We start from the raw sequence: 57,671 nt of genomic DNA on the forward strand, positions 1-57,671 counted from the left end.
TTTTTACAAGATAAATTTAAGCTAAATACACATAGCAACCCAACTGTTATGGCATAGATATTAGTCATTTTATTTTTAAGATAGTAGCCCATGAGAATTTAATTTATAGGTTTAATGCTTATGGCGTATCCACCGGCAGGAACTGATGTTAACGATAGTTTTGATTTATTGGTTACCTTTTTGGTTGTAATGGTATAAGCTTGCGGATTGGTTTTGTAGTGCGCATCTTTAGCATCGGCATAAATAGTTGCTGTATATTTTTTTCCTTTTTCAAGGAAATCCAACTTGATGTTTGATGTTCTTTGATGGTTGCCATTAACATTGCCAACAAACCAATGGTCACTCCCTTTTTCCTTTCGGGCCACGGTAATGTAATGTCCGGGTTCTGCCTCTAAATATATGCTTTCGTCCCAATCAATGGCCACATCTTTTATAAACTGAAAAGCGTCCATAAACTGCTCGTAATGCTCAGGTAAATCGGCCGCCATTTGCAACGGGCTATACATGGTAACGTACAAGGCCAATTGGTTGGCAATGGTACTGTTTACATGCGAATTGTTATTAGGGTTAAGTTTGCTAATGTCCATTTCGAAAATCCCTGGCGTGTAATCCATGGGGCCACCAATTAATCGTGTAAATGGCAAAATGGTAACGTGGTTTGGTTTTGAGCCACCAAAGGCTTGAAATTCTGTGCCTCGTGCCGATTCGTTGCCAATTAAATTGGGGTATGTTCTACTAATTCCCGTTGGTCGAACCGCTTCGTGGGCGTTCACCATAATTTTATAATCCGCCGCTTTTTCAATGGCATATTGATAGTGGTTTACAACCCACTGGCTGTAATGGTGCTCGCCTCGTGGCAATATATTGCCCACATAACCACTTTTAACAGACTCATAACCGTTATCGTTCATAAATTGATAAGCCTTGTCCATGTGGCGCTCGTAATTGCGTACCGATCCGGAGGTTTCGTGATGCATCATCATTTTTACACCTTTGGATTTCGCATATTTATGAATTTCCTGAACATCAAAATCTGGATATGGCGTAACAAAATCGAACACGTAATCTTTAGATTTTCCGAACCAATCTTCCCAACCTTCGTTCCAGCCTTCAACTAAAACGGCATCAAATCCGTGTTCCGAAGCAAAATCGATATACCGCTTAACTTTGGTGTTGTTTGCAGCGTGTGTTTTGTTAGGTTTTACTTTGGTATAATCGGTAACGCCCAATTGAACCGAAGGCAAATCATCGGTATAGGCCCACGAGCTTTTTCCGGTGATCATTTCCCACCAAACACCAATGTATTTTACAGGATTAATCCACGAAGTGTCTTCAATTTCACAAGGGTCGTTTAAGTTTAACGTTAATTTTGAAGCCAAAATATCCCGAGCGTCATCGCTTACCATTATGGTTCTCCACGGTGATTTGCACGGCGCTTGCATATATCCTTTGTCGCCAACGGCATCAGGGGTTAAGTGCGATTGGAAAATCAAATTTTCTTCATCTAAATTTAAGTGCATACACGAGTAATCGATTAAAGCGGCTTCGTGTAGGTTGATGTACAAGCCTTCGGCAGTTTTCATCATTAAAGCGGTTTGCACGCCTGTTTTCGAAAACTGTTTTTGAGAGGCGTTATCGGTAACGGCTGCATCAAAATTGTCGCGTATTTCGGATAGTTTGGATTCGGTGTAATCGTACTCTTGGGTGTCGTAATCCCCGGGAATCCAAAATGCGGTATGGTCGCCCGTCATGGCAAACTGTGTTTTTTCTTCTTTTATGATGAAATACACCAGGTTTTCTTGTTGTGGAAATTCATAACGAAACCCTAATCCTTCATTAAATAGTCTAAAACGAATCAGCATCATTCTATCCGTTTCGTTTTGTTTTAAGTGGATGGCTAACTCGTTGTAATGGTTTCTAATTTGTTTTTCTTCGCCCCAAACCGGTGTCCACGTATCATCAAAAGTTGCTGTTTCGGTTTTAAGAATGGTGAAATCATTCAACAGTGATTTTTCATCGTTTTTAAGAGCCAAACCTAAAGCGCTTGGATTTATAACCGCCTTGTTTTTATAGCTTAGTTGATAGGTTGGCGTACCATCATTTTTAAGCGAAAACTGCATGGTCAATTCACTGTTCGGTGATTGTAAGGTTTGCGAATAGGCTATGTTGAAAACTGAAAATAAAACCGTAAAGCTTAATACAAATAATGATTTCATCTTTTTAAATTTTTATGTTATTGTGTTTATATATAATCTATACAGCTTGCAACTGTTTGGTTTTAAGCAATATAGGTTTGTTGTTTACAAGAATTTCGAGCTCGCTGCCGCTTAAAATTTCAAAATGGGTTTGTTTATGGCCAATATCTACTTTTAAAATATGATTTCTAAAATTGATTTTAAATGAATAGGCTTCCCATTGCTCTGGTATTTTTGGCGTAAACGACAGCTTATTATCTTTAACGCGCATCCCACCGAAGCCTTCAACAATACTCATCCACGTGCCTGCCATTGATGTAATGTGCAAGCCTTCGTGAACTTCGTGATTGTAATCGTCTAAATCCAATCGCGAGGTGCGCAAATAAAACTGATACGCTTGCTCCATCCGGTTTAATTTAGCGGCTTGAATACTGTGTACACAAGGCGATAGCGAACTTTCGTGAACGGTAAAAGGTTCGTAAAAATCGAAATGACGCTCTAATGATTCTGTAGTAAATTGATCATCAAAAAAGTAAAATCCTTGTAAAACATCGGCTTGTTTTATATACGGTGAACGCAGGATCCTGTCCCATGACCATTTTTGATTTATAGGGCGCTGCGATTTATCTAAATTTGAAACCGCAATGAGTTCTTTATCTAAAAAGCCATCTTGTTGTAAATACACTTGGTGCTTTTCGGAATACGGAAAATACATGTTGTCGGCAACGGTTTTCCATTGCTCTATTTCAAGTTTATTAAGCTTTAGCTTATCAATAATTCTAATATAATCAGCTGGATACTCAAGCATTATTTTTTCGATGTTTTCAATCGTATAACTAATGCACCATTGCGCTATATAGTTGGTGTACCAATTGTTGTTTACATTATTTTCATATTCATTTGGCCCTGTAACACCCAAAATAACGTACTTGTTTTTATCGGTTGAAAACGAAGCGCGCTGTTGCCAAAAACGTGCAATTCCTATAAGCACTTCCAAGCCTTTTTCGGGAATATAACTATAATCTCCAGTATATCTGTAGTAATTGAATATAGCAAATGCAATGGCACCGTTTCGATGGATTTCCTCAAATGTGATTTCCCATTCGTTATGGCATTCTTCACCATTCATGGTTACCATAGGGTACAAGGCTGCACCGTTTTTAAAGCCTAATTTTTCGGCGTTTTCAATAGCTTTTTCCAAATGATTATAACGGTACTCCAATAAATTTCTGGCTACTTTTTCATCTTTAGTCGCCATGTAAAAAGGAATACAATACGCCTCGGTATCCCAATAGGTACTGCCACCATATTTTTCGCCTGTAAACCCTTTAGGGCCAATGTTTAATTTGGAATCTTTACCCAAATAGGTTTGGTTGAGTTGAAAAATATTAAAACGAATACCTTGTTGCGCTTTTACATCGCCAGTAATATTGATGTCTGCGCGTTCCCAAATGTTCACCCAAGCTTCTTTTTGCTTTTTTAACAGCCCATCAAATCCCAAGGTTATAGCTTTGTCTAAAATTTGTTTAGACACTGAGACCAATTCGGTTTTATCGTAGTTTCTGTCTGTAACGTAACCTCCGAATTTTTGAATGGAGTAGGTTTCGCCTTTTTTTACGTGATGGTTATAATCAAAAGAAATATAATTATCTTCTGAATTGATATCAGGGTTTAGAAACAACCCTTTATTGTTTAGATAGACTTTGGATTCCATAAATGTGGAAACATAAAAACCCGTTTTCATGGTTTTCGTTTCAATAAAAGCCCGATTATTTTCGTGACTGACCTTTAAGATATCCCAAAATTTATCGTCCCAATTGGTGTCTTCGTTTGTAATACCGCCGTCCAAATAGGGTTGAAATTGAATTTGGGCATCGTTATTTATTGGTGTGATATGATATTCTATAGCGCCTAATTCTTCCAAATCTAAACTTAGAAAACGCTTGGTTTTAACCTCTATTTGAATGTTGTTCTGTAAAGTAGCCATAAAACTTCTTGACAACCAACCTTCTTGCATGTTAAGTTCCCTTTTGAAGTTGTCAACCTTTTTGCAGGTAAACAAATCCAATTGCTCGCCATTAACAGACACGTTTATACCAATCCAATTTGGTGCGTTAAGTACTTTGGCAAAATATTCGGGATAGCCATTTTTCCACCATCCTACTTTGGTTTTATCGGGGTAATACACACCGGCTATGTAACTGCCTTGAAACGTTGGTCCGGAGTAATGCTCTTCAAAATTGGCACGTTGCCCCATAGCACCATTACCAATGCTAAATATACTTTCGGAAGATTTAACACGATGTGTATCGAAACCTTCTTCAATGATGGACCAGCTATCTGGTTTTATATAATCTTGATTCATTTTATTTTAGATGATAGAGAATAGACATTAGGTCGGTTTGCTATTAAACCCACTAACTAATGACCCTATTTCTCCAATATTATTTATTTTCTATTTTCTCTACTTTTTGTTCTTTTTTCTCTTTTATAGTACTGAGCTCTTTGATGAAATCTGAACTAATTTCGGTTAAATCCTTAAAATTAAAATCGGCTTTATGAAGCGTTTGTTTATCACCAATCCCGATGGAAATCATATTGGCAGCATTTGCCGCTTCAACACCCGCGATGGCATCTTCAAAAACAATGCATTTTTCCGGTTTTAGTTTTAGCATTTTTGCTCCCAATAAAAACACTTCGGGGTCTGGTTTTGCTTTAAAAACACTGTTCCCGTCAACAATTCCAATAAACCTCTCAAATAAATTAACTTTCTTTAAAATTAATGTCGCATTCTTACTTGCAGAACCCAATACATATTGAATTCCCAAACCATCCAAAGTATCTAAAAGCGCTGTTACACCCGGAAGAATTTCTTCAGGCCCCATTTTGGTGATATAGCTTAAATAATCTTCATTTTTACTAATTAGAATCTCTTGCTTTTTTTCTTCTGAAAGCTTAATATTTCCTATGTCCAGAAGAATTTCTAGAGACCTTACGCGACTAACTCCTTTAAGCAATTCGTTATGTGTTTCGGTAAATTCGAAACCCAAATCATCCGCGAGGTGTTTCCATGCTAAAAAATGGTATTTTGCGGTGTCTACAATAACACCGTCCAAATCGAATATGATTCCTGTTTTGTTCATTTGTTAAGATTGAATTACATCGTCAACATCCTTGACCTTATAAACTAAAGATGCCGCGATTAAAAAGCTTACGCCACTCATCATTAGGGCATATACGGCATGATTGTCATAGGCATATTTTACAAGTGGGCCACCAATTAAAGCGTTGATTATTTGGGGGATAACAATAAAGAAATTAAAAATTCCCATGTAAACACCCATTTTCTTTGGGGAAATCGAGCCAGCTAAAATAGCGTAGGGCATAGCCAAAATACTTGCCCAAGCAATACCAACGGCAATCATGGAAACAATTAGCCAATTTTCATCTGGCATAATGTAAATGGATAGCAAGCCCAAACCACCCACAATTAACGATATGGAATGCGTTTTTTTACGTCCGATTTTCTTAGCGATATAAGGCAGTGCAAAAGCATAAAATGCAGATATTAGGTTATAAACCCCAAACAGAATCCCTACCCAATCTCCGGCATCTTGATAGGTTGAGCTGCTACTGTCGGTATGCGGCAACCCGTAAATGTGTTGCGCAATTGCCGGTGTAGCAAATACCCACATGCCGAAAAGCCCGAACCAAGAAAAGAATTGCACCCAACTTAATTGGCGCATGGTTGTTGGCATTTTTTTGAAATCCTCAAAAATATCCATCAAACTGGATTTCACCTCTTCACCATCATTACTTATAGTATCAGCGTGTTTTTGTTCATCTTCAAAATTTGCTAATTCTTCGGGCGAATATTCCTTAGTTGTTAGCACGGTTACTAAAATTGAAGCGATTAAAATGATAGCGCCAATAATAAAGGACAGGATTAAATTAAATGGCACAGCGCCCTCGACGGTTTCATTAGAAACTCCAAACCAATTTGTTAAAGCATAAGGCAACCACGAGCCAATAACGGCTCCAAAACCAATGAGTGCCGTTTGCACGCTAAAACCCAATGTACGTTGGTCTGTTCTTAAGTTATCGCCAACCAAAGCGCGAAATGGCTCCATGGCAATATTGAACGATGCATCCATAATCATGAGCATGCCTGCGCCAACCCAAAGTGCGGGTAAAAAGGCAATAAACATATCGGCCTGTGGCATTAATACCAAACCAATAGATGCTAAAATGGCACCCACCAAAAAGAATGGTTTACGTCTGCCAAATCTTCCCCAGGTTTTATCGCTATAATGCCCAACGATGGGTTGAACAATTAAGCCCATTAAAGGCGCAATTATCCAAAACCATGATAGTTCATGAACATCGGCTCCGAAAATTTGAAGTATTCTACTGGCGTTGGCATTTTGGAGTGCAAAACCCATTTGTATTCCCAAGAACCCGAAACTCATGTTCCAAATTTCCCAGAAACTTAATCTACGCTTTTCCATTAATAGTATATTTAAATTAATACTATTTCGATAAGCGATAACTTATCAAAACTTATTGTGAGAAGTGAAAATATAAGTTTTGAATCGGCATCAAAGATATAAAAGAATTTTATTATTCCTAATAATTTTTTTGTTTCAATAGGATGTTACGAAACTATTTAGTTGATTCTCTTTCAATAATATCGGTTTCGATTACCACTTTTATAAAGTCTGATTTTTTATCGCCATTTTTAAAATATTGGGGACTTTCTGTATCTGATGCTTCCAATCTGTCTATCAATAAATTTGCGGCCTGTTCGCCAATTTTCTGACCGTGCTGGCTTACCGTTGTTAAACTTGGTGTGGCATGTTTTGAGAGTACGCCATCGGTAAAACCAATAACCTGAACATCCTCGGGAATACTAAGCCCCAACTTTCTTGCCACCTTCATCGCGGTTACCGCGTAAAGTTCGTTAACGGCAAAAACACCATCAATGTTACCATTGGATTTAAAAAACTGTTCTATTTCTTGTTCCAAACCTTCAAATTGATCTTCTACATCCAAACTATCATCAATTTTCAATATCAAATTAGGCTCTGCAATTATTTTATTTTGCTCCAATGCTTCAATATAGCCTTGGGTTCTCAATCGCCCCACACTTACATAATCCATAGTGGTTATTAGCGCAATGTTTTTACAGCCGTTTTCAATAAGCTTTTTTACGGCTTTTACCGACCCGTTAAAATCGTCGACAATTACCTTGTCGCAATCCACTTCATTAACAACCCTATCAAACATAACAATGGGCATGCCTTGGTTTATGGTGGCATTAAAATGATGGTAATCCTGTTTGAGCAACGTTTCTTTTGAAATGGAGAGAATAAACCCATCTATACTACCATTGGCAAGCATCTCCATATTGATGATTTCTTTTGCAAACGACTCGTTGGACAACCCCACAATAACGTTATAACCCCTTCTGTTGGCCACGCGTTCTATGCCTCGAATAACGGTAGAGAAGAAGTGGTGCACGATTTCGGGTATTAAAATCCCAATGGTTTTTGTTTTTCTGTTTTTTAAGCTGAGCGCAATGTTGTTGGGTTTATAGTTGTAAAATTTGGCGAATGCCTGAATTTTTTGGGTGGTCTCTTCGCTAATTTCTTTACTGCCACTAAGTGCTTTTGAAACGGTTGAAATGGAAACATCCAGTTCGCGTGCTATTTGTTTCAGTGTAATCTTTCTTTTCATGAGAATCTGTTAAGGAGATTTTGGTGCTATGTAATTAAGTTCTTAAAGATATTACATTATTTTATAATCGTTCATTCTTGCAGATTTTTTAGTATATGATAAAAAACATAAAAAGTTGTTAACACGAAAACGTTTTCGCTGAGAATTTCGTAATCCAAAATTGTTTTCTTAGCAATAGTTTGCCTAATTTTATCCCTGAGAAGTGAAAATATAAATAAACTAAACTATTACACTAATTTTAATAAAATTGTATGAAGACAACTACTAAAAGCTTATTGTTTTTTCTGTTTTTTGTACCCATACTCATGTTTGGGCAAACGACACTAACAGGAACAGTAACCGAGCAATCAACCTCTATTCCGCTTCCAGGGGTGAACGTCGTTATTAAAAACACGACCACAGGAACGGCAACGGATTTTGATGGTAATTATCGAATTGAAGTTAACAACGGAGACATATTGGTATTCTCTTATGTGGGCTATCAAACCATTGAAATTACCTATTCTGGGCAAGCCTCATTAAATGTTCAATTAAATGAAGACGCCGCCCAATTAAACGAAATTGTTATCATTGGTTATGGTACAACCACTAAAAAAGATGCTACGGGATCTGTGGAAGCCATTACTTCTGAGGACTTTACTAAAGGAAACATTGTTACACCAGAAAACCTATTAAGTGGTCGTGTAGCTGGTGTAAGCGTTACAACCAGTGGAGCACCGGGTTCGGGTTCTCAAATCAAAATTCGTGGTGGTTCATCCATTAACGCATCAAACGATCCGCTTATCATTATTGATGGATTGCCTATTGATAATAATGGTGTTAACGGTTCCAGAGGTGTTTTGGCAAGTATTAACCCTAACGACATAGATTCGTTCTCTGTTTTAAAGGATGCTTCGGCTACGGCCATCTATGGATCGAGAGCATCAAACGGTGTTATTATTATTGTAACCAAAAAAGGTAAATCTACCTTTAGCGCTACTTACGATGCCCAATACAGTTTTGGTGAACTAACGGACAGAGTAGATGTTTTTTCTGGAAATGCTTACAGACAATTAGTGGCATCGCAACCTATAAACGGTACCACGCTTGATGAAAGTTTATTGGGTACGGCAAACACCAATTGGCAAGATGAAATTTTTAGAAATACTGTTTCAACTCAGCATAATTTATCTATGCAAGGATCGCTTTTTAAAGTGTTGCCGGCAAGATTTTCATTTGGGGTTACCAATCAAGAAGGTGCTGTGTTAACATCAGAATTTGAAAGAAGAAACTTAAGCTTAGCCTTAAACCCTAGTTTTTTTGATGACCATTTAAAAATCAACTTGAACGCAAATTTATCATTTGAAGATAACCGATTTGGTGATTCAGGGCAGATAGGCGCAGCCTTACGCTACGATCCTACACAACCCGTTTACGACCCATCGTCGCCGTTTGGAGGTTTTTACCAACATATGGTTAGCGGTAATTTGGCAAATGGAACAACAAACCCTGTTGCAGAATTACTACAAAGAAATAATACGGGAGACTCCAACAGAACATACGGGAACTTGAATTTTGATTACAAATTTCATTTCCTACCCGATTTAAGAGCGGTATTAAATATTGGTTTTGATGAAACAGAGGCTAAAATTATTGATTTTACCTCATTAAGTTCTCGTATACAGAATTTAGATAAAGTGAACTCGTCAAGAGGTTTTCAAAAAAGAACCAATAAATTACTTGATGGGTATTTAACCTATAATAAAACATTTGATAACATGCGCACGGAATTTACCGTGGGTTATTCGTATCAAGAATTTACCAATGAAGGAAGCAATACTGGGAATGTTAGGGATGCATTAAGTCTTCCAAGTACCTTTGCAGACCCCGATGTGGTTTTAATCGGCTTTTTTGGTAGAGCCAATTTAACATTTCTTGATAAGTATTTATTAACCTTAACCTACAGACGAGATGGCACTTCGCGCTTTAGTAAAGACAACCAATGGGGCGATTTTCCAGCGGCCGCATTAGCGTGGAATTTAAGTGATGAAGATTTCTTAAAAGAATCTAAAACCATTTCTAGTTTAAAATTAAGAGCGGGTTACGGAATTACCGGGCAACAAGCGTTTTTTGGTGCAAACGATATTTATTTAAACCGATACAGAGGTGGCGATTCTAATTCGCAATACCAGTTTGATAATATTGTGATCCAATCGTTGATAGCCTCAGAAATTAACCCAGATTTAAAATGGGAAGAAACGGCAACCATGGAGTTTGGTATAGATTACGGATTGTTTGATCAACGCGTTTCGGGCTCGTTGAACTTCTTCCAGAAAAATTCAACCGATTTATTGTTTACGGCCTCTGTGGCAGATGGTACTAACTTTTCAAACAGTATCATTCAAAACATTGGAGAGTTGCAAATTCAAGGTGTTGAGTTTTCTTTAAATGCCGATGTAGTTAAAAAAGACGATTTTACGGTAGACTTTAACTTTAACGCTACTTTTTTAGATAGAGAAATTAAAGAGTTGGCTTTAGGTCAAGATGTAAGAACCGGTGGTATTTCTGGTGGTACCGGAAACAACATTCAATTGTTGAGAGAAGGATTTTCGCCTAATTCATTCAGCGTTTTTAAACAGTTATATGACAATTCAGGCAATCCTATTGAAGGTGCTTTTGTAGATTTAAATGGTGATAACGTTATTAACGACGACGACCGTTATTTAAAGGAAAACCCAGGAGCGGATGTTATTTTAGGATTTCAATCTAACATCAATTACAAAAACCTGGATTTGTCTTTCAACTTAAGAGCCAACTTAGGAAACTACGTTTATAATAACGTAAACTCTTCAAGAGCGCAATACGAGTTATTACAGGACAATGCGGTTTTAGGTAATGTGCCAACATCGGTTTTGGAAACAGGATTCCAACGAACTTCTGATGTTATTATTTCGGACATTTATGTTGAAGACGCTTCATTCTTAAAAATGGATAACATAACTTTAGGCTATACGTTTAGCAACATCTCTAAACATTTAAAAAGTTTAAGACTGTGGGGCGGTGTTCAAAACGTATTTACTATAACCAATTATAGTGGATTAGACCCAGAAGTATTCAATGGAATAGATAATATTATTTATCCAAGATCGAGAACCATTTTAGCTGGAGCTAATTTTAAATTTTAATAAAAACAACTATGAAAACAAGATTTAAAATATACAAAACAATTGGGCTTATAGGTCTTTTTATCGTGGCACTTACATCGTGTACCGATGACTTGAATATAACACCTAATGACGATCAAACCACACTTAGCGAAGATCTTTTTAAAGACGAGGCCGCCTACAAACAAGTATTGGCAGGTGTTTACGCTAATTTGGCTTTAACAGGAACCGATGGTGCAGGAAACTCAAACCTTAAAAACATTGATGCGGGAACGAGTCAATTTGGGCGTGTACTTTTATATGTGCAAACCCTGTCGGCAGATCAAATGATTTGGTCTTACGAAAACGACCCGGGCACCAGGGAAATCCAAAGAAACCTATGGACGGCGCAAAACCCATTGTTATTGGGTATGTTTAGTAGAGCACACCTTTCAATCGCCTTGGCAAACAACTTTTTAAGAGAAACCACGCCTGAGAAATTAGACGCGAGAAGTGTGTCTACAGCTGTTAGAAACGAAATGCCAGCATACAGGGCCGAAGCAAGATTAATGCGAGCTATGGCTTATTATTACATGATGGATATTTTCGGAAAAGCAAATTTTGCAGACGAAACAACGCCTATTAACTCGCAACCAGATGTATATGAAAGAGCAGAATTGTTTTCTTTTATTGAAAGCGAATTATTAGCGATTGATGCAGATTTGGTTGATGCAAAACAAAACGAATACGGCAGAGCAGATAAAGCTGTTGCTTATATGATTTTGGCTAAAATGTATTTGAATGCACAAGTTTATATTAATGCAGATCGATATGCGGATTGTCTAAGCTATAGCGAAAAAATAATTGGAAGTGGCTATACGTTAGCGAACAATTACCTCCACAATTTTATGGCAGACAACAATACAAATTCTGCTGTAAACGAAATTATTTTCCCTATTATCTCAGACGGATTCACAACTCAAAACTATGGGCCTACCACGGTAATGATTAATGGTTCGGTTGGTAGTTTAGAAGTAAATGGTTCAGAAGTTGGCGTTAGTGCTGGCGGATGGGGCGGCGCGCTTAGAGTTAGAAAGCAATTTGTAGAACTGTTTGATGGTTCGTTTAACACCGATACCAGAAACACGATTATTTCTGAAGGCAGACCTGTTGATATTGACGATATATCCGATAAAGATTCAGGGTACATTATTCAAAAATATTCAAATGCCACGTCAACGGGCGGTTTTGGGGTCGATCAAACTTTTGTTGATACCGATTTCCCATTGTTCAGATTAGCCGATGTGTATTTAATGTATGCCGAAGCCCATTTAAGAGGCGGTGGCGGCGACTTAACCACGGCACTTGGTTATATAAATGCATTGAGAACCAGAGCAAATAACCCAAATACGGTTGCTGCAAACGATTTAACTTTAGATTTTATTCTGGACGAAAGAGCTAGAGAACTGCATTGGGAAGCCCATAGAAGGCAAGATTTAATTCGATACAATAAATTTACCGGTGGTAATTACAATTGGGCCTGGAAAGGCAACGGAAGCAATGGTATTTCGTTACCGGCACATTTTAAAGTGTATCCTATTCCAACAGCAAGTATGGCTGCAAATCCTAATCTTACTCAAAACGAAGGATATTAAAATTATAAACAAATTAAGACGATGAAAAAAAATAAAATACTTTCAGCAGTTAGCATTATTGGTTTAGTTTTTCTATTCCTAAGTTCTTGCGACGATACTACTGACACATTCCAAATATCGGCTCCAACGGCGCCCATATTGGCAGATTTGAATTTTACCAGCATAGAGCTGGATGCCGTAAACACCTCTAATCCTGCACTAACATTAAATTGGGTAGAATCAGATTACGGACAACAAACGGCTGTAAATTACGCCATTCAGTTTGCTAACGACGAAGGGTTTACAAACCCGGTAACCGCAGCATCGATAACAGGACAAAGCGCACTTACATTATCTATAAGCGAAATTAATGCCGCAGCGGGTAATGCCGGTTTAAATCCTTTTGAATGGGCCACTCTATACACAAGAGTTGTGGCATCATTAGGGTCGCAAAACAGCGAGCCCATAAACTCCAACACACTTCAATTTGAGGTGTACCCATATTTCAACTACGTGTTTAACGACTATTATTTAGTTGGTAACGGCACAGCGCCGGGGTGGAATAACAATGCTAACAACCCACCATTATTTAGAGACGAGTCCAATCCAAATCTTTTTTATTACACCGGATATTTTGCAAAACCAGGTGGATTTGATGAAGGCCGATTTAAAGTTTTGGAATCAAGAGGCTTATGGCAACCGCAATGGGGCGTTACAGAGAGTGAAGGAAGCGACACGCCAAAAACCGAAGGAGATATTGCCGGAAACCCCGGAACACAATCTAACGACCCCGGACGTTTTGGTGTACCCGAAACAGGGTTTTATACCTTTACCATAGATTTTTCAACAAAAAAATACACCACGCAGCCTTTTGATGCTTCGGGAATTACAAGTCCTGTAACCTTATCAATTCAAGGCTCTAGTGTAGCAACAACAGCTATGACACCTTTAGCTTTTGATGGGCATATTTGGTATGCATCAGGGTTACGATTAACACCTGGAGACGTTACGTTTATAACAGACGGAGGCGCAACATGGGGTAGCACAACTTCTTTTTCGGGGGTTGCTACAGATGGCGGCGGATCTATTCCTGTAATTGTTGAAGACGACTACGATGTTTGGTTTAACGATTTAACGGGTCGTTATATCCTTATTCCGTTGAATTTATAATCATAAAAAAAATAGATATGAATTTATATATTAAAAAAATAAGCTTTCTTTTACTGTCATTTGCCTTTTTGTTCACAGCTTGTGAAACCGAAGAAAGCCTTACGATAACAACCCCGGAAGCCAAATTTGTTTTAAACACACCGGGTATTAGTACCGTGTTTTTAAATTTCGCTTTACCGGACAATCCAGCATTTACCATTTCATGGAATGATGAGGTAACTGGTGGGGGTACTTATAATGTAGAAATGTCTACAGACGAAGCTTTTACGGCTCCGGTTACTCTGGGAACGACAGATTCCAGTAACTTTTCAATGACGGTTGCCGATTTTAACAATGCTATTGCTAGCGCAGGCGTAAGCACGTTTAAAGATGTTGCCATTTACATGAGGGTTTCGGCTGGAAGCCAGCTTTCCAACAACATTTTACTTTTGGTTACAACCTATCCGGTTAATGCGCCAGAGATAAATAATGTAAATAACGGAGATGCTTTTGTGTTATCGCTAGACAATAACGATGTAACGGCCATAACAGTAGAATGGGATGATCCTATTTTGGATTCTTCATTAAATCAAGATGTTAGTTATGTTTTAGAAGGCGCAACGGCAGGTACCGATTTTGCAATGCCCATTGAAGCTGGTAATGTTACTAATCATAATGCCATAGCACTTACAAACGCGCAATTAAACGCCTTGGCTATACAAAGTGGCATTGCCGTAGATGCTACTGGAAATGTAGATTTAAGAGTAAGAGCAACGATTACCGATAGTGCTTCTGGTTCTGTTTTAGAAAGAATTTCATCAACGGTTACCATTTCGGTAACTACCTATTTAACCGTTTTGGATTTATCGACAAACTGGGGTGTTGTTGGTGCCGTAACTGGTTGGGGAGGTTCACCAGATTTACCTTTCTGGACCACAGATGTTGATGGTGTTTTAGTGGCCTATGTTACGCTACCAACTGGTGAAATTAAGTTTAGAGAAAACATGGATTGGGCAAACAATTATGGTGATAATGATGCAGATGGAACGCTTGATGACGGTGGTGCAAACATTAGTATTACAACCGCAGGCTCGTACAAAATTACCATGGATTTAAACAACCTAACCTATACCATTGAAAGCTTTTCATTAGGTATTGTAGGTGGTGCCTATAACGAATGGGGTGCAACACCGGATTTTATGTTGGAATACGATCAATATTCTGATGTGTTTAGAGGTATTGTAACTCTAATTGACGGTGAAATGAAATTTAGAATGAACAACGATTGGGGCACCAATTGGGGTGATGATGGTGTAGATGGTACTTTGGAAGAAGGCGGAGCAAACATAGTTGTTACTGCTGGAATATATATTGCCACTGTAAACATGAATGATTTAACGTACACTTTAGAACCCATAGATTATGTTTGGGGATTAGTTGGTGGTGCCTATAATGAATGGGGCGCAACTCCAGATGCTCAATTTACAAGAGATTGGTCGCGACCATTCAATGATATTTGGATTCTTAACGATGTGACTTTAATTGATGGGGAATACAAATTTAGAGCCAATAACGATTGGGGCGTAAATTATGGAGACGATGGAGGAGATGGCGTTTTAGAAGCCGGAGGTGCTAACCTAGTTACAACCGCAGGAACATATTCTTTTGTGCTGGATTTCTCAGACCCTGCAAACCCAACGTATACTAAGAATTAGATTTATTTTATACTTAAAAAAAGGCTGATGTACATCAGCCTTTTTTTTCCTAAAACAAAATAGATAATGAAAAAACTACTATACTCATTTTTTTTATTCATTACGGTATTAACACAGGCTCAAGTGGTTACTACATCGCCTGTAATACCAACAGCTTCCGATATTATAACTATTACATTTGATGCAACGGGAACGGAATTGGACGGTTACACTGGAGATGTATATGCACATACGGGTTTGCTCACTTCTGCATCGGCAAATAATACCGATTGGAAACACGTTATCGGTTCTTGGGGAAATAATACCAATCAGCCACAATTAACACCTACAGGCACAAACACTTACCAATTGGTAATTACGCCTGATATCCCAACTTTTTATAACTCTGGTTCATCAACCGTAACCGATATTGCTATTGTTTTTAGAAACAGTACTGGAACTGCACAATCAAGACCCGATATTTTTATTCCCATTTATGCGGCTGGTTTAAATGTTAGCATTACCAATCCTTCAGATGAATCGGTTTATGATTTGAACGATAATATTACCATAAGCGCAGAATCTAGTATAAATGCAGATTTAGAATTAAAGGTAAATAACGTTTCCGAACAAACAGCAACAAACACCACTACAATTTCCAAATCTTATACATTTACTTCAACAGGAAATTATACCATTGAAGCCATTGCAACCGAAAACAGCGAAACTAAAACAGAGCAAATTTCGGTTTATGTAAAAACACCTACTCAAAACGAAACCTTACCAACTGGCTTAAAAAATGGTTTTAACGATAATGGCGATGGCACCGTAACATTTGTTTTACAAGCGCCACTAAAAAGCGATGTTTTTTTAATTGGTGGATTTAACAATTGGACGCTCAACCAGGCTTATCAAATGAAAAAAGACGGCGATACGTTTTGGTTAACCGTAAATGGTTTAGATCCCAATACCGAATATGCCTATCAATACCTCATAGATTATAGTATAAAGGTTGCCGATCCTTATTCAAAAAAGATACTTGACCCTGATAACGATCAGTATATATCAAACGCAACCTACCCGAACTTAATGGCATATCCAACGGGAGAAACCACGGGAATTGTTTCTACCTTTAAAATAAATGAAACCGATTATGTTTGGCAAAACACAACATTTACACGGCCCAACAAAGAAAACATTATTATATATGAAATGCTTTTGAGGGATTTCACAGAAAGCAGTTCGTATCAAGATGCCATAACACACTTAGACTATTTACAAAACCTAGGTGTAAATGCCATAGAACTAATGCCAATTAACGAATTTGAAGGCAACATAAGTTGGGGTTATAACCCATCTTTTTACATGGCATTAGATAAAGCTTATGGTACAGCAAACGATTTAAAAGCATTTGTTGATGCCTGCCACCAACGCGGTATGGCCGTAATTACAGATGTTGTTTTTAATCATTCTTACTCGCAATCGCCTTTATTGCAAATGTATTGGGATAGCGCAAATAATCGACCCGCCGCAAATAGCCCTTATTACAACCAAAACCATAATTTAGTGGATAATACGGCTGCGCATTGGGGTTACGATTTTAATCACGAATCCAATTATACCGTTAACTTTTTTAATGATGTATTGAGTTTTTGGATGGAAGAATATAAAATTGATGGTTTCCGTTTCGATTTCACTAAAGGATTTTCAAACACCATATATTCAGGTGCCAATAATTGGGCTAGTGCTTACGATGCTTCTAGAATTCAAAACCTAAAGGCCTTTGCAGATCATGTTTGGAATGATTCTCCAGGAAATGAAGCTTATGTTATTTTTGAACATTTATCCGATAACACAGAAGAAACAGAATTAGCAAATTACGGCATTTTACTATGGGGAAATCTAAACCATAGTTTCAATCAAAATACTATGGGGTATGCCACAGGTGCAGATATTTCGTGGGCATCGTACAGTAACAGAGGCTGGAACAATCCGCATATTGTGGGTTATATGGAGAGCCATGACGAAGAGCGTTTAATGGTTAAAAATTTGGCCTACGGAAATGTTAACGGTGGTTATAATGTTAAAGATTTAGGTACTGCTTTAGATAGGCAAGAAGCGGCTTCGGTTGTGTTTTATGGAATTCCAGGGCCTAAAATGCTATGGCAATTTGGCGAATTAGGATACGATAAAAGCATTAATTGTGATGGCGATATTGAAAACGGCGCTTGTAGATTAGATAAAAAACCTGTGGCTTGGACTCTAGGTTACGATTCGGATTCAGACCGATTGGACTTGTTCAATGTTACTGCAAAAATGATTCAGTTAAAAAAGCAGTTTCCTTCAACATTTAATACCAATAATTTTAATCTTGACGTTGGTGGATTGGTAAAACGTATCAATCTTTATGACAATGTTGGTAGTTTAGACGTGGTAATTATTGCTAATTTTGATGTCGTTACGCAATCTGTTAATCCTAATTTTCCGGCAACAGGAACTTGGTATGATTCATTTTCAACCACAAGCATAAATGTTGCCAATCCTACTGCGGCTATAAATTTACAACCCGGTGAATACCGTTTATATTCGCAAACCCCAAGCCTAAGCGTTGCAACAGCTGAAAAAACAAATGTTATTAAAGCCTACCCAAATCCAACTTCAGAGTTTTTTCAGATAAATACATTTGTTGAATCGGTTTCGATTTTCGACTTAACAGGAAAACAGGTAAAAACCTTTAAAGGGGATTTTAATAAAGAACACCCTTTTGATATATCTGATTTAGCACCAAATGTATATTTAGCTAAGATTAATAGCAATTTAAATGAACAGTTCACATTGAAAATCGTAAAATTGGATTAATCTAAAAAGCGGTTTTATCTGATGTTACCCAACATTAGATAAAAAATAAAAACCCTTCATATCATTGATTTGAAGGGTTTTTTAATACGTTTCAATACGCAATAAGTGGAGTCGGAGAGAATCGAACTCTCGTCCAAACAAGTAACCAAAGGGCTTTCTACACGTTTATTCTTTTCTTGTTTTTTCGATTAAAAGCTGGTTAAAGACAACCCACTTTTAACTTAGCTTCTTTAGCTTCAAAAGGGCATCAAAGCACTGCCCAATCTATATTGACATTTACGATGCCTCAAAATGGAACGCCGTCAATCAAGGCTTTCCGGAGACATAAAGCTTGTACACCTTGTGTACCTAGGCTAATCTTACTATAAATTCAGATTATGCAGCTAAAGCGTAGTTATTCTCGCCGTTTAAAATTTGGTCTAGCCTTTTACGTGTTTCAATGCCATTACACGACGTGCTTACCGTTCAATTAATCTCGCTGTCAAAACCAGTCGACCCCTTTATTAATTTGTCACTTCGAGTGATTTTTATTTAAAAATCGTATCGAGAAGTGGGCGTTACCCACTTTTGCTTTTAATGGCAAAAGTGCGTCAGGCTTTCGGCAGTCGCTTTTTTTGCGAAAAACAAAAAAGAGCTTCAACAAATGCCTCAATCCTTAACGCGGGCTGCAAAGGTATCAAAAAGTTTTAATAACTAAACAGATACCGTATATTATGTACAAAATTTATACCAAATTATTAGTTGTCAGTTAATAAAAATTTTATCAAATTAGCACAAACAAATTAAATAAATGTACATCAAGTTTGCCATCATCAAAGAACGTAAAAACCCACCAGACCGACGGGTGGTATTCTCTCCCGAAAAATTTGCAGAAACCAAAACAAAATTCCCCCAAGGAGAATTTAAGGTGGAAGCGTCCAATATACGTGTCTTTCCAGACCATCAATACAAAAACAAAGGTTTTAAGGTAACAAACGATGTGTCAGATTGCGATGTGTTAATTGGCGTAAAGGAAGTGCCCATTAAAAATTTAATACCCAATAAAAAATACTTTTTCTTTTCGCATACCATAAAAAAGCAACCCTATAATCGCAAATTGCTAAAAGCTATTCTAGAAAAAAACATAGAACTTTACGATCACGAAACCATTGTAAATAATGAGGGATTTCGGTTAATAGGCTTTGGGCGTTATGCGGGTTTAGTTGGTGCTTACAACGGGTTTAGAGCTTTGGGTTTAAGAGATAACCTGTTCAATCTCCCAAAGGTGGAAACCCTTGCGGACTTAGATGCCGTAAAAGCAGAATTAGATAAAATCGAGCTGCCAAATATTAAAATAGTACTCTCCGGAACCGGAAAAGTAGCCCAGGGCGCCAAAGAAATTCTGGACCATTTAAACATCAAGCAAGTTAGTGATGCTTTGTATTTAACCACAAAATTTACCGAACCGGTGTATTGTATGGTCGATGTTATGGAATACAACAATCGTAAAGACGGAAAAGTAGGCGACAAGGCCGAGTTTTATGCAGACCCAACAGATTACGAAAGCAATTTTATGCCCTACGCCAAAGTATCCGATTTTTTTATAGCAGGTCATTTTTACGGGAACAATGCCCCCTTTTTATTTACCAGGGAAGATGCCAAAAACCCCGAATTTAAAATCAATTTGGTTTCCGATATCTCTTGCGATATTGATGGCCCCATAGCTTCAACCATACGGGCATCGACAATTGCAGATCCGTTTTATGGCTACGACGCGCAAACCGAAAGCGAGGTGGCTTTTAATGCTGCAAACGCCATAACCGTTATGGCCGTAGATAATTTACCCTGCGAACTCCCAAAAGACGCCAGCGAAGGGTTTGGCGAAATGTTTTTGGAACACGTTATTCCTGCATTTTTTAATAACGATGCCGATGGAATTTTGGAACGCGCCAAAATTACCGAAAATGGAAAGCTCACCGAACGCTTTGCTTACTTACAGGATTATGTTGATGGCTTAGAGTAGATTTGTTTAAAAATCCAATAACTAACAGTTAAAAAACTGCCAAATAATAAAACAAATAACCACGCAAATTTATTGGCGTAGGGCTGTATTACTATATTTAAAATATCGGTTATTAAATATTTTGAATGGCTTAAAATTTCCCAAGAATTGTAACGTAAAAAACGCCCTAAATACACGCCGAAACTCGATAAAAACAGAATAAATATTACGCCGTAGTTTAATAATTTATATTTAAAAAAAGGTTTTAAAATAACTTTCATATCTAAAATGGATAAATAAAACAATAGCAATCCGTTAGCGGCAAAGGCACTCACCATTAGTATATCTAACCAAATAATAGGAGCGGAGCTGAGTTGTAAATGAATTAAATCGGTAACTATATAAGGGGCATTGGGTAAAAAAAGCAGCCAAACGCAAAACCAAACCAAGAGTGCAAATTTATTAAGCTTGGGGAGGCTTACCAAATATGTGGTTATGGCAAATGGAACGGCTGCTAAAAACAAGTTCCAGACCAAAAACAAGTAGAAAAAGGAATGTGTCAACTTCATTCTAAGCATAAGTAATACAATGCAAAAAGCCATTGAAATACTTAACAGAGCGAAGGTTTTAAATCGGTTTATAAAGAGGTGTTTTATGTTATCCATGGGTTTGTAATTTATATTCAACAATTAATACGCTGATGATGCCCAACGTATAAGCCACTAAATCTGAAACATGAAATGTGCTGCCCAAAACAAGTTTTGCCAATTGGTTATTTTGGAGATTGAGCAGTTTTAAAAGATTTGCTAATTGTAATAATTCAATAGTAAAAGCAAATACCAAAATCAATATGGCAAGCTTAAAGGAGTTGATTTTTATTAAGCTTTTAAAAAAACAATAGATTAAAATGACCACTAAATAATCGCCAAAGGTATGCCGGATAAAACCGCTTTTTAAAAAGATGGCAATCAGTATTTCTGTAATAAACAGAAGGATGGTTATGGTTAAATAGGTTTTGTTGAGTTTTATAAACATGCGATTACCAATTAGGATTGACTGAGCTTAAAGTTATTGATATTACGATATAGAAATAGACGACTGCAATTGGAATATTTAATAGCATAATGCCACTAGTTTTAATTAATTCTGATCGATGCTGACTATCGATAGCTATTGCAATGATGTTAACAACCAAAAGAAGCATATTTATAACAAGTGCTATTATTACAAAGTAAAAACCAAAGCTTCCGATGCTATTGGAATTATCAAAATATAGATAAAGTGATAATGTTGTGGTGCCGATTATAAAGCTTAAAAAAGCGACAATTTTCCCTAAGTATATTAAATCTTTCATTTTTTTATGGTATGACTTTTCAAATATGTTTTTGACTGCGGATTAATCACTAAACCCAGCAAAGAGATGCGTTAGCGATTGAAACGACATCCTTTTTAAACTTGAGGGAAATGCATTATTGATAGTGCTAAAATTTGGCAGATTGCCGTGTCCTTCGTCCTCGCAATGACGTTTAAAAAGATATAGTGTAAAGCGCGACCCCGATGTTTTCGGGGTAACGCCCAAATAATTAGTGTTTAATGAAATCATCCGTTGTTCCAATCTATTTTTCGTGATACAAACATGACGATGGCGAGTATTAAAAACAGGCCGATACTGCCTACCAAAAGCGCGTAGTTTTCCAATTGGATGATGACGTAAATAAAGGTATAAAGTGCCGTTAGCGATAGCCCGATGAATAGCGGAAACTTAAATGTTTTTAATATGGATTTTGAGTACAGGGTGATGAGCGCGATTACCGAAATGCCTGCGATGACGTAGGCTTTTAAAAAGTTGCTGTGTTCGGATATGGAGACGAGCAGCGTGTAAAACATGGTGAGTGCAAGCCCAATCATTAAATACTGAAACGGGTGGATGTTTATTTGGCTTAGGGTTTGTATTAAAAAGAAGATTAAAAAGGTGAGTGCGATAACCAGAAATCCGTATTTGGCGGAGCGTTCGCTTTTTTGGTATTCGTCGACCATAACCATGAATTTTGTGCCAAATGCAAACTCATTTAGCTTTGGTATGTTGTTTAAATGCAGTTGCGAAAAGGCTCGGTTTATGTGCAGCACTTTCCAATGGGCCTTAAAGCCATCTTTGGTTATTTCCTTGGTTTCGTCGTTGGGCAGATAATTGCCCATAAAACTGGGGTCTGCCCAATTTGATGTCATGTCCATGGTGGTGGTTTTACCAATAGGAATTATTTCTATTTGCTCGCTTCCGTTAAAAGTCATATCGAATTCGAAATTTTTTGGGGCTTCAAATGGCAAATCTTCTTTTTTAATGAATGCGGATTCCAATTCGTTTAAATAGGAATTGTTGGTGTTGTTGAAATTGGTTTCGAAAGCGTATTTTGAGTGATTTAAACTGATGAGCATTTCGTTTTTAATGCCTTTTAAATTTGAGGTTTTAATGATGATGGTGGCTTTGTTCCAAACGATGTCCTCGTCTTTAATGTCCTTTAATGCGAGTTGGGGTTTTATGTAGTTTCCGGAAAAATTCATTTTAGAGGTATAAACCGCCGACTCGAAATTGCCGCGTTTTAGGGTTTTTGAATCTACCGAAACCTTGGTGTTTAAGCTTTCGGGAAAAATGTAAGCATACTTTATGTGGGTTTGCGTTTCGGTGGAGTAGGTGTTTGATTCTTTATTATAAATGGTGGTTTCTTTATAGGTTTTGTACGGCAATTTTAAAATAGGGCCATAAACCAACACATGGTTTCCCCATTTATCGTTTATTTCGTTAACCACATCAGCTTGCCTATAAGCGCGTTCGTGAATTAAACTGTTTATGTAAGACAGTGGAATGAGTAAAATAATGACTAAAAACCCTACCATAAGCATACGTGCCGTAATGGAGGTTTTTAACCAGTTGCCGAATTTGTTTTGCTGTTTGTTTTCCTGTGGTGTGTTTGAGTGTTCCATAATGCGTGTTTAATTTGTTTTTATTGCTTTAGAAATGGTGTTTATCATATTTAAAAGTACTTTGTTTTTCAAAGTATAAGATTAAAAAAATATATTCGTTCTCAATTGGTGTGATTGAGGGCTCTAATTTGGGTTTTGTATTCCAGTGGTAAAATGATGGCTTTTAAAAATGTATCTAGATTGATGGTTCGGCTTATTTTGTATAGCGGTATCAGCGGTTTTAATATTGAAAAGGATTTGAGGTGCAACAATTCCCGAACCGGTTTTGGTGTGATTAGTATTTGTGATTCCAATAGCAACCTATACCTCAGTAAACCTAAATGTTTTCGGTATTGTTTAAGTAAATCTTTGGTAAATGAACCATGGTATAAATTTTGATTGAGATGCAATAAGCGCATGGCTTTAAAACCCTCATAGGTTTTTGGTAAATCTTTTATTTCCATCTGTTGGCCGACTTCTAAAAAAACATGAAATACGTCTTCTTTTTCGTGTGTTTTTAGCGGTCGTTCTAAAATTTCAAACGATCTTATAGAGTAGTCTATCAACATAAAAAGTACATCTTTATAAGCCCAATTTGGTATGGGTTTTCCGCGTTTTTTTTCTACCGAACGGTGTATGGCATTAATATGCTTGATGGTTTTAAATGCCGTTTCCTTTTCTGAAAACACAATGCCTCGTGCGTAAGCCACCGTTGAAAACAATCGTCCTAAAGGATCTTTTGGAAGCTTGCCGGTAAAATACAACCAATCCACAGCTTTGTTAAGCGCAAATTCTGCCGAAGCTCCAGCAAAAATTAGGAGAATAGTATCGCTCTTTCCCCATATTTCCCTAACTATTGAATTTTTGTCTACGAAATAATTCATCTTTTTTCGACTTTATAAGCCATTATTGTTTGTTAATCAATTTTTCAAGGGCGTCAATATGCTTTTTAAATTCCGCTCTTCCCAGTTTGGTGGTTGAATAACGCGTGTTTGGTTTTCTGCCAATAAATTGTTTTTCTACTTTTATATATTCCGCTTTTTTCAAGGCTTTGGTGTGGCTTGCCAAATTGCCATCGGTGGCGCCCAAAAGTTCTTTTAGCATATTAAAATCGGCATACTCGTTAACCATTAAAACAGACATGATGCCCAGTCTAATTCGGTGGTCGAATGCTTTATTTATGTTGGTTATAATGCTCATTTTTTAATATTCAGTCAACAGTACTCAGTTTGCAGTCTTTCTTTTGCGACTTAGCGTCTTTGCGAGAACATTACGTCCTGTCATATTTAAAATGCATCCAAGTGCCATAAACAATATGCATAATACCAAAACCCAATATCCAAAGCCAAAATCCGTATCCGGGAAACCAAGCGCAAATTAAGCCTATAATAATTTGAATATAACCTAAATACCGGATATCGCCTATGCTGTATTTTGAGGCGTTTACCAATGCCAATCCGTAAAACATGAGCATTAACGCAGCAGTTTGACCGTATTTTTGCTGATTTAAAATGATTAAAATATACAAACCACCAACTACCAAAGGAATTAAAAAGTTAATTACCAATCGTTTTGATGTGGCGTTCCAAATTTTCGCTCCCTGTTGTTTTGCTTTTTTGGTGGTTAAAAAGATGCCCGTTAAAATACTTAATGCGGCAACCAAAAATAAATCGAGCATAACCAGTCTGAAAATTTTACCATCTAAAATTAACGTACCATCGCCGTATGCCATAACGAGCCAATAGGCTATGGCAGCGCCAATAAGCGCATAAATGCCCGCAAGGATACCCGATAATCCGCTAAGTGATATAAAACGAGAGGATTTGTTCATTAAATCCTTTATTTCGCTAATGTCTTTTAAATAATCTTTTGATTCCATATAAAAGTACTTTGAATTGCAAAGTAAATAAATTATTTCAAATAGAACAATAAAAGTTTTTTTAATTTTTGTTTTACGACCTTATAATTGTTTTCAAGATGGTTTATTTTTTCGTTGAAATTCATTATCTTATAGTGTTATTAATTTAAAATAAAGTGTCATGAATCCAATATTAATATTTACGATATTTATTATCGTATTCATACTTTCGGGGATACGGATAATTTATGAATACAAACGAGCTTTAAAATTTAGGTTTGGTAAATATATTGAAACACTACAACCTGGGTTTAGATGGATTATTCCGTTAATAGAAACTATACAAGTTGTTGATATTAGGGTTATTACCATTAATGTGGTTTCTCAAGAGGTTATGACCGAAGACAATGTGCCTTGTAGTATTGACGGCGTTGTTTTTTTTAAGGTTATCGATCCGGAAATGGCGGTGTTGGAAGTGGAAGAATATACCTTTGCCATTACACAGTTGTCGCAAGCGGCCTTACGGGATGTTTGCGGTAAGGTTGAATTGGATACCATTCTGTCTAAACGTGAAGAAATGGGGAACAATATTAAAAAGATAGTAGAAGTTGAAACCAAAGATTGGGGTATAGATATTATAGATGTGAAAATAAAGGATATCCAACTACCTGAAAACATGAAGCGTATGATGGCTAATCAGGCAGAAGCAGAGCGTTCTAGACGGGCGCGTATTATTTTGGCCTTGGCAGAAGAGCAGGCTGCAGGTAAATTGTTAGAAGCAGGAAAATTAATTGATCAATCGCCATCAGCCATAAAGTTGAGGTTGTATCAAACCTTGTCTAATATAGCAGCAGAGAAGAATTCTACCATTTTATTCCCTTTTCCTGAAGAAGTATTGCCAAAAAAATCGAAGTAAAAAAAGACAAATTACATGCTTTTTTTAAGAGAACGAAATTGAAAAATTATCGAAAAAGAAAACAATTATGTTGTCTTTTTCTTTTTTGATAGGATTTACAAAACGGATTTCAATAAGTATTTACGCTAAAAACATACCGCTTTATTTAGTGTTTATGCTTAAATTATTAAATTAGCATTGTGAATCCTGCCGAAGTCTATATATTAAACCAACCCGAACCCTTTCGTTCAATTTTGATGCATATTCAGGTGATTATAGAGCACACCATTCCTAATGCAGTATTAAAATACAAATGGCGGATTCCTTGTTATTACTTAGGGGAAACACCGGTTTGCTACTTAAATGCCAGTCATAAAAAGCAATTTGTAGACGTGGGTTTTTGGCATTCGGCGTACCTCTCAAAATTTGATGAACACCTAGTTAGCGAGAATCGTAAAGTGGTGAAATCGCTGCGTTACCACACTTTAGAAGATATAGATAATGATATATTTATAGCTATTCTAAAGGAAGCTGAAAAACAAAAAGGGAAATCGTTTTATAATAAATAGTTTATAGGCTATTTATTGTTTTTCTGATAGCCACTAAATTGGTTAACAGACCTTCCAAATTATCCAAATGCAACATATTGGCGCCATCACTTTTAGCATTTGCGGGATCAAAATGTGTTTCTATAAACAAACCATCAACGTGGTTAACAATACCCGCACGAGCAATGGTTTCAATCATATCCGGTCTGCCACCTGTAACGCCAGCACTTTGGTTGGGCTGTTGTAACGAATGCGTAACATCTAAAACGGTTGGTGCGTATTGGCGCATGGTTGGAATACCTCGAAAATCCACAATCATGTCTTGGTAGCCAAACATGGTGCCTCTATCGGTTATCCACGCTTTATCGCTACCAGCATCCTTTACTTTTTGTACGGCGTGTTTCATGGCTTCCGGACTCATAAATTGCCCTTTTTTTAAATTGACCACCTTACCGGTTTTGGCTGCGGCAACTACCAAATCGGTTTGGCGTACCAAAAAAGCAGGAATTTGCAGCACATCAACATACTGCGCCGCTAATGCAGCATCGCTGGTTTCATGAATATCGGTAACCGAGGGCACATCAAATTTTTCTGAAACCTTAGCTAAAATCTCTAAAGCTTTTTCGTTTCCAATACCTGTAAAACTATCAATTCTACTTCTATTGGCTTTTTTAAAGCTGCCTTTAAAAACGTATGGAATGTCCAGTTTGTTGGTTATGTTAACTACTTTTTCGGCAATTCTTAAAGCCATGTCTTCGCCTTCAATGGCGCAAGGGCCACATAAAAGAAAGAAGTTATTGGATTGTGTGTGTTTTATTTTTGGGATATCTTGAAGCTTCATAAAAAATGGTTTCAGCAAATTTAAGGCTACAAAGATACTAATTCAGAATTCTAAATTCAGGTTTTTTGAATTTTCAATGAATAAACACAATAATATATTCATTATTTATAAGTAACTTTGCACGCCCAAAAAAAAGGAGCATATATTATGGCTAACATTAAAAACATTGCAATCATTGCGCACGTCGATCATGGTAAAACCACTTTGGTCGATAAAATCATGTATCACTGCCAGTTATTTCGTGAGAACGAAAACACGGGTGATTTAATTTTGGATAACAATGATTTAGAACGTGAAAGGGGAATTACCATCACCTCAAAAAACGTATCTGTAATTTATAAAGACACCAAAATTAATATTATCGATACGCCTGGTCACGCCGATTTTGGAGGTGAAGTGGAGCGTGTTTTAAATATGGCCGATGGTGTTTTGCTTTTAGTTGATGCCTTTGAAGGCCCTATGCCACAAACCCGTTTTGTATTGCAAAAAGCCATAGATTTAGGTTTGAAGCCATGTGTGGTAATTAATAAAGTAGATAAAGAAAACTGTACACCAGATGAGGTACACGAAAAAGTTTTTGACTTAATGTTTGAGCTTGGTGCCGAAGAATGGCAATTGGATTTTCCAACCGTTTACGGTTCGGCAAAAAATAATTGGATGAGCGATGATTGGCAAAATGAAACCAAAAACATTGAGCCTTTGTTGGATATGGTTATCGAACATATTCCAGCTCCTAAATTACCAGAGGGCAATACGCAAATGTTGATTACATCCTTAGATTTTTCGTCGTTTACAGGACGAATCGCTATTGGGCGTTTAACGAGAGGCGAATTAAAAGTAGGACAAAATATTTCGTTGGTAAAGCGCGATGGTTCTATTGTGAAAAATAAAATTAAAGAACTGCATACTTTTGAAGGTTTAGGGCGTTTAAAAGTAGACGAGGTTCAAACGGGTGATATTTGTGCCATTGTTGGTCTTGAAGGTTTTGAAATTGGCGATACCGTTGCCGATTTTGAAGCACCGGAAGGTTTAAAAACCATTGCTATTGATGAGCCTACGATGAGTATGTTATTTACCATTAACGACTCGCCGTTCTTCGGGAAAGACGGAAAGTATGTAACATCTCGTCATATAAAAGACAGATTGACTAAAGAATTGGAAAAGAATTTAGCACTTCGAGTTGAAGAAACCGATAGTGCCGATAAATTTATGGTTTTTGGTCGTGGCGTTTTGCACTTATCGGTTTTAATTGAAACGATGCGTCGCGAAGGTTACGAATTGCAAATTGGGCAACCCCAAGTAATCATAAAAGAAATTGATGGTGTAAAATGTGAGCCAGTTGAAGAAATGACGATTGATTTACCCGAAGAAGTTTCAGGTAAAGCCATTGAAATGGTTACCCTGCGTAAAGGCGAAATGCTAAGTATGGAAGCCAAAGGAGACCGTATGGTTTGCGAGTTTATCGTGCCGTCAAGAGGTATAATTGGTTTGCGTAATCAGTTGTTAACCGCTACGGCTGGAGAAGCTATTATGGCTCACCGATTTAAAGAATACCAACCGTTAAAAGGCGGTATTCCAGAGCGTCAAAACGGAAGTTTGGTATCTATGGAGAAAGGACAGGCCATTCCGTATTCTATTGATAAATTACAGGATAGAGGTAAGTTTTTTGTTGATCCGGGTGAAGATATTTACGAAGGACAGGTCATTGGTGAAAACTCTCGTGGTGATGATATGACGGTTAACGTAACCAAAACCAAAAAATTGAGCAACGTGCGTTCTTCAGGGGCTGACGATAAAGCTAAAATTGTACCGGCAATTAAGTTTTCTTTAGAAGAAGCTTTGGAGTATATTCAAAAAGATGAATATGTTGAGGTAACACCGAAGCACTTACGTTTACGTAAAATATTTTTAACGGAAGTTGAGCGTAAAAGAAATAAATCCATCTAATGTCATGCATTAGCAAAAAAAATAAAGAGGAATTCTAATAAGGGTTTCTCTTTTTTTATGGCTTAAAAAAAAAGGTTTTTGGGAACTACGGAAACGGCGTATATAGGCAACCGTTTTGCTATTACCCGTTTTCAATAAATGTATTCCACTTGGTTATATGGCATGGGCAGCGTTTCTTCCTGGTAATTTCACAGGTTTTTATCTATACTAATATTAAACTAAATACGTTAAATGATTTTGTATATTTGGTTCATTCAGAAAACACACATGGCATAGTGGTGTTTTTAAATAAAAAATGGCATTAAATTATAAACCTTTTTAAGAAAAAGTAAATTCATATTAATTGAAGAAATTAATAGATTACATAAACAATAACGTTTTAATAAAAATTACTTCGCTAAAAACAGCTGCCATTTTAACTAGAATGATTGCTGGTATATTAACATCAAAAGCCATTGCTGTTTTTATTGGGGCTGAAGGTCTTGCGTTAATAGGTAATTTACGAAACTTTGTTGGTTCTGCCCAATCTGTAGCTATACTAGGGCTATATAAAGGCTCTGTAAAGTATATAGCGGAATATAAAGATAACATAGTTAGGTTAAGCAAAACCATTTCTACGGTTTATTATTTTGGTTTTGTATCTTCAATTTCGGTGTCGCTTTTATGTTATTTTAATGCAGAAAATATCAATAATTTAATCTTCCCAAATTACAGCAACTATGCTTATGTAATTAAAATATTTGCTTTTGTACTGCCCTTTTATGCTTTGAATATGTTTTCGTTTTCCATAATGAATGGCTTTTCAAAGTATAAAATACTCATTATAATAAACATTATAGGTCAGATTTTAGGTGTGTCCATCACCTTGCTATTGATTTATCAAAACAATATAGATGGGGCCTTAATTTCGGTTGTCATTGCAGAATCCTTAATATTTTTAATCACTTTGGTAGGCATTATAAATAGGCGTAGTTTAACACCGCTTATTCAGGTGAAGCAAGTTAGTTTTGCCTATTTTAAACGGTTGAGCTCGTACTCGATCATGGCGTTGTTTTCGGCTGTTTTGTTACCCCTTGTTGCTTTGGCAATTCGATCGTACATAATTGAAAACATAGGTTATAAAGATGCTGGTTTTTGGGAGGCTATGACGCGCATATCCAAATACTACTTAATGTTGGTTAGCTCGTTAATGGCACTTTATATTTTACCCAGATTTACTGAAATCGATACGGTTAAGGGATTTAGAAAAGAAGTTTTTGGATTTTATAAAACCGTAATACCCGTATTGGTGCTTGCTTTATTTTTGATATATTTATTAAAGCCATTTATTGTAACGCTTGTTTTTACTGAAGAATTTAAACCCGTTGAAGACTTGTTTTTATGGCAATTATTGGGCGACTTCTTAAAGGTTTTATCTTTGGTGATAGCCTATCAGTTTTTAGCAAAAAAAATGCTTTGGCACTATGTGGTAACCGAAACATTTTTAGTGGTTATTTTGTATATAACAAGTGTGTACTTTATTAATATGTTTGGCGTAGTAGGAGCAGTGATAGGGCATTTTGTGAGTTACTTAATGTACTACGGCATCATTTTATTAATATTCGGAAGCTCGCTTTTTGGGGTGGAAGTTGAAAAGGATTAAAAACAAGGCTATAATTGTTTCTTGTCAAAACACTAATAATGGAAGATTACAAAGTAGTTAAATATTCATCATCAAATTATAAGGAATGGAATGATTTTTTGGATACATCTAGAAATGCAACATTTTTATTTCATCGTGATTTTATGGAATATCATTCTGATAGGTTTAGGGATTTTTCGTTGCTGGTATATCGTAAAAACAAATTGATTACGATATTGCCCGCTAACTTAGATGGCGAGTTGCTTTATTCTCATCAAGGTTTGAGTTATGGCGGATTTTTATTGCCAAATAAAGTTGCTTTTAAAACTGTTTTTGAAGCTCTCAAATGTGTTTTGGTTTTTTTAGAACGTAACGACATAAAAAAAATTATTCTTAAACAAATACCCAAGATATATTGCAATAAACCTTCAGATGATTTAGATTATCTCATGTTTATTTTGAAAGCCAAATTATTTAGACGTGACCTTTCAATGACCATAAAATTAGATAAAAAAAATCAGTATTCTACACTCAGGAAACGAAAAATAAAAAAAGCCCAAAATTTAAAGTTTGTAGACGACACTGACTTGCCCTCGTTTTGGAATTTAATATTAATACCGAATTTAAAAAAAAAATTTAACGTAAAGCCCGTCCATTCCCTTGAAGAAATAACAAGGTTGAAACAAACTTTCCCCTATAATATTAAACAGTTTAATGTTTTTGATGATGACGGTTTATTGGCAGGGTGCACTGTTTTTGAAACTGAAAAAGTAGCGCATTTGCAGTATGTTTCAACCAAAAAAAATATTAAAGACGGTGCATTAGACTTTTTGATTCATCAACTTTTGACAACAGTTTATAAAAACAAGACGTATTTCGACTTTGGGATTTCAAATGAAAACCAAGGAAAGAATATCAATTTGGGGTTGCTCAATTGGAAACAAAGTTTTGGAGCATCACCCATAGTTCATGATTTTTATGAGATAAAAGTCAACAGCCATCCTTTGCTAAACAATGTGATGCTATGATAAGGTTTTTAGATTTAAAATTAGTAAATCAGCGTTACAACGACGTTTTTAAAAAATCATTCGATAATTTTTTAAACAACGGACACTATATTTTAGGAGAGCAAGTTATCGGCTTTGAAAAAGAATTTGCAGCTTATTGTGGCACTAAGCATTGTATTGGGGTGAGCAATGGATTGGATGCTTTGGAACTTATCTTTGAAGCTTATAAAACCTTGGGTGTTTTAAAGGCAAATGATGAGGTTATTGTACCGGCCAACACCTACATTGCCAGTGTTTTATCTATTAGTAATTCAGGTTTAAGGCCAGTTTTGGTTGAGCCAAACATAAACACGTTTAATATTGATCCTTCTCTAATTGAAAAGGCAATAACCTCAAAAACTAAGGCTATCTTGGGGGTTCATTTATACGGACGACTTTATGATGTTGAGCAGTTGGAAAAAATAGCAATAAATAATAATCTGGTTTTAATCGAAGATGCAGCACAAGCGCATGGAGCTGCTACTATAGATGGTAGAAAAGCAGGAAATGTTTCAAATGCTGCGGCTTTTAGTTTTTACCCCACTAAAAATTTAGGTGCTTTGGCTGATGCTGGAGCGGTTACCACAAATGATAAAGCGCTTGCTGATGTTATTTTTAAAATGAGACATTACGGAAGAGCATCCTCTTATGAAAACGATATAAAAGGGCGCAATTGTCGATTAGACGAAATTCAAGCTGCATTTTTAAGGATTAAATTAAAACACCTTAAAACAGACAACATTAGAAGACAGGGCATTGCAAGAACATACTTTGAGCTAACAAAAAACGAAAAAATTATACTTCCTCACTGCAAAATCCTTAGTCAACATGTTTTCCACCTGTTTGTTATTCGGAGTAATAAAAGAGATTTACTTAGAGAATATCTTTATAAAAATGGTGTGGAATCCATAGTTCATTACCCAATACCAATACATCATCAAAAAGCGTATCAAGAATTTGGCAGTTTAAAACTGCCAATTACAGAACAAATCCATAATGAAGTCTTAAGTGTACCTTTAAATACAGGATTGAATAGTGAACAGGTTCTTAAAATAGTAAAGCTAATTAACAGTTTTTAATTCTTGGTGGACAGCGAAAAAAACGCATATAAGCAAATTTTAAAAGCAACGTCATTATTTGGTGGGGTTCAGTTTTTAAATATCATTATTTCTGTTATTAAAACAAAGGTTGTAGCCCTAATATTAGGCCCTTCTGGTATTGGTATTTTAACGCTTTTAAATACATCTTTAAATGTTTTGGGCAGCGCTACAGGTTTTGGGCTAGACTCAAGTGGGATTAAAAGCATTTCAGAATCTTTGGGCATAAAAAACGATGAAGCCTTAAAAAAAAAGATTCTAATCTTTAAAAAATTGATTTTATTTACGGGTGTTTTTGGTGCATTGATTACTCTTGTTTTTTCACCATATTTAAGTCAAATAGCTTTTGGTAGTAAAGATTTTACAGTGTCCTTTATTTGGTTGTCCCTAGCCGTTTTATTTAGGCAGATAACACAGGGGTATTTAACAATATTAGAGAGTTTAAGTAGATTAAGGTTATTTGCAAAAAGCAATTTGTTTGCCAATTTTGCGGCTCTAATCGTTACATTACCCATGTATCTTTATTGGGGTTTTGATGCCATTGCCCCAGCCATTGTAGCTTCAACATTTATCAGTTTTGTTTTTTCATATTTTTATGTTAATCCTATATATAAAAGTAAAGAGAAAATAGCTTTTAAGCCCACTTTTGTTGAAGGCAAAGAGATGATATATTTAGGCATGGCATTAGGGTTGAGTGGATTGACAAGAACCCTGTCTGAATATTTGGTCCAAACGGGAATTAGTTTTCAAGGAGGGATTGATGAAGTAGGGTTTTATGGCGCAGGATTGCTAATTCTTAATTCTTATGTTGGCATCATTTTTTTGGTTATGAGCAAAAATTATTTTCCTAAACTTTCCTTGGTATGTAATGAAAATGATAAAATAAAGAAATTAACATTTCAACAGGCATTTATTTCTATTGTTTTAATAACCGTGATTATTATCTTTTTTATAATTTTTGCACCGTTACTAGTGAAACTGCTCTTTTCTGAAAAATTCAGTTCCATAGTACTCATGATATCAATAGGTGTTCTAGGGATGCTTTTTAAGGCAATATCATGGAGCCTTGGCTATATTATTATTGCTAAAGGAGACTCAAGAGTTTTTATAAAAACAAGCCTAGGGTTTAGCTCACTTTACCTTATTATGCTTTTGTCTGGGTATTACTTATTTCAATTAAATGGTGTTGGTATAGCTTTTTCACTCTATTATCTTTTTCATTTTATTGGAATAAAAATTATAGTGGAAAATAAATACGGCATATCTTTAAATAGCGAAATTTATAATATACTTTTTAAATGTTTGGTTATTTGTCTTGTGGTTTTTTCATTGTCTTTTTTAGAAAAATCCTTATTAAAGTATGTAACTATGGCTGTGGCTGGTGTTTTGTCACTCATTTATTTATTTTATATTTTTAACAAAAAGGTTCCTATTAGGGAATTTCTTATGTCATTTAACAAGAAAAGCAAATAAATGGATAAGCCACTTCGGAAGTTATATTATTGGTTAAAATTTCAATTATCTGTTAATTGGATCAAGACGTTGTATTTTAATTTTAAGAAATTCCCTTTTAAAGTAGCCATTAAATTACCCGTGTATTTTTATGGTAGTGTTAAGCTTACCTGTTTAAAAGGCAAAATTATTATTGATGCACCTATAAGAAGAGCAATGTTGGGTTTTGGCCAACAATTTGAGTTGGGAACGCGACAAAAAAGTGTCGCTGAATTAAATCTATCAGGTCAACTTGTTGTTAAAGGGCATGTTCATATTGGAAAAGATAATTTATTGTACATTGGTTTAGGTGCGTACTGCGAGTTTGGACACATGACCTGTTTGGGGTCTGATGTAAAACTTTTTTGCACCAATAAAATTGTATTGGGTCAATGGGCAAGAATTGGCTACCAAAGCCAGCTATTAGATACTAATTTTCATAGTATGTTTGATACGGTAACCAAAAAGAGGCTTCCGTTGAGTGCGCCAATTTATATAGGCAATTACAATTCAATAGCAAACAGAAACAGTATTATGCCAGGAACCAAAACACCAGACTATTGTGTGGTGGCTTCTAATAGCTTGTTAAATAAGGATTATGCCTATTTAGGCCACAACATTCTCCTGGGTGGTGTGCCCGCTAAAGTAATTAAAAGGAACTTTAGTAGGGATTGGGAAGGAGAGCGTAAGGGAATAGAGGATTTTTTAATACGTAAAAAATAGATTAAGTGAATTTAGAACAGGTCAAAATCATCGAGATTCCAAAAATTAAAGACAATAGAGGCAACCTTTCTGTTATAGAGAAGGATTTGTTGCCGTTTTTATTTAAACGAGTTTATTATTTGTACGATGTGCCCAGTGGAGCCTATAGGGGTGGTCATGCCCACAAAGAGCAAGAAGAATTTTTAATTGCTTTAAGTGGTAGTTTTAATGTAGTGTTGCAAGATAGGACTGGAAAAAAAAGAACATTTACCCTTAATAAACCCAATCAAGGTTTACTGGTTAGCAATATGATTTGGCGCGAATTGGAAGGTTTTTCATCTGGGGCGGTTTGTTTGGTGGTGGCTTCTGATGTTTATGATGAAAGTGATTATATAAGGGATTTCGAAAAATTCATGGAAATGGAATAATAATATCTATAGCATTGATACTAATTTCCTAAAAAACGGGCTTTGGCTAGCTAAGAAGTGAATATAATCTCTTATGTTTTTAGATTCTATCTTTTTAAATGTTTCTTTTCCAAGCTGTTTTTCTTCAAAATACCCACTTAAAAACAATAGTTCTTTAAAGTAATCTTTATTGAATGTTTTAATTAAGTTATTGTCATATTGATATTTTTCAGAAAAATAGTCAAATAATCGTTTCATTTGATTTTTTAAAAAATAATGACTTTCAAAAGTTCTTTTGTGCGAATAAGAATTATCGTGTACTCTGTAAATATGTAATGATTCTTTAATCATATCAAAATTAGTATTCATAATTAAATCTACTAAAATAGGATAGTCTTCAATAGTAATTCCCATATCTATATAAGAATCAAAATCTACGTACTTATATAAGTGATTTCTATTATAACAAATGCCAATTGGAGCAACCTGCCCTAACAATACTTTTTCTTTATAAACTTCTTTAGAGGCTACAATATGTTTTTTGTTATTGTATTTCCTTATCGATTTATTTTCCACAGTTAATTTATCAAAGCCGCTATCAACAAACCCCAAACTAGAATCGGTATTTAAAACATTAATCATTTTTTGCAGCGTGTATTCATGTTTTAATATATCATCGCCGGCTATGTCAAAAATATAGTGTCCTTGACATCTATCAAGTGTCGTTTTAAAATTCCTTAAAATACCCAATTGGGTCTCGTTCTTTTTTACCTTAAAGAGCTGCGGATGATTTTTTTTATACTGGTTTATAATGTTTAATGTATTGTCTGTAGAGCAGTCGTCTCCAACTATAATTTCATAATTAAACTCAACTTTTTGTTTTAAAATCGATAGGATGGTTTCTTCTATATGTTCCTCGTTGTTGTAAGTAATGAGATGTACTGAAGCCGTTATCATATTTTTTGATTAGTGGAAATAGATTAAAAACATAAATTTGGGTAAAGTAAACGCAATAAACAAATTAATCATTTATTTTTGAATAAATTATTTAGGTTGAAACCAAAAAAAATAGCACTTGTCGGATTTCATTTAAGCGGGGGCGGTACTGCACGTGTTATGGCCAACTTATCGGAATCCTTTCACGATAAAGGCATTGAACTGCATATAATTATAATTCACGACGAATTAGGTTATGACTATTCAGGAACTTTATATAACCTCGGAAAACTAAAAAGTGAACCCAATACTGTTTTTAATAAAATAAAACGTTTAATTCATTTAAGGAGTTATGTAAAGCAAAATGATTTTGATTTTGTAATCGACTTTAGGTTTAGGAAAAGAATAATTCAAGAATATTTAATTTCCCGACTGGTTTATAATCAAAAAAAAACCATATACACGATTCACAGTTCGCAACTGGCAATATATTTGCCAAAATCAAAATACTGGGCTAATGTAATTTACGGCAAAGCCTATAAAATAATAGCTATTACAGAATCTATGAAAAATTTGGTAGAAACCATTTACCCCTTTTTGGATAATGTTGGCATGGTTTATAATCCAATTATACTAAATAAAATTAAAGAAAAAAGTATAGAGGCTCTTGAAATCAATTTTGAATATATTATTGGGGTTGGACAGTTTGACACAGATCAAAAACAATTTGATAAACTTATTGAGGCTTACTCAAAGTCAATACTGCCCCAAACACGAATAAAATTAGTGATTTTGGGGAGAGGTAAAAAGAAATCGGAATTGGAGGCAATCGCCAAAAAACTAAATGTTGACGAAAATGTACAATTTTTAGGATTTAAGGAAAACCCATATAAATACATGGCAAATGCAAGATTTTTTGTGCTCTCTAGCTGGCATGAAGGGCATCCAATGGTTTTAATAGAAGCTTTGGCATGTGGCACTCCGGTTGTATCTTTCGATTGCCCAACAGGACCTAAAGAAGTTGTTAACCATAGTGACAATGGATTGCTAATTGAAAACCAAAATATTGATGCCCTTATTAATGGCATGAACATTATGCTGACCAATGAAAGTTTATATTCACACTGTAAGAGCAATGCCTTAAAAAGTGTAGAAAAATTTTCAGTTAAGCAAATAGGTAAGCAATGGTTGAAACTAATGAAAATTAATTAAGGAATTGCTAAGACTTCTATATATAACAACCAATTTAAATTCTTCTGGTGGAGTAGCCAAAGTGTTATCTGTAAAGCTTAATTATTTAATTAAAGAATATTTTTATGACATACATATTATAAACACCCATGGAGATTCGAATAATTTATTCTATGTTTTTGATGATACAATTTCTATTCATTCATTAAGTCTAAAAGATTCTAAAACAAAAAGACGACTTTATTATTTCAAAGAACTAAACAAAAAAGTAAAGGAAATAAATCCAGATATTATTATTAACTGTGACAACGGTTTAAAAGGTGTGTTATTTCCATTTTTTTACAAAGGAAAAGTACCATTGATTTTTGAAAATCATGGCAGTAAAAATGTAAGAGAAAATACAATACTTGGCAATTTGAAATTACGACTTAAAGATTTGTTTTTTTTATGGAGTGTCAATAGGTACAATAAAATAGTTGTATTTCAACATTTGAAAGATTCTTGGAAATCCGATAATATAAAAGTAATTCATAATCCTTTAGGATTTGACATTCCAATAAAAAGTGCTTCTTTAAATAAAAAAGTGGTTATCGCTGTTGGTAGAATATCTTATGAGAAGGGGTATGATTTGTTGATTGAAATTTGGAGTTTAGTTGTAAAAAAACATCCACAATGGCAACTGCATATCTACGGAGAAGGAGATTACAAACCCTTACAAAAGCAAATTCAAAAGCTTAGTATTACAGGTAATATATTATTTTTTAAACCTACATTAGATATAATTGAGGTCTATTTGAATGCATCAATACTATTAAATACATCAAGACATGAATCTTTTGGGTTGGCGTTAATTGAAGCTATGGCTTGTGGCTTACCCGTATTAGCATTTGAAAACACATCAGGGCCAAGGATTTACATCAAAAATAAAAAGAATGGTTACTTAATTGAAAAAGATAATTTAATTGAATATGCAAATCAAATTATATCACTAATAGATGATAAAAATAAAATGAAAAGAGTTGGTCAAGCGGCTAGAGAAAGCATGAAGATATATCAAATTGAAAATATTATGAAGCTTTGGCACGAATTATTTCAATCCGTTTAATTCATTCTTTTTCTAAATCAAAATGGCACATATAGGCTATTTTATAAAGCTGAAGCAATTTAATTGAAGGACTTTTACCAAGTAAGTTTTTTGTCATTGTATTTTCGAAAAGCTTAAAAAACAAAGAAAGAGCATAATTAAACATTGTTTTTTTAGACAAAACAAAAATTTTAAGTAAATCATTTTCGTGTAATTTAATCTTTTTGGTATGATTTAACCTTAAAAGCGTCTCTACCGCTAGTCTTGTTTTTTTTAAATAAGTTTTACTACTTTCTAAACCTAAGTGAAAAACTTCATTGTTAATGTGTAAAACAGGAATGTTGTTAATTTTCAATTGAGGACCAAAAAAGATATCCATTCCATAAGAATGTCCAATACTATTTAAACCAAAACGTTTGTAAACTTCTTTTTTTATAAGCATATTAGCGGCAGATGTAATTTTATAAGGTGTTTTATTTCTTTTTTTTGCATCAATAGCCTCACAATGAACGCCATATTTCCATCTTAGTAGAATTTTAGAATCAGGTGCTTCATTCTCATACTTGATACCACCAAAAATCACTTCATAATTTCTCTCAATGGCATCTATATAATTTGAAATAAAAAGAGGGTCTTTTAATTTCATATCGGCATCGAGCAATAAAATCCAATCAAATTTTGCTTTATCGCAAAGCAATTGTCTATTAACGGCTATTCCTCCGTTAGTTTTGGATACCAGATAACGCGTATGCTTTAAAACATTTATTTTAGAGTTTTGTTTTATGGTATCAGCATTTGATACATCATCTAATGCTATGATCTCAAATTCAATATTAGATTTAGTCGCTTGCTCATGAATGTCATTTACAAGATGGACAATATCATAATTATATGTTGGAATTAGTATTGAAAGCATAATTAACCCTTCCGCTGCACCACCTCATAAACGGCATTCTCATCGCACTTAAGCGTTTTGCTTGGGTATTTAAGTAGCAAAGCATAATCGTGGGTGGCCATTAAAATGGTGTTGCCGTTTTTATTGATGTCTTGTAAAACCTCCATCACTTCAACGCTGGTTTGTGGATCCAAGTTACCCGTAGGCTCGTCGGCCAATATTAACTCCGGGTCGTTAAGTAAAGCCCTTGCAATGGCAATGCGCTGTTGCTCGCCACCGGAAAGTTCGTGCGGGAATTTAAACCCTTTGGTTTTCATGTCCACTTTATTTAAAACGACTTCAACCCGAGTTTCCATTTCCTTTTTGTCTTTCCAGCCCGTCGCTTTTAAAACAAACAGTAAATTCTCGTTTACGGTTCTATCTGTTAATAATTTAAAATCCTGAAAAACCACGCCCAATTTCCGTCGTAAAAACGGAATCTCTTTTTCTTTTAGGGTCTTTAAATTATAATCTACAATATGTCCTTCGCCTTCGGTTAAAGGCAAATCGCCATAAAGTGTTTTCATAAAACTACTTTTTCCCGTGCCGGTTTTTCCTATTAAATACACAAAATCACCTTTGTTAATTTCAACATTAACGTTAGCAAGCACCAAACTATCGCCTTGGTAAATAGAAGCATCTTTTAATTGCAAAATAGGTTTCGACATAAAAATAGGTGTAAATTTAAAGTGTTGTAAATGTATTATTAATAAGTTAAAAGTGAAAAGCTAAACGCAAAAACTTTAATATAGTTGCATTTAAAACTGCGTGCTTCGACCTTCAGTCTTCTGTCTTTTTCAATATTTAATAACTCGGTTTATAATTATGGCACGATTATTACGTTATAAGTTTCATATTCAATTATCTTTGATTTTAAATTAAAAAACGAATCGTTAATGACTAAAAATAATATTGTTTTCCTTTTGGTAGCCATAAGTTTTAGTTTCCAAATCATGGCACAACAGTCTGCAACTTACACCAGTAATATGGCAGACTATCAAAAAGCACTTTCACTGTTTAACAATCAACAATATCTTGCTGCACAGTCACTGTTTAGAAGCGTTAAAAAGGACGCAAAAGAAGACCTTTTGCAATCCGAATGTGCTTATTACATAGCCAATTGCGCCGTTAGGTTAAATCAGCAAAATGCCGATCAGCTTATAGAGGATTTTGTAAAAGACTATCCCACTAGTACCAAGCGCAATACAGCGTTTGTTGATGTTGCCGATTATTATTTTACAAACGGAAAATATCCGCACGCCAGAAAATGGTACGATAAAGTAAACGAAGGCGCCCTTGCCAGAAAGGAAAAAGAAAAATTCAATTTTAACAACGGCTATTCGGCATTTTCGGTGAAACAATATAAGGTTGCAAAAAAGTATTTAACCCGGGTTGAAAATTCTCAAGAATACGGTTCGCAGGCCAAGTATTATTTAGGTTTTATGGCTTATGAAGGGGATGATTACGATGAGGCTAATGAGTATTTCGATCAAGTAAGCGACCAAGAACGTTACCAAGAAAAGCTGTCGTATTATCAAGCCGACCTTCATTTTAAACTCGGAAAATTTGAAAAGGCTATCGAGCTGGCAAAAGACAGATTGGACACCAGCGACGAAGCCGAAGTATCTGAGCTCTCTAAAATTATTGGCGAAAGTTATTTTAATTTAGAAAAGTATGCCGAGGCGATTCCGTATTTAACCGCTTATAAGGGTAAAAAAGGAAAACGGGAACGAACGGCAAAATGGAATAACACCGATTTTTACCAATTGGGATATGCGTATTACAAACAAAAGGATTACGAAAATGCCATTTCAGAATTCAATAAAATAGTTGGCGGAACTAATGCCATTGCCCAAAATGCCTATTATCATTTGGGTGAAAGCTATATTCATTTAGATAAAAAGCAGGAAGCTTTAAATGCGTTTAGAAATGCCTCGCAAATGAATTTCGATTTAAAAATTCAAGAAGATGCGTGGTTAAATTATGCAAAAATCAGTTACGAAATTGGTAATCCGTATCAATCGGCGCCACAAGTTTTAGCCGGTTATTTAGATAAATACCCAGACACACCTTATAAAGAGGAGATTGAAACCCTTTTGATCGATTCGTACATTACGTCTAAAAACTACAAAGAAGCCCTAAAGCTTTTGGAGGGTAAAAAGAGTTTTGAAGATAAAGTAGCGTATCAAAAAGTAGCGTTTTATAGAGGTGTTGAATTATACAACGAAACAAAATACTTGGAAGCCGAATCGCTTTTCGATGCATCTTTAAGCGAGCCACGAGACCCAAAATACACGGCTAGGGCAACATTTTGGAAAGCCGAAGCCGATTATAATTTAACAAATTACGACGATGCTTTGATAGGCTATAAGCAGTTTCAACAGCAGTCATCGTCTGATTCAACGCCTGAAATTGAGAATATAGATTATAATTTGGCCTATACTTATTTCAAACAAAAAAACTATCCGCAAGCTATAAAGCATTTCAATCAGTTCATCTCCAATAAAAAAGACGATAAAGTAAGACTGAACGATGCGTATTTACGTTTAGGCGACGGGCATTTTGTGTCTAGCGATTATGGCAATGCTATTAAGGCATACGAAAAAGCAATTGAGATGAATGAAATCGATTCCGATTACCCATTTTTTCAAAAAGCGATTAGTGTGGGCTATACCGGGCAATCTTCAAAAAAAATAGCAGCTTTAGAACAGTTTATTGAAACCTATCCGAAGTCTAAATTACGTGATGATGCCATGTACGAATTGGGGAATTCCTATGTAAAGGCAAACGAAAAAAATAAGGCAATGAACATATACAACCGCCTGAGTAGCGAGTACAGAATGAGTTCTTTCGTGCCAAAAGCGTTGTTGCGTCAAGGCTTGGTGTATTATAACGACAGCGAAAACGAAGAAGCACTAAGCAAGTTTAAAAATGTTGCCAGTAATTACCCTGGAACACCTGAAGCGGTTCAGTCGGTGTCCACAGCGCGTTTAATTTATATCGATTTAGGTCGGGTTGACGATTATGCACGTTGGGTAAAAACCTTGGATTATGTTGAGGTTACCGATGCCGATTTGGACAATGCCACTTACGAAGCGGCCGAAAAACAATATTTGGATAATAATACCGATAAGGCCATCAAACAATTTAATGGCTATTTAAATGAGTTCCCCAACGGAATTTATGCGTTACAAGCACACTTTTATGTGGCCCAACTGTATTACAAAAAAGATTTATTGGCCAATGCGGCACCACATTATAAATACATTGTTGAAGCATCGCAAAGCGAATATACCGAGGAAGCCTTATCGCGTTTATCGCAGTATTATTTAGAAAGCAAAAGTTGGGACCAAGCCATTCCGTTATTGTTGCGATTGGAAACCGAAGCCAACTTCCCGCAAAACGTGGTATTTGCACAATCTAATTTAATGAAGGCCCATTATCAATTGGATAATTACAATGAAGCCGTGTCTTACGCCGAAAAAGTGCTGACCAATGCAAAAATCGACAATAAGATTAAAAGTGATGCACATATTATAATTGCACGTTCGGCCATTAAAACGGGCGACGAAGATAAAGCCAAATCCGCTTTTGCAAAAGTAGAAAAAGTGGCAACAGGTGAAACTGCGGCAGAGGCGTTGTATTACAATGCGTATTTTAAAAATAAAGAAGGCAAACATGCGGCATCAAACGAATCGGTTCAAAAATTGGCCAAGGATTTTTCAGGCTATAAATATTACAGTGCCAAAGGATTGGTGTTGATGGCGAAAAATTATTACGCCTTAAAAGATGCGTTTCAAGCCACTTATATTTTAGAAAGCGTTATTGAAAACTTTGCGGAATTTGATGATGTTGTTGAAGAGGCCCAAGAAGAATTGCGCCAAATAAAAGCAGAAGAGGCCAAAACAAATTCATCCATTGAAACTGATGAAAACTGATTATGTTAGAAGTTAGAAGTGTCATGCAGAGCGCGGTCGAAGTGAAGCACATTAAAGCAAATCATAAAACGTCAATCGTAAATCAAAAATTAAAATATATGCGAAAGCACACAACATACATTATATTAGTAATTGCATCGTTAAGTATAACCTCTGTTTTCTCACAAAACAGAAAGAACGATACCATCACTACAGGAGTAATTGATGTAGTTAAACCATACACACCCTCAATTTCCGATGCCTTTAAAGTCAAAGAAATTCCGTCGTTAGACGACGAAGAAACCGCAACAAAAAAGGAAATTAAATACAATATTTTTTCGTTTCCGGTGGCCTCAACATTTACGCCGGCAAAAGGAAAAGCTGCGGTTGTTGAAAAGGCAAAACCAGTAAAATTATACGATAATTACGCCACTTTGGGCGTTGGCACCTATACCACTATTTTAGGCGAAGTCTATTTAAACCACGCCATTAGCAGAACCGAGAGTGTGGGCGGTTACGTGAGCCATCATTCATCTCAGGGTGGTATTGATGGTTTGGCTTTCGATGGTAATTTTTCAACCACTAAAATCAATGCGAATTACTCCAGCCGATTACGTGATTTAGCTTGGCATGTTGAAGGTGGTTTTCAGCAACAAATGTACAACTGGTACGGTGTGCCACAATCTCAACTGGCCGATGCACAAGCTAATAATATTGATGTAGACCACTCGTTTTATAGCGCGCATTTTGGTGGCGATATCACATTCGAAGACACCTATATTAATTCCGGAAGCTTCTTTTTCAGACGCTTTGGAGATAACCAAGGATCTGGTGAAAACCGATTTATCGCCAAGACGAAAATCGATATACCCATTAACGGCGAAGAAATTTCAACCGATTTTAAATTCGATTATATAAATGGCACTTTTGATAGAAATTACAGTTCGAATACTGAATTAAAACACGGCAATTTTATAATAGGGGCTTCCCCGACATATCAATTAAAAGAAGACGATTTAACGCTTAATTTGGGCATTTCGGTGTCCTTTTTAAGAGATTCGGAATCCAAGGAAAACAACTTTTATTTATACCCAAACATTACCGCAACTTACCGATTGGTTAACGATGTGTTGATTGCTTATGGCGGTATTCAAGGCGAGTTAATTCAAAATTCATACCACGGATTTGCCATCGAAAACCCGTTTGTGTCACCAACTTTAGTGGTAATGCCCACAGATCAGCAATACAACGCATACATTGGTTTAAAAGGGAAATTGTCCAGCAATATGAGTTATAACGTTAGCGGACGTTATTTGGCCGACAGAAATAAAGCGCTCTTTAGAAATAATGAAATAACGCTGACAAATCAGAATTATGCTTACGGAAATTCCTTTGGAATGGTGTATGATAACGTGGATACCTTTGGTGTTGCCGGAGAGATTAATGTGGATGTTAACCGAAATTTTAAACTCGGAATAAAAGCTGAATATTTTAAATACACTACAAATAACGAAGCTGAAGCTTGGAATTTACCAGATATTAAAGGCACACTGTTTTTAGACTATCAAATAGACGAAAACTGGTTTGCCGGCGCCAATTTATTTTATACCGGCGAGCGTAAGGATCAATTTTATTTAAATGATGACGTAACGGTAACAACGCCGTTTACCATGGTTATTGAAAGTTATTTTGATGCCAATGCACATTTGGGTTATCATATTAATGATAAAATTTCGGTATTCGCAAAAGCCAATAATATTAATAATAAAGCCTATCAACGTTGGCAAAATTTCCCGGTGCAAAGCATTCAGTTTTTGGCTGGTGCTACATTTAAGTTTGATTTTTAATTTCATTACGAGGAGTGTAACGACGTGGTAATCTTTTAAATTGAAATTTATACTTTATGAAAAACCTACTTTTCATACTTTTCTTATCCTTCAACCTTTGCATTTCACAAAGTGAAGTTCAAATATTAAATCTTTCCGAAGCTGCACTGGAATTAACGCATCAAAAAGTAACCTACGATCCTAGTTACTTTTCAATCGATTATCCAAATGGTGACGTTCCAAACGACAAAGGGGTTTGTACAGACGTAGTCATTAGAGCGTACAGAACATTGGGTGTCGATTTACAAAAGGAAGTCCACGAAGACATGAAGGCTAACTTCAATGCGTACCCAAAAATATGGGGCTTAAAAACAACCGATAAAAATATTGACCACCGACGCGTGCCCAATTTAATGACTTATTTTAAGCGCCAAGGTGCTGAAAAACCCATCACCAATAACCCCAGTGATTATAAACCCGGAGATGTGGTGTGTTGGGATTTAAAAGATGCTGCATCGCACATTGGTATTGTGGTCAATAAAAAATCGAACGATGGAAAACGCCATTTAATCGTTCATAATATTGGCAGTGGACAAGTTTTGGAAGATTGCCTTTTTAGTTTTAAAATCATAGGCCACTATCGGTTTGTAAAATAGAATAAAGAATAATAGCACAGAAAAGCGTTCGGTTATGAACGCTTTTTTTATTTTTATAAAAAATACAAACCATGCAAAAACTAATCGTTATTTTATTCGCTTTAATTACAGCTAGTTGTTCAACAAAACGTCAGGTAGATTTAATCGTAACCAACGCTAAGGTGTACACCGTAAACAAGGCTTTTGAAACAGCAACAGCTTTTGCCGTTAAAGATGGAAAATTTGTTGATGTTGGAAATTCCGAAGCCATAGCTTCAAAATACGCAGCCACAAAAACAATAGATGCCGAAGGAAAAACCATTGTTCCAGGATTTATCGATGCGCATTGCCATTTTTTAGGTTTAGGATTTAATCAGCAAGCAGTCGATTTGGTGGGCACAACCAGTTTTGATGAGGTTGTACAGCGTGTCGTCGATTTTCAAAAAAAGCATAACTTAAAATTTATTAAGGGCCGCGGATGGGACCAAAACGATTGGGACGAAAAAGTCTTTCCGAATAAAAAACAATTGGATGCCTTATTTCCAGATACCCCAATTTCTTTAACCCGAATTGATGGGCATGCGATACTCTGTAATCAAGCCGCATTAAATTTAGGAAAGGTTACTAAAAACAGTAAAATTGATGGTGGCGAAGTGGTTGTTGAAAACGGCGAATTAACAGGAGTCTTAGTTGATAATGCCGAAAGTTTGGTGCTTAATTATTGGCCAAAACCATCACGCGAAGACATGGCAAATGCCCTATTGGAAGCCCAAGAAATATGTTTTGACTATGGATTAACCACCGTTGACGATGCGGGGTTGGGTATTGAAGCTATTGAGGTAATTGACAGCTTGCAACAAGCGGGCGATTTAAAAATGCGTGTTTACGCCATGGTTTCGGCCTCAAAGAAAAACTTGGATTATTATTTAAACAAGGGAATCATAAAAACCGAAAAACTTAATGTACGTTCGTTTAAGTTTTATTCCGATGGCGCTTTGGGCTCCAGAGGCGCGTTGTTGCGAAAACCGTATAGCGACAAACCCGGGCATTTGGGTTTAGCGGTTACCGATTTGGAAACCTTTAAGGCTTCGGCGAAAGCTATTGCAAATTCAGAATATCAAATGAACACCCATGCCATTGGCGATTCTGCAAATCATGCGGTATTAAACGTTTATAAAGACGTTTTACAAGGGAAAAAAGACAGGCGATGGCGCATAGAACATGCTCAGGTTATTTCGCACGAGGATTTTAATTTGTTTGATGATATTATTCCGTCGGTGCAGCCAACCCACGCTACAAGCGATATGTATTGGGCCCAAGATAGGTTGGGGAATGAACGCATAAAAGGTGCGTATGCTTATAAAGATTTACTAAATAAATACGGAAAAATTGCATTGGGAACCGATTTTCCCGTGGAGCATGTGAGTCCGTTTTACACCTTTTACGCAGCGGTTGCACGACAAGATTTAAAAGGCTATCCGGAAAATGGCTATCAAATTGAAAATGGATTGGGTAGAGAAGAAACTTTAAAAGGCATGACGATTTGGGCAGCTTATTCCAATTTTGAAGAAGATGAAAAGGGCAGTATTGAAGCCGGAAAATTTGCCGATTTTATAATACTGGATAAAAATATAATGGAAGTTGAAGCTTCTGAAATCCCAAATATTAAAGTGATTAGTACGTTTATTGATGGGGAGAAAATGTGATTTATGTTTAGGAACTTGTTTTCGGAATATTATTTGTGGTGTTTTACTAATTTACTTCTCATTCCAAAAATGAAAAGATTAATCATATTCTTAATACTTACTCGGTTTTTCGGGAATTCTCATGCCCAAAAAACAGAAGTTGAAAAATATTATGTAAGAGCTGATACATCTTTTATTGATAAGCTAGCTAATGCTTATAACATTTCAACCGATACATTACTTATAACTTTAGGAGTAAATGATAAAAAAAGAGAATATCTAGGGTTTGGCTATGAATTTAAAGAGAGTGGGAAGGGAGCAGGCAGCATGTCTTTTGATTATCAAATTTTATATTATAAAAACAAAGTCGTTGCTTACACTATTTCGACTTCAATACCCAAAAAGTCAAAGAGATTAAAAAAGATTTATAGAAAGAAGTTGTCTAAAATATTTAGAGTTGATGATGATTTTAAGGTTAGTCCAATTAAATTTAACCATAAGAATGCAGAAAGTCCATTGCCCGGAATTGAAGTTGATAAATCTCCAGAATTTAATGCCGTTATGAGCCCTTTTAGTGGTATTTTTTTTGGTGATTATTGTGGTAATAGTATGAGTTTATTAAACAATAGAAAGTTATTTGACGAATTAATTAATTCAGAAAACTGCAATTACTTTTTGTATAGTAAAAACCCGGCTTCACGAATGATGGCTATTGAATATTTTTATAATAATAAGTTAAAGTTTGACTCCACTGAAGTAATACAAATAGAAAATAGAGTCCAGGAAATAATTAAGTATTCTCCGTACATAAGACATTGTCAAGGGTGTATAGTTTATCCGGAAAACACTAACAAAATAATATCGAAATTAAAAAAGCATAATCAATTTTAACCCAACCGCGCCAAATAATCAAAATGCTCACCTTCAAAAATCAATTCACATTGAAGCCCAACAGAAGTGCAAGCAGTTAACAAGGTGTTATAATCTAAATACAGCCATTTCATGGGGTATTCGTTTTCACCTTTATAGCTCAAAAAATAATCGAGTTCCCCATAATAATTTGCATTTATATTTTGCCAAAAACCACCATCTTCGTCTTCGTACATATATTTAATATCCGACGAATCGATTAAAATTTGTCCCTTAGGTTTTAAAAGACGTTTTAAATGCGTTAAGTATTTTGAAACCTGTGCCAATTCTTGAAAAATCCCGGTACCATTCATCAATAATAAAATGGTATCAAATGTCCCGGTTTCATCTATAATATTTTTGACTTCGGCATGCAAAACACCGCGTTGTTTCGCCACGTCGATAGCACCTTTTGAAACATCTATGGCTTTCACTTTTAAACCTTTTTCTTGTAAATACAAACTATGGTTTCCGGCGCCACAACCCACATCCAAAACCGAACCTTTTGCAAGTTTTAAAGCCTTTTGTTCCAACTTTGGCATGTCTTTAAAACCGCGAAACAAATAGGGTAGAGGCAATACATCGTCATCAGAAATACTGGTTGAAGTCATAATGTCTTCGGAGTAGTTTCCGTTTTGGTAATCCAATAAAGCGTTTCCGAAAAGGTCTTTTAAATTCAATGTTTAAAGTTTAAAATTCTGTGTTGCATAGTTTTCGTAATTTAGCTCCAATTATAACCATCGAATATTGAATATTGAATCCAAAATAGAAAGCCTTCCAAAGCGCGCCAAAGATAAGCATAACGAAAACAAAAAATTCTTTGCAAAGCTAAAAAAGAAACCACCAAAAAATTTGGATTATGTGATGCAGGAATTGCACGATGCCGAGTTTGAAAAAACCGATTGCCTAACCTGCGCCAACTGCTGTAAAACAACGGGCCCATTGTTTACCGATAAAGATATTGGTAGAATCTCGAAACATTTTAAACAAAAACCACAGCAATTTATTGAGCAGTATTTGCGCGTTGATGAGGACAACGACTATGTGTTGCAAACGGTGCCCTGCGCATTTTTGGGCGCCGATAACTATTGCTCGATTTATGAGGTGCGCCCAAAAGCATGCCGAGAGTTTCCGCATACCGATAGAAAAAAGTTTCAGCAGATTTCCAATCTCACGTTAAAAAATGTGGCGATGTGTCCGGCGGCTTTTAATATTGTTGAGGAAATGAAAAAAAGAGTTAAGATTTAACTTCCAACTTTTTACTATATTTAATATCTAAATTTACTCTATTGGAAACCCTATTACAATATTTTGAAACCATTCCGCCACTACATCGTGGACTTATAATTGTTGGAGGTTTAACATTTTTCTGGCTTTTAGAAGGTGCTCTACCCTTATTCAATTTCAACTATAAAAAATGGAAACACGCCGTTCCCAATATCTTTTTTACCATAACTACCATACTCGTTAATTTGCCTTTGGCATTCCTTTTATTAATGGCATCCGATTGGGTTTTCGCCAATAATTTTGGCATTTTAAACTGGTTGCCTGACATGGCTCTGGGGCTCTATATTTTTATAGGTATATTGTTAATGGATTTTTTCGGAGCCTATTTGCCACATCTAATCGAGCATAAAGTTCCGCCGTTGTGGATGGTGCATTTGGTACATCATTCCGACCATAAAGTCGATGCCACAACAGCCAACAGGCACCATCCCATTGAGAGTGTTATTCGTTACCTATTCACCTTAATAGGTGTTATTATAATTGGTGCGCCCATTGGTATTGTTATGCTGTATCAGTCTTTGTCCATTGTTGCCACACAGTTTAGCCACTCCAACATCAAGTTGCCAAAAAAGGTTGATAAACTTATTAGTTATGTGCTTGTTTCCCCGGATATGCATAAGGTGCACCATCATTATAAAATGCCGTACACCGATTCCAATTACGGCAATATTTTTTCGGTTTGGGACAGATTATTGGGCACGTATATGGAACTGGACACCGATAAAATTGTGTACGGCGTTGATGTGTTTCCCGATGAAAAAGAAAACAGCAATATTAAGGATTTGTTGAAGCAACCCTTTCAGAAATACAGAAAACCAACCGCTAAACTTGATGATTGATAAATTGAGAATTGTATTAATTATTTTCTTTTGTAATTTTTTTATGAACTGTAACGAATCCAAAAGTATAGATGTTCAAGGGCATCGCGGTTGCCGAGGTTTAATGCCCGAAAATACGATGGAAGCCTTTAAAAAAGCCATCGAATTAGGCGTGCAAACACTGGAGTTGGACGTTGCAATTTCAAAAGACAATATAGTTGTTGTGTCGCACGAACCTTATATGAATAGCGTTATTTGTTTAGATGCGAATGGTTTGGACATACCTAAAACCGACGAAAAAAAATACAATCTGTATCAAATGACTTTTGATAGTATAAAGCAGTTTGATTGCGGTACAAAGCACCATCCAAGATTCCCAAATCAACAAAAAATAAAAACCAATAAACCGGCTTTAAGCGAGGTTATTATAGCATCGAAAAAATTAAATCCTAATATTAAATTCAATATCGAAATAAAATATCTTCCCGAATACAATTCTGTTTTTACGCCCAATCCAACAGATTTTGTCCGTTTGATTTTAAAGGTTATCAATAACAATAATGCGTTTAACGAAACCAATTTGCAATGCTTCGATTTAAGTGTTTTAGAAGAAATTAAAAAGCAATCGCCAAAAATGGAAGTGGCGCTTTTAGTGGATGAAAATGAAGATATTTGGAACAAAATGAATAAAATGAGTTATGCACCGGAAATTATAAGTCCGTATTACAAACTTTTAGATGCTAAAACCGTTAGAAATTTGCAAGTCGAAAATTTTAAAGTGATTCCGTGGACGGTGAATAACGAAACAGATATGCAACAAATAATTGATTTTAAAGTAGATGGCATCATCACGGATTACCCCGATATTTTGATAAATTTACTCGAAAAATAATTGCATCGTTCGATTAAATTCCATCACCTCAAAAATTTAAAAGCATCGAATGGTTTCTGTTTTTTTATAGCTTACAAGCACGACAAATCATCATTAAAAAATCGCGATAATTATCGGGAATAAAACTGTATTTTTGAACGAATTTAAAGTCGTCATATAAATTGAATTACGAGTTTTTTATAGCAAAACGCATTATTGGTAGCAAAGCCTATAAAAGCAGCATATCGGCACCCATTATAAAAATTGGTATCGCAGCCATAGCCATAGGAATCATAGTTATGATGATTGCCATTGCAACCGGCATTGGTTTGCAGCAAAAAATCCGTGATAAAGTCGTGGCGTTTAACGGGCATATAAATATTACCAATTACGACAGCAACAATTCGCAAGAAAGTATATTCCCAATATCCAAAAACCAAGAGTTTTATCCCGAGTTTAAATCGGTTGAAGGCATCGATCACATTCAAGCCGTGGCCACAAAGTTTGGTGTAATCCGTACCGAAACCGATTTCGAGGGCGCCGTTTTAAAAGGCGTTGGAAACGATTATAAATGGAGCTATTTTCAGGAATTTTTAATAGAAGGCAGATTACCGGATTATAGCGGAAAACGCAACGAAGAGGTTTTAATATCGCAATATTTGGCAAACCGCTTGCAGTTTAAGTTGGGCGATAAATTTCAAATGATTTTTAAAAAAGACGACCCAAACAAACTCCCAAACATCATCACATACAACATTGTTGGCATTTACAACTCCGGTTTTCAAGATTTCGATGCCACCTATTTAATAGGCGATATTAGGCATTTGCAACGCATCAATAAATGGAAAGAAGACCAAATTGGCAGTTTCGAAATTTTTATAGATGATTATGGCGAGCTTCAACAAAAAGGCATCGAAATATATAAAAACACACCCTCAACATTAAACACGCAAACCATTGCCGATAAATACTATTCCATTCTAGAATGGATCAAGATTTTCGATAAAAACATATACGGCATCATCGGCATCATGATACTCGTAGCGGGCATTAACATGATTACCGCACTACTCGTTTTAATACTCGAACGCACCCAAATGATAGGCGTTTTAAAAGCCTTGGGCAGCAACAATTTCAGCATCCGCAAACTGTTTATTTACAACGCTTCCTATCTTATTTTGTTGGGCTTGTTATGGGGAAATATAATAGGTCTGGCCCTATTGTATGCGCAAAAATACTTTAAACTGTTGTCGCTCGACCCAAGCATATATTATGTTACCGAAGCCCCAGTTTACATCAATTTAAGCTACATTGTCGCCCTAAACATCGGCACGCTCATCCTGTGTTTGCTCATGCTTTTGGTGCCCTCGTACATCATCACAAAAATATCGCCCGTAAAAGCCATGCGTTTCGAATAATTAATTTGGGCGTTACTTTTTGAGAAAAACAAAAAGTCGGGCTTTCCGCTATATCTTTTTTTCGTGCCTCAAAAAAGGATGCCGCATCAATCCCTAACGCAAAGCAGAACAAACATTAAAATTTAGTATTAACATTAACTTATAAAAATAGTCGTAGCAAAACCTTAAATTTGCATAACAAAAGCACATTGCGAATCGAGCCGAATTTAAGATTCAAAAATACAGTTGAATTTTTCAAGGGCGACCACATGCACCTTAAAAAATATAAAAACAGAAATGAAATACGCTAAAAACATACTGGAAACCATTGGCAACACACCTTTGGTAAAAATAAACACCTTAACCAAAGACTTGCCATGTTTGGTGCTGTCAAAATACGAAACCTTCAATCCGGGCAATTCAACAAAAGATAGAATGGCACTAAAAATGATTGAAGATGCCGAAGCCGATGGACGCTTAAAACCCGGTGGTACCATCATTGAAGGCACATCGGGAAACACAGGCATGGGGTTGGCCTTGGCAGCCATTGTAAAAGGTTATAAGTGTGTTTTTGTAATTAGCGATAAACAATCCAAAGAAAAAATGGATATTTTACGTGCAGTTGGCGCAAAAGTGGTGGTGTGCCCCACCAATGTTGAGCCCACCGACCCACGAAGCTATTATTCGGTTTCAAAACGATTGAGCGAAGAAACCCCAAACTCATGGTACGTTAATCAATACGACAACCCCAGTAATGCCGCAGCGCATTACGAAAGCACGGGACCGGAAATTTGGGAGCAAACCGATGGTAAAATCACCCATTTTGTGGTGGGCGTAGGTACGGGCGGCACTATTTCTGGCGTTGGTAAATATTTAAAAGAACAAAACCCGAATATTAAAATTTGGGGCGTAGATACGTATGGCTCGGTGTTTAAAAAATATCACGAAACCGGAGAGTTCGACGAGAATGAGATTTATCCGTACATTACCGAGGGCATTGGCGAGGATATTTTACCGGAAAATGTAGATTTTAGCCTTATTGACGGCTTTACCAAAGTAACCGATAAAGATGCGGCGATTTACACCCAAAAACTGGCCAAAGTAGAAGGTATGTTTTTAGGAAATTCGGCGGGTTCTGCCATAAAAGGCGTGCTTCAATTAAAAGAGCATTTTACAAAAGACGATGTGGTTGTAGTTCTGTTTCACGATCACGGAAGCCGCTACGTTGGTAAAATGTTTAACGACGAGTGGATGCGCGAACGCGGATTTATTGAAGACAAAATTACCACAGCCGAAGACCTCGTTAAAAGTACCGAAGCTCAAGATTTGGTAACCGTTAAAACCGAAGAATTGGTATCGCATGCCATCGAGCGCATGAAAAAATATAAAATATCGCAAATACCCGTTGAAGATTCTACAGGTTTTGTGGGCGCCATCGACGAAGCCGATTTACTCCGCATGTATATCGAAAATAAGGATATTTCAGATTTGCCCATTAAAGATGTCATGCACAAACCGTTTCCGGTAGTTGGCAAATCGACGGCCATCGAAGATATTTCTAAACTATTCAATAGAGACAATAATGCGGTTTTGGTAAAACTGGAAGATGGTACACATCAAATTATTACAAAGTATGATATTATAAGTGCGTTGTAGTTTTTAAGTATTTTGTTTAATTGGTTCATTTTAACCAATTAAACTTGAAAAAAGCAATTTGATATAGCATTTTCAGTAATGATTAAAACCGGAGTAAGTTGTTCTAAAAACTAACCCGAATACTCACATTTGGCGTTATCCCTAAAGATATATTTTCAATGGGAACAATGTTGTTGTCTCCATCTAAAGTATAATAGGCGTTGATTATGTTTTTTCGGTTAAAAATGTTCCAAACCGAAAGACCAACAATAGCTGTGGCTGTATCGGACACTTCAAGTGAATAAGTCGCCGAACAATCGGCACGTAAATAATCATTTAAATTACTGCCATTTGGTGTGGCGTAGGTAATGGTATTGTCGTCCGGATTATCATTTGCATAATCTGGCAACGTGGTTGGTTTTCCAGAATGCCAATTTAAGCCCAAAGCCAATTTAATGTCGTTATAAGTATAAATACCCGAAAGCGCCAAAGCATGACGAATATCGGCATTATTAGGAAACGAAATACCATGGTTTAAATTAGGAAATGTATAATCGTTTTTGCTGTAAGAATAGCTTAGCCAAGTGCTGACCACATGGCTGAATTGCTTGTTTATTAAAAAATCGACACCTTTAATTTGATAACTTCCAATACTGTTTACAAACTGATATTGGTTTTGAAAACCTTGACTGCGTGTTGTAATACCATCCACTTTTTTAAGATAGCCTTCGGCACTAATGAGTAGTTTGTTCATATTGTAATGCAAACCAACCGATACTTGTTTACTTTTTAAAATGGGGACAGGTTGAATCTTTTTATTGTTAATCGTTATAACCTCTGGGTTGTTGTTCGATAAAATCCATCGTCGGTTTTCAATCCCTAAAAAATCGTTTTGCAAATCGATAATTTGAGAGGTTGTTTGGCTTTTAAGTTCGCCCAATAATTCAAATCTAAAATGGTTTAAAAACCGCTGGCTAAGGCTTAATCGCGGTTCGCTAATCATTTTATCAAATTTGGGAAAGTAGTTTAATCTGGTTCCAAATTTTAAATTGGTTTTGGCATCATTTGATAAAAAGGCAGTTTCGGCATAAAGCGCATGACTGCGCACCACATCTCTAATATAACTCCTAAACACAGGGTTATTAACATCTTCAAGATTGCTAATGCCAACTTCAATAAACTGGTAACCACCGTTGAATTTTAGCAGGTTGCTGTGTTTGTAATCGATATCTAATTTTGCAGAACCATCGATAACTTTGTTTTCCTGAATTAAGCGTTGGTTATTTATAATATCGAAGTTGGTGGCATCCAAATCGTAATTGGAAACATTTACTTGGGCCGTTGTAGCAAGTTTGGAATTCCAATCTCTGGTGTACGAAAATCCCAAAGCCAGATTTTGCTGCGACAGTTTGCTGTTTAAAGCCTCGTTTCTATCATTAATATTGGCTTGTTCTTCGTAATTTAATTTGTTGTTTACGTTTAAAAAGTGAAGTCGGATTTTATCTTTTTTAGTAATATCGTATAGAAATTTGGCCGTAATATCATAAAAGTAGAATTCCTCATTTTTATCGATGGCATTGTCATTTTGGTTGAAATTGGTTAAATCGGAATCCTGAAACACACGCTTTTTATAAAGATCGTAAGTTGGTGTTGCAATCAAATCGGTAACCGAGCGACGGGTGGAAATTTGCAATTCGGTATTGTGCGTTAGCGGGATTTTAGCAAAAATATCGGCATTAATCAAGTTGAATCCGCCACCGGCTTTAAATGTGTTGTCTATTTTGTTGGGCATTTGCATATCGATAATACTGGAAATACCATCGCCATACTTTGCAGGTGTGCCGTTTTTAGAAACGTTTACTTGTTTTGTTGTGTACGGATTGAACGCTGAAATCAATCCGAAAAAATGCCCCGATTGATACATTTTAATACCATCCCAAAGCAGAAGGTTTTGGTCGTGCGTACCGCCGCGGATATTAATGTTCGACACGGTTTCGTCAATACTTAAAACTCCTGGAAGCGATTGGATGGTTTGCAGAACATCGGGCTCAATTAAACCCGGAAGAATACCGAAGGTTTCGGGTTTTATGGTAATAATGCCATCATTTAATTTGGTAATACCCGAGGTTAAATAATTGGTTATTACAATTTCATCGAGCCTTTGTGTTGCATTAAATATACTGAGGGGTTTACCGGCTTTAATGGCCACAAATCTATTGCTTAGCAGCTCAAAATCCAGTGCGGTTTCTTCTTTAAGAATTTCTAAAACCTCGGCTAAAGATAAGCCTTCATCGGGAATGGTTGTTTTTTTATTTTGAATAGTGGCATCGGCATAAGAAAAACTAATGTTGTACCGTGTTTCAATAACTTTTAAAACAACAACAAGTGAGTGTTTTTCTTTTTGAACGTTTTGCGCGCTTAACGCCGCCACATTCAAAAAAAACAATAGTATAAAGATAGAACCTGTACCTTTTCTACTCACGCTTTAATGTTATAGTATTGTTGGTTTTACTATGTGTTAATTGTAAAGGTAAGGTAATGTTTTTTATGGCGATATCTAAACTATCGTGCGGAAAACCACCGGTAAATAGTTGATTGATGTCCACATTGGTAACGTCAAATGTAACGTTGTATTGTCTTTCAAATTCGGCAATAACTTCTTTAAAAGGCAGGCTTTCAAACTGGCTTTCGTTATTTAACCACGAAGGAGTTGTGCGGTTTTCTTTTTCTTTAGCAATTAGTTTCCCATCGATAATTAAAAAACG

General features: G+C 35.9%; 48 protein-coding genes and 1 other RNA gene (2 of these 49 running past the window's edge). 27 read left to right on the forward strand and 22 right to left on the reverse strand.

From position 1 onward, the window contains the following. The 6 genes from ACN5J7_RS13040 to ACN5J7_RS13065 form a co-directional block, all read right to left on the reverse strand. Positions 1-68: the beginning of a glycoside hydrolase family 13 protein gene (locus ACN5J7_RS13040; protein ID WP_418604247.1), read on the reverse strand. 1,885 nt of this gene lie to the left of the window's left edge; only the first 68 of its 1,953 coding nucleotides appear in the window; it begins with the start codon at positions 66-68; its stop codon lies beyond the left edge, outside the window. A gap of 30 nt (positions 69-98) precedes the next feature. Continuing rightward, positions 99-2,216 (reverse strand): glycoside hydrolase family 97 protein, encoded by a 2,118-nt coding sequence (locus tag ACN5J7_RS13045; protein WP_418604248.1) that lies wholly within the window; start codon positions 2,214-2,216, stop codon positions 99-101. A 37-nt stretch (positions 2,217-2,253) separates the two neighbouring features. Beyond that, positions 2,254-4,560: a glycoside hydrolase family 65 protein gene (locus ACN5J7_RS13050; protein WP_418604249.1), complete on the reverse strand. Its 2,307-nt coding sequence runs from the start codon at positions 4,558-4,560 to the stop codon at positions 2,254-2,256. Positions 4,561-4,639: 79 nt separating this feature from the next. Then, positions 4,640-5,338 carry a beta-phosphoglucomutase gene (pgmB, locus tag ACN5J7_RS13055; protein WP_418604250.1) on the reverse strand — a complete coding sequence of 233 codons (699 nt, stop codon included), beginning with the start codon at positions 5,336-5,338 and terminating at the stop codon, positions 4,640-4,642. A 3-nt stretch (positions 5,339-5,341) separates the two neighbouring features. Then, on the reverse strand, positions 5,342-6,703 hold the full coding sequence (locus tag ACN5J7_RS13060; protein ID WP_418604251.1) for an MFS transporter: 1,362 nt from the start codon (positions 6,701-6,703) through the stop codon (positions 5,342-5,344). A gap of 154 nt (positions 6,704-6,857) precedes the next feature. Beyond that, positions 6,858-7,931, reverse strand: a complete 1,074-nt coding sequence (locus ACN5J7_RS13065) for a LacI family DNA-binding transcriptional regulator (RefSeq protein ID WP_418604252.1) — start codon at positions 7,929-7,931, stop codon at positions 6,858-6,860. Positions 7,932-8,182: 251 nt separating this feature from the next. Here ACN5J7_RS13065 and ACN5J7_RS13070 point away from each other — a divergent pair, with 251 nt between their 5' ends. The 5 genes from ACN5J7_RS13070 (at position 8,183) to ACN5J7_RS13090 (ending at position 18,389) form a co-directional block, all read left to right on the forward strand. Continuing rightward, positions 8,183-11,095 carry a SusC/RagA family TonB-linked outer membrane protein gene (locus tag ACN5J7_RS13070; RefSeq protein ID WP_418604253.1) on the forward strand — a complete coding sequence of 971 codons (2,913 nt, stop codon included), beginning with the start codon at positions 8,183-8,185 and terminating at the stop codon, positions 11,093-11,095. An 11-nt stretch (positions 11,096-11,106) separates the two neighbouring features. Then, entirely contained in the window at positions 11,107-12,708 is a 1,602-nt protein-coding gene (locus tag ACN5J7_RS13075; protein ID WP_418604254.1) for a RagB/SusD family nutrient uptake outer membrane protein, read from the forward strand. A gap of 21 nt (positions 12,709-12,729) precedes the next feature. After that, a complete protein-coding gene (locus tag ACN5J7_RS13080) occupies positions 12,730-13,857 on the forward strand; it encodes a SusE domain-containing protein (protein ID WP_418604255.1) in 1,128 nt (375 codons plus the stop codon). A 17-nt stretch (positions 13,858-13,874) separates the two neighbouring features. Continuing rightward, complete coding sequence (locus ACN5J7_RS13085) at positions 13,875-15,551, forward strand: SusE domain-containing protein (protein WP_418604256.1); 1,677 nt, start codon at positions 13,875-13,877, stop codon at positions 15,549-15,551. Between the two features lie 66 nt (positions 15,552-15,617). Beyond that, positions 15,618-18,389 (forward strand): alpha-amylase family glycosyl hydrolase, encoded by a 2,772-nt coding sequence (locus tag ACN5J7_RS13090; RefSeq protein WP_418604257.1) that lies wholly within the window; start codon positions 15,618-15,620, stop codon positions 18,387-18,389. Between the two features lie 103 nt (positions 18,390-18,492). Here ACN5J7_RS13090 and ssrA read toward each other — a convergent pair. Next, positions 18,493-18,888, reverse strand: a transfer-messenger RNA (tmRNA) gene (gene ssrA, locus ACN5J7_RS13095). A 297-nt stretch (positions 18,889-19,185) separates the two neighbouring features. On the opposite strand from ssrA, the gene ACN5J7_RS13100 reads away from it, so the two are divergent. Further along, positions 19,186-20,391 (forward strand): NAD(P)-dependent oxidoreductase, encoded by a 1,206-nt coding sequence (locus ACN5J7_RS13100; protein ID WP_418604338.1) that lies wholly within the window; start codon positions 19,186-19,188, stop codon positions 20,389-20,391. Here the strand turns inward: ACN5J7_RS13100 and ACN5J7_RS13105 are convergent. From ACN5J7_RS13105 to ACN5J7_RS13140, 8 genes are all read right to left on the reverse strand, one after another. Next, positions 20,370-21,035 carry a DUF1361 domain-containing protein gene (locus ACN5J7_RS13105; protein ID WP_418604258.1) on the reverse strand — a complete coding sequence of 222 codons (666 nt, stop codon included), beginning with the start codon at positions 21,033-21,035 and terminating at the stop codon, positions 20,370-20,372. The genes ACN5J7_RS13100 and ACN5J7_RS13105 overlap by 22 nt on opposite strands. Then, positions 21,028-21,405, reverse strand: a complete 378-nt coding sequence (locus ACN5J7_RS13110) for a DUF2809 domain-containing protein (protein WP_418604259.1) — start codon at positions 21,403-21,405, stop codon at positions 21,028-21,030. Before ACN5J7_RS13110 ends, ACN5J7_RS13105 begins: the two co-directional genes overlap by 8 nt. 4 nt (positions 21,406-21,409) lie before the next feature. Then, positions 21,410-21,724, reverse strand: coding sequence for a hypothetical protein (locus ACN5J7_RS13115; protein WP_418604260.1), 315 nt, complete (start codon positions 21,722-21,724; stop codon positions 21,410-21,412). Positions 21,725-21,766: 42 nt separating this feature from the next. Next, complete coding sequence (locus ACN5J7_RS13120; protein WP_418604261.1) at positions 21,767-21,973, reverse strand: hypothetical protein; 207 nt, start codon at positions 21,971-21,973, stop codon at positions 21,767-21,769. Further along, positions 21,970-23,349 (reverse strand): cell envelope integrity protein CreD, encoded by a 1,380-nt coding sequence (gene creD / locus ACN5J7_RS13125; RefSeq protein WP_418604262.1) that lies wholly within the window; start codon positions 23,347-23,349, stop codon positions 21,970-21,972. Before creD ends, ACN5J7_RS13120 begins: the two co-directional genes overlap by 4 nt. Before the next feature lie 101 nt (positions 23,350-23,450). Beyond that, positions 23,451-24,212 (reverse strand): oxygenase MpaB family protein, encoded by a 762-nt coding sequence (locus ACN5J7_RS13130; RefSeq protein ID WP_418604263.1) that lies wholly within the window; start codon positions 24,210-24,212, stop codon positions 23,451-23,453. Between the two features lie 22 nt (positions 24,213-24,234). Next, entirely contained in the window at positions 24,235-24,528 is a 294-nt protein-coding gene (locus tag ACN5J7_RS13135; protein ID WP_418604264.1) for a winged helix-turn-helix domain-containing protein, read from the reverse strand. Positions 24,529-24,598: 70 nt separating this feature from the next. Beyond that, a complete protein-coding gene (locus ACN5J7_RS13140; RefSeq protein WP_418604265.1) occupies positions 24,599-25,207 on the reverse strand; it encodes a hypothetical protein in 609 nt (202 codons plus the stop codon). Positions 25,208-25,367: 160 nt separating this feature from the next. Here ACN5J7_RS13140 and ACN5J7_RS13145 point away from each other — a divergent pair, with 160 nt between their 5' ends. Next, positions 25,368-26,102 carry a slipin family protein gene (locus tag ACN5J7_RS13145; RefSeq protein WP_311942555.1) on the forward strand — a complete coding sequence of 245 codons (735 nt, stop codon included), beginning with the start codon at positions 25,368-25,370 and terminating at the stop codon, positions 26,100-26,102. A gap of 179 nt (positions 26,103-26,281) precedes the next feature. Next, positions 26,282-26,650, forward strand: coding sequence for a DUF1801 domain-containing protein (locus ACN5J7_RS13150; protein WP_418604266.1), 369 nt, complete (start codon positions 26,282-26,284; stop codon positions 26,648-26,650). A gap of 1 nt (position 26,651) precedes the next feature. Here ACN5J7_RS13150 and kdsA read toward each other — a convergent pair whose 3' ends face one another. Continuing rightward, positions 26,652-27,470, reverse strand: a complete 819-nt coding sequence (gene kdsA / locus ACN5J7_RS13155; protein WP_418604267.1) for a 3-deoxy-8-phosphooctulonate synthase — start codon at positions 27,468-27,470, stop codon at positions 26,652-26,654. A gap of 147 nt (positions 27,471-27,617) precedes the next feature. Between kdsA and typA the strand changes: the two genes are divergently transcribed. The 7 genes from typA (at position 27,618) to ACN5J7_RS13190 (ending at position 35,802) form a co-directional block, all read left to right on the forward strand. After that, entirely contained in the window at positions 27,618-29,417 is a 1,800-nt protein-coding gene (typA, locus tag ACN5J7_RS13160) for a translational GTPase TypA (RefSeq protein ID WP_418604268.1), read from the forward strand. A gap of 343 nt (positions 29,418-29,760) precedes the next feature. Then, positions 29,761-31,059, forward strand: a complete 1,299-nt coding sequence (locus ACN5J7_RS13165) for an O-antigen translocase (RefSeq protein WP_418604269.1) — start codon at positions 29,761-29,763, stop codon at positions 31,057-31,059. 38 nt (positions 31,060-31,097) lie between these two features. Further along, positions 31,098-32,066 (forward strand): GNAT family N-acetyltransferase, encoded by a 969-nt coding sequence (locus tag ACN5J7_RS13170; RefSeq protein ID WP_311942571.1) that lies wholly within the window; start codon positions 31,098-31,100, stop codon positions 32,064-32,066. Then, the gene (locus ACN5J7_RS13175; RefSeq protein WP_418604270.1) at positions 32,063-33,163 is read left to right on the forward strand and encodes a DegT/DnrJ/EryC1/StrS family aminotransferase; all 1,101 of its coding nucleotides are present in this window, start codon (positions 32,063-32,065) and stop codon (positions 33,161-33,163) included. Before ACN5J7_RS13170 ends, ACN5J7_RS13175 begins: the two co-directional genes overlap by 4 nt. A 6-nt stretch (positions 33,164-33,169) precedes the next feature. Further along, the gene (locus tag ACN5J7_RS13180) at positions 33,170-34,654 is read left to right on the forward strand and encodes an oligosaccharide flippase family protein (protein WP_418604271.1); all 1,485 of its coding nucleotides are present in this window, start codon (positions 33,170-33,172) and stop codon (positions 34,652-34,654) included. Then, a complete protein-coding gene (locus ACN5J7_RS13185; protein WP_311942579.1) occupies positions 34,655-35,395 on the forward strand; it encodes a transferase in 741 nt (246 codons plus the stop codon). A gap of 5 nt (positions 35,396-35,400) precedes the next feature. Then, positions 35,401-35,802 carry an FdtA/QdtA family cupin domain-containing protein gene (locus ACN5J7_RS13190; protein ID WP_311942582.1) on the forward strand — a complete coding sequence of 134 codons (402 nt, stop codon included), beginning with the start codon at positions 35,401-35,403 and terminating at the stop codon, positions 35,800-35,802. Between the two features lie 6 nt (positions 35,803-35,808). Here the strand turns inward: ACN5J7_RS13190 and ACN5J7_RS13195 are convergent, their stop codons facing one another. Beyond that, positions 35,809-36,738: a glycosyltransferase family 2 protein gene (locus tag ACN5J7_RS13195; protein WP_311942585.1), complete on the reverse strand. Its 930-nt coding sequence runs from the start codon at positions 36,736-36,738 to the stop codon at positions 35,809-35,811. Positions 36,739-36,834: 96 nt separating this feature from the next. On the opposite strand from ACN5J7_RS13195, the gene ACN5J7_RS13200 reads away from it, so the two are divergent. Together ACN5J7_RS13200 and ACN5J7_RS13205 are read left to right on the forward strand one after the other, a co-directional pair. Continuing rightward, positions 36,835-37,929, forward strand: coding sequence for a glycosyltransferase (locus ACN5J7_RS13200; protein ID WP_418604272.1), 1,095 nt, complete (start codon positions 36,835-36,837; stop codon positions 37,927-37,929). 4 nt (positions 37,930-37,933) lie between these two features. Next, complete coding sequence (locus tag ACN5J7_RS13205; RefSeq protein ID WP_311942591.1) at positions 37,934-39,013, forward strand: glycosyltransferase; 1,080 nt, start codon at positions 37,934-37,936, stop codon at positions 39,011-39,013. A gap of 1 nt (position 39,014) precedes the next feature. Here ACN5J7_RS13205 and ACN5J7_RS13210 read toward each other — a convergent pair whose 3' ends face one another. Together ACN5J7_RS13210 and ACN5J7_RS13215 are read right to left on the reverse strand one after the other, a co-directional pair. Further along, complete coding sequence (locus ACN5J7_RS13210) at positions 39,015-39,908, reverse strand: glycosyltransferase family 2 protein (protein WP_311942594.1); 894 nt, start codon at positions 39,906-39,908, stop codon at positions 39,015-39,017. Positions 39,909-39,910: 2 nt separating this feature from the next. After that, a complete protein-coding gene (locus ACN5J7_RS13215) occupies positions 39,911-40,594 on the reverse strand; it encodes a cell division ATP-binding protein FtsE (RefSeq protein ID WP_418604273.1) in 684 nt (227 codons plus the stop codon). Positions 40,595-40,822: 228 nt separating this feature from the next. Between ACN5J7_RS13215 and ACN5J7_RS13220 the strand changes: the two genes are divergently transcribed. From ACN5J7_RS13220 to ACN5J7_RS13240, 5 genes are all read left to right on the forward strand, one after another. After that, on the forward strand, positions 40,823-43,864 hold the full coding sequence (locus ACN5J7_RS13220) for a tetratricopeptide repeat protein (protein WP_418604274.1): 3,042 nt from the start codon (positions 40,823-40,825) through the stop codon (positions 43,862-43,864). Positions 43,865-43,962: 98 nt separating this feature from the next. Continuing rightward, positions 43,963-45,690: a TonB-dependent receptor gene (locus ACN5J7_RS13225; protein WP_418604275.1), complete on the forward strand. Its 1,728-nt coding sequence runs from the start codon at positions 43,963-43,965 to the stop codon at positions 45,688-45,690. Between the two features lie 56 nt (positions 45,691-45,746). After that, the gene (locus tag ACN5J7_RS13230) at positions 45,747-46,325 is read left to right on the forward strand and encodes a DUF1287 domain-containing protein (protein WP_311942607.1); all 579 of its coding nucleotides are present in this window, start codon (positions 45,747-45,749) and stop codon (positions 46,323-46,325) included. Between the two features lie 71 nt (positions 46,326-46,396). Beyond that, positions 46,397-48,010 carry an amidohydrolase gene (locus ACN5J7_RS13235; protein ID WP_418604276.1) on the forward strand — a complete coding sequence of 538 codons (1,614 nt, stop codon included), beginning with the start codon at positions 46,397-46,399 and terminating at the stop codon, positions 48,008-48,010. Between the two features lie 69 nt (positions 48,011-48,079). Then, positions 48,080-48,880 carry a hypothetical protein gene (locus ACN5J7_RS13240; RefSeq protein WP_418604277.1) on the forward strand — a complete coding sequence of 267 codons (801 nt, stop codon included), beginning with the start codon at positions 48,080-48,082 and terminating at the stop codon, positions 48,878-48,880. Here ACN5J7_RS13240 and ACN5J7_RS13245 read toward each other — a convergent pair. Beyond that, the gene (locus ACN5J7_RS13245) at positions 48,877-49,578 is read right to left on the reverse strand and encodes a class I SAM-dependent methyltransferase (RefSeq protein WP_311942616.1); all 702 of its coding nucleotides are present in this window, start codon (positions 49,576-49,578) and stop codon (positions 48,877-48,879) included. The genes ACN5J7_RS13240 and ACN5J7_RS13245 overlap by 4 nt on opposite strands. A gap of 73 nt (positions 49,579-49,651) precedes the next feature. Here ACN5J7_RS13245 and ACN5J7_RS13250 point away from each other — a divergent pair, with 73 nt between their 5' ends. The 5 genes from ACN5J7_RS13250 to ACN5J7_RS13270 all read left to right on the forward strand — a co-directional run bounded on the left by ACN5J7_RS13250 (position 49,652) and on the right by ACN5J7_RS13270 (position 54,927). Then, positions 49,652-50,146, forward strand: a complete 495-nt coding sequence (locus tag ACN5J7_RS13250) for a YkgJ family cysteine cluster protein (protein ID WP_311942973.1) — start codon at positions 49,652-49,654, stop codon at positions 50,144-50,146. Between the two features lie 41 nt (positions 50,147-50,187). Then, positions 50,188-51,024 carry a sterol desaturase family protein gene (locus tag ACN5J7_RS13255; RefSeq protein ID WP_418604278.1) on the forward strand — a complete coding sequence of 279 codons (837 nt, stop codon included), beginning with the start codon at positions 50,188-50,190 and terminating at the stop codon, positions 51,022-51,024. 43 nt (positions 51,025-51,067) lie between these two features. Further along, entirely contained in the window at positions 51,068-51,895 is an 828-nt protein-coding gene (locus ACN5J7_RS13260; RefSeq protein WP_311942622.1) for a glycerophosphodiester phosphodiesterase family protein, read from the forward strand. Positions 51,896-52,056: 161 nt separating this feature from the next. Continuing rightward, complete coding sequence (locus ACN5J7_RS13265) at positions 52,057-53,292, forward strand: ABC transporter permease (protein WP_418604279.1); 1,236 nt, start codon at positions 52,057-52,059, stop codon at positions 53,290-53,292. A gap of 276 nt (positions 53,293-53,568) precedes the next feature. Continuing rightward, positions 53,569-54,927: a pyridoxal-phosphate dependent enzyme gene (locus ACN5J7_RS13270; RefSeq protein ID WP_418604280.1), complete on the forward strand. Its 1,359-nt coding sequence runs from the start codon at positions 53,569-53,571 to the stop codon at positions 54,925-54,927. A gap of 103 nt (positions 54,928-55,030) precedes the next feature. On the opposite strand, the gene ACN5J7_RS13275 is transcribed toward ACN5J7_RS13270, so the two are convergent. Both ACN5J7_RS13275 and ACN5J7_RS13280 read right to left on the reverse strand, forming a co-directional pair. Further along, positions 55,031-57,388 (reverse strand): TonB-dependent receptor plug domain-containing protein, encoded by a 2,358-nt coding sequence (locus ACN5J7_RS13275; protein ID WP_418604281.1) that lies wholly within the window; start codon positions 57,386-57,388, stop codon positions 55,031-55,033. Continuing rightward, on the reverse strand, positions 57,381-57,671 hold the final stretch of the coding sequence (locus ACN5J7_RS13280) for a FecR family protein (protein ID WP_418604282.1). 606 nt of this gene lie beyond the right edge of the window; only the last 291 of its 897 coding nucleotides appear in the window; its start codon lies off the right edge, out of view; the stop codon is at positions 57,381-57,383. The genes ACN5J7_RS13275 and ACN5J7_RS13280 overlap by 8 nt, the downstream gene beginning before the upstream one ends.

Source organism: Hwangdonia sp. (assembly GCF_048381975.1).
GTDB lineage: Bacteria > Bacteroidota > Bacteroidia > Flavobacteriales > Flavobacteriaceae > Hwangdonia > Hwangdonia seohaensis.

Bases quoted from the DNA above. Each gene is read 5' to 3' on its own strand.
- ACN5J7_RS13045 (WP_418604248.1), bottom strand. From the start codon at position 2,216: ATGAAATCATTATTTGTATTAAGCTTTACGGTTTTATTTTCAGTTTTC.
- ACN5J7_RS13050 (WP_418604249.1), bottom strand. From the start codon at position 4,560: ATGAATCAAGATTATATAAAACCAGATAGCTGGTCCATCATTGAAGAA.
- pgmB (WP_418604250.1), bottom strand. From the start codon at position 5,338: ATGAACAAAACAGGAATCATATTCGATTTGGACGGTGTTATTGTAGAC.
- ACN5J7_RS13060 (WP_418604251.1), bottom strand. From the start codon at position 6,703: ATGGAAAAGCGTAGATTAAGTTTCTGGGAAATTTGGAACATGAGTTTC.
- ACN5J7_RS13065 (WP_418604252.1), bottom strand. From the start codon at position 7,931: ATGAAAAGAAAGATTACACTGAAACAAATAGCACGCGAACTGGATGTT.
- ACN5J7_RS13070 (WP_418604253.1), top strand. From the start codon at position 8,183: ATGAAGACAACTACTAAAAGCTTATTGTTTTTTCTGTTTTTTGTACCC.
- ACN5J7_RS13075 (WP_418604254.1), top strand. From the start codon at position 11,107: ATGAAAACAAGATTTAAAATATACAAAACAATTGGGCTTATAGGTCTT.
- ACN5J7_RS13080 (WP_418604255.1), top strand. From the start codon at position 12,730: ATGAAAAAAAATAAAATACTTTCAGCAGTTAGCATTATTGGTTTAGTT.
- ACN5J7_RS13085 (WP_418604256.1), top strand. From the start codon at position 13,875: ATGAATTTATATATTAAAAAAATAAGCTTTCTTTTACTGTCATTTGCC.
- ACN5J7_RS13090 (WP_418604257.1), top strand. From the start codon at position 15,618: ATGAAAAAACTACTATACTCATTTTTTTTATTCATTACGGTATTAACA.
- ACN5J7_RS13105 (WP_418604258.1), bottom strand. From the start codon at position 21,035: ATGGATAACATAAAACACCTCTTTATAAACCGATTTAAAACCTTCGCT.
- ACN5J7_RS13110 (WP_418604259.1), bottom strand. From the start codon at position 21,405: ATGTTTATAAAACTCAACAAAACCTATTTAACCATAACCATCCTTCTG.
- ACN5J7_RS13115 (WP_418604260.1), bottom strand. From the start codon at position 21,724: ATGAAAGATTTAATATACTTAGGGAAAATTGTCGCTTTTTTAAGCTTT.
- ACN5J7_RS13120 (WP_418604261.1), bottom strand. From the start codon at position 21,973: ATGATTTCATTAAACACTAATTATTTGGGCGTTACCCCGAAAACATCG.
- creD (WP_418604262.1), bottom strand. From the start codon at position 23,349: ATGGAACACTCAAACACACCACAGGAAAACAAACAGCAAAACAAATTC.
- ACN5J7_RS13130 (WP_418604263.1), bottom strand. From the start codon at position 24,212: ATGAATTATTTCGTAGACAAAAATTCAATAGTTAGGGAAATATGGGGA.
- ACN5J7_RS13135 (WP_418604264.1), bottom strand. From the start codon at position 24,528: ATGAGCATTATAACCAACATAAATAAAGCATTCGACCACCGAATTAGA.
- ACN5J7_RS13140 (WP_418604265.1), bottom strand. From the start codon at position 25,207: ATGGAATCAAAAGATTATTTAAAAGACATTAGCGAAATAAAGGATTTA.
- ACN5J7_RS13145 (WP_311942555.1), top strand. From the start codon at position 25,368: ATGAATCCAATATTAATATTTACGATATTTATTATCGTATTCATACTT.
- kdsA (WP_418604267.1), bottom strand. From the start codon at position 27,470: ATGAAGCTTCAAGATATCCCAAAAATAAAACACACACAATCCAATAAC.
- typA (WP_418604268.1), top strand. From the start codon at position 27,618: ATGGCTAACATTAAAAACATTGCAATCATTGCGCACGTCGATCATGGT.
- ACN5J7_RS13170 (WP_311942571.1), top strand. From the start codon at position 31,098: ATGGAAGATTACAAAGTAGTTAAATATTCATCATCAAATTATAAGGAA.
- ACN5J7_RS13175 (WP_418604270.1), top strand. From the start codon at position 32,063: ATGATAAGGTTTTTAGATTTAAAATTAGTAAATCAGCGTTACAACGAC.
- ACN5J7_RS13185 (WP_311942579.1), top strand. From the start codon at position 34,655: ATGGATAAGCCACTTCGGAAGTTATATTATTGGTTAAAATTTCAATTA.
- ACN5J7_RS13195 (WP_311942585.1), bottom strand. From the start codon at position 36,738: ATGATAACGGCTTCAGTACATCTCATTACTTACAACAACGAGGAACAT.
- ACN5J7_RS13210 (WP_311942594.1), bottom strand. From the start codon at position 39,908: ATGCTTTCAATACTAATTCCAACATATAATTATGATATTGTCCATCTT.
- ACN5J7_RS13215 (WP_418604273.1), bottom strand. From the start codon at position 40,594: ATGTCGAAACCTATTTTGCAATTAAAAGATGCTTCTATTTACCAAGGC.
- ACN5J7_RS13220 (WP_418604274.1), top strand. From the start codon at position 40,823: ATGACTAAAAATAATATTGTTTTCCTTTTGGTAGCCATAAGTTTTAGT.
- ACN5J7_RS13225 (WP_418604275.1), top strand. From the start codon at position 43,963: ATGCGAAAGCACACAACATACATTATATTAGTAATTGCATCGTTAAGT.
- ACN5J7_RS13230 (WP_311942607.1), top strand. From the start codon at position 45,747: ATGAAAAACCTACTTTTCATACTTTTCTTATCCTTCAACCTTTGCATT.
- ACN5J7_RS13235 (WP_418604276.1), top strand. From the start codon at position 46,397: ATGCAAAAACTAATCGTTATTTTATTCGCTTTAATTACAGCTAGTTGT.
- ACN5J7_RS13240 (WP_418604277.1), top strand. From the start codon at position 48,080: ATGAAAAGATTAATCATATTCTTAATACTTACTCGGTTTTTCGGGAAT.
- ACN5J7_RS13260 (WP_311942622.1), top strand. From the start codon at position 51,068: ATGAACTGTAACGAATCCAAAAGTATAGATGTTCAAGGGCATCGCGGT.
- ACN5J7_RS13270 (WP_418604280.1), top strand. From the start codon at position 53,569: ATGAAATACGCTAAAAACATACTGGAAACCATTGGCAACACACCTTTG.